Raw genomic sequence first — 57,671 nt, 5'->3', positions numbered from 1 at the left:
TTGCGGGACATAAGAATACTCATAGGGCTGCCTACAATATTGCTTCGGCCCACTATCACACAACTTTTTCCAACGGTGTCAATCTGGTACTCTTCCAGCATCATCAGTATCCCATAAGGCGTCGCAGGTATAAAACAAGGAAGGTTTCTAACCATTCTGCCAAGGTTAAGAGGGTGGAAGCCATCAACGTCTTTTTTATAGGATATCTTTTCCGTAACTTTTTCAGGATCAATATGCTTGGGAAGGGGAAGCTGAACAATCAGTCCATCTACGTCGTCATCATTATTAACTTCTTCAATTTTGTCCAGAAGCTCTCTTTCGGTCACAGAACCATCGTACCGAAAGAGCGAAGACGTAAAACCTACCTTTTCACAATTTTTTATCTTACTTGCAACATACGTTTCACTGCCACCGTCATTTCCTACCAGTATAGCCGCAAGATGCGGTTTCCTGCCAATGCTGCTTAGCAGCTGTGCAGATTCTTCGGCAATTCTAACCTTCAATCTTTCTGAAATAACTTTACCATCTAAAAGTTGCATATTATTCTTGTTTAATTAAGTATTAAGCTTCTATCCAAAGGGAGCTTAAATAATGGACACCTTAATCCAGCTTAAGCACAGCCATAAAGGCCGATTGAGGTATTTCTACATTACCTACCTGCCTCATGCGCTTTTTACCCTTCTTTTGCTTCTCAAGAAGCTTCCTTTTACGAGAAATATCACCCCCATAACATTTGGCCGTAACGTCCTTCCTTAAGGCTCTAACGCTTTCGCGGGCAATAATTTTTGCACCGATGGAAGCTTGTATTATAATTTCAAATTGCTGCCTGGGGAGAAGCTCTCTTAATTTCTCACATATTTTCTTACCAAACTCATAAGAGTTTGTGCGGTGTATAAGAGAGGACAGCGCGTCTACCGGTTCGCCGTTTAGCTTAATATCGAGCCTTACAAGGTCAGATTGACGGTACCCTATCTGATGATAGTCAAAAGAAGCATAGCCTTTGGAAATAGTTTTAAGCTTATCGTAAAAGTCAAAAACTATCTCGCCCATAGGCATTTCGAAAACGAGCTCAACCCTGTCTGAGGTAAGGTAAGACTGGTTGACAATAAATCCTCTTTTTTGTATGCATAGAGACATAACCGGGCCCACAAATTCTGATTTGGTGATAATGTTTGCCTTGATGTAAGGCTCTTCCACATATTCAAGCTTGCTGGGATCAGGCAGGTCAGATGGGTTATTAACCGTAATCAGGTCACCTTTAGTTGTATATGCAAGGTAAGATACGTTGGGCACGGTCGTGATAACCGTCATATCAAACTCGCGTTCCAGTCTCTCCTGAATAATCTCCATATGAAGCATTCCAAGGAAACCGCACCGGAAGCCAAAGCCTAACGCAGCTGAAGACTCAGGTTCAAAAACGATAGATGCATCGTTAAGCTGAAGCTTATGCATACTTTCGCGAAGCTCTTCAAAGTCGTCCGTATCTACCGGATAAATGCCTGCAAATACCATCGGTTTAACCTCTTCAAAACCCTGAATGGCTTCTTTTGTAGGTTTATCCACATGCGTTATCGTGTCGCCCACTTTAACTTCTCTTGCTTCTTTTATACCGGAAATAATATAGCCGACATCTCCAGTCTTAATAACATCTCTCGGTTCGGGGTGAAGTTTTAAAACGCCCACTTCATCAGCAATATACTGTTTTCCTGTGGCTATGAACTTCACTTTATCGTTCTTTCGGATCTCGCCGTTTGTTATCTTAAAGTAAGCAATAATACCTCTGAATGAATTAAATACTGAGTCAAAAATAAGCGCTTGCAATTCACTATCCGGATTACCTACCGGAGCTGGAACTTTATCAACAATCGCATTCAAAATATCTTCAACACCCAGGCCTGTTTTTCCTGAAGCCGGAATAATATCTTCTCTCTCGCAGCCAATCAATTCAATGATTTGATCCTTAACCTCCTCAGGCATAGCGCCCGGAAGATCCATTTTATTAAGAACCGGAATGATTTCAAGGTTTTGCTCCAGCGCAAGGTATAGATTAGATATTGTTTGCGCCTGGATTCCTTGCGATGCATCTACTATAAGCAAAGCTCCCTCACAAGCGGCAATTGAGCGAGATACCTCATAGGAAAAGTCGACGTGACCCGGAGTATCAATAAGGTTAAGTGTATACTGAACCCCCTTGAGCAGGTAGTTCATTTGAATAGCATGACTTTTGATGGTTATGCCTCGTTCTCTTTCGAGGTCCATATTATCCAGAAGCTGCGCCTGGGCGTCACGCTGAGATATTGTTTTAGTAAATTCCAGCAAACGATCGGCAAGTGTGCTCTTACCATGATCAATGTGTGCTATTATGCAAAAATTACGGATATTTTTCATTCGACTCGCAAAGATAATTTTTTGAAAGAACATTTTAGCTTACTGTGTATTTTACTATCATGTTTCTAACTCAATCTGTGTTAAATTCTATAAATCAGGCACTTTACAGAGTTACAGGCCATTCACATACGGCCCAGATACTTGAAGCTGTGCAGGGCGGAAGCATTAATAGATGTTATAAGCTCAAATATGGAAAACACTGCTTTTTCGTAAAGCTTAATTCAACCGTATCTCTTCCAGATTTATTTGAAGCGGAAAGCAAAGGCCTGAATACATTGCAACGGGCAACTTCGCTAAAGATTCCGACAGTACTTGGCGCGGGAAACGTAGGTAAAGAACAGTACTTGCTTCTGGAGTGGATTGAGCCAGGAAAGGTTAGTTTTAAATCGTTCGAAAAGCTTGCTGAAGGCCTTGCTGAAATGCACTCGCAAAGTGCAGACCGCTTTGGACTCAATTATTCGAATTACATGGGAGCGCTAGCTCAATACAATGAGCTTAAAAACACGTGGACCGAATTCTTCATCACTCAAAGGTTGTTGCCGCAGCTGCGGCTGGCAAACTCAAGAGGTCTGTTAATGCCGTCACTAATCTCTCAGTTTGAAGATTTAATCAAGCTCCTACCAAACCTTGCAGACGAAAGACCTCCATCCCTAGTCCACGGCGATTTTTGGAGAGGGAACTACATAATAAATAGTGATGGCAGTGCTGTTGTAATTGACCCCGCTATATCCTTTTCAAACAGGGAAGTGGACCTTGCTATGAGCAAACTGTTCGGTGGTTTTGACGAAAGGTTTTATAGTGCCTACCACGCTTGTTTTCCTCTTGATAATGACTGGGAGCATAGGTTACCTTTGTGGAATCTCTACCCGTTGCTAGTTCATTTGAACTTGTTCGGGGCATCCTATCTTCCACAAATAAAAACTTCATTAAAACGCTTCTTATAATACAAAATAATATTTTGTTTATATATCTAAGTCGTTCTTTATAAGTGGTATAAACGTACAATGTGAAGTATCAGTTTATATTAGTTTAAGCAGAGGCACAGTATGTTCAGTTTCACTCCACTACTGAGCGAATAATATTTGGTTCGTATAACCAATTTCTTAAAATTCAATTACTTATATAGGTTATCTAAACAATAGGTACGCGTTCAACTTTAAGTATATATAGTCTCTTCTTGGTTTTTCGAGTTGCCTATAGACTTTGATTTTAAAACTTTTTACCCAGCGAAAACCTGACTCTCAAACCTTATAGTCTGTAGAGTTAGAGCATTCCTAAGAGGTCGGAACTTTCCGATATACCACACAGTATTTTTAAATGAAAATAGATGTAGGTTAAACGTATCTCGTTCGTACATGGCTCGTTAAATAACGAAGAAAGTACGAGGTAGTTACTTATACAAAAGCTTTAGAAGCCGAACTGGGTTAACAAGGAGTTTTATACGGTTTACTGGCTTATAATGAATTGATGAAGTCAATCATTTTTTTGTTGTCATAATTAGCAAACCCGGTATGCTTAAATACAATATTTCCCGAGCGGTCAATAATTAGTGTTGTAGGTATGGATCCGCTGAAAACCGATTTGGGCAAATTGCTTAATGATATATAAACAGGAAGAGTAAATTTTCTTTTAGACATAAAAGTCTTTGCTTTCTCAAGGTCAGAGTCTGCATCCAGAAGCACAAAAATTACATCTTTATGGTTCGCCATCTTTGTGTAGAGGCCTTGTATGGATGGCATTTCTGCAATGCAGGGCGGGCACCAGGTAGCCCATAGGTTAAGCACAATGACTTTCCCCCGCATGGATGCGATGGAGTGTATTCCTTTATCATTTTTAAGAGTTATATCGGGCATTCTCTGTAAGCCTGTCGCTTTGTTTACGCTTGCTTTGGCAGGAGCGGGAGAAAATAATCCTGTATGGATAAGACCACGCAGGAGCAAAGCTTTTGCCGAAGGGTTAAAAGTTATTGCCAGTATAACAGCAAGCACAATTGCGTTAATAACGTTGGAAGAGCTCAGTAACCTCTTCTGCTTTTTTAAAGGTTTCATATTATTTGTCCTGTTGGGATGGATACTCATGCCTTTTCCATGTATCGTTGAAGTCGGCACTCATGGACTTAAAGCGCTCCTCCACGGTGGTCATAAATCTATCGTCAAGCATAGCAAACACGCTGTCAAGGCCATCGCTTAGATTGAGTTCAGCTATCTTAAACGTTTGTTCAAACTGGCCCTTTTCGATTTTAACTATGTATTTAGCGTTCATTGAAAAGATGGTTATCTTACCTTGAGGCACAGGAAGTTCGGCTACAATTCGCATCTGTTTTCTAAAAAAAGTTGTAAAGACGACTAGTATATAGAAAAACATCCAAGGTTCATAATTTTGCATGTCTACTTGTTGTGTTTTATACAGTACACTAACCGTAAATAAGAGCGTAGGGCCGACCGGATTATATATGGTTTCTTATCTGCAGCGACGCATATCAAAGAGGAGGTCGAGTTATATTACCAGATGCTTAAAACTAATACAGGAAGGTTCTCTCTTGCGGGGGCTCCCTGCATTAGTCTTTGCTTGAGCTTAGATTGACCTGTCTGCTCGTTGAGTCCGTGCAGGGCGTTCTGCGGGTCTTTCCATGCGACTGTTGTCTCTTTGCGGAGTGCTGGGGCGCTCCATGCGTTCGCGTCGCGCAGGCGGAGCAACCGGAGCCTGAGGTCTTTCTACAGCTGTCGACCTGGAAGATGCACCTGGGGTTGGCCTGTAAACCGGACTGGGAGCAGATGGCCTTTCCATTCTTTGCGGACGTTCGCCAAGGCTAGGTGTTCTTCGTTCGCCGGTGTTTGTACGTTCGCTGGTTCTCCTTTCGGCTCTTTCTGGCGCAATACGCTCCGGCCCATTTCCTGAAAAGCGTTCCGGACGCTCCGGCCTTTCCATTCTTGATGGCCGTTCATATGCTCCCGAGCCACGTTCCACCGAAGAACGGGCTGTATTTCTTTCGACTGAGCGATCTGTAGAGTTTCCCCGGCTACTGGTAGCACCAGAGCGTTCAGTACGCGTATACCGGCTGTTGCTCATATCTGATTCAGAGCGGCTGCTACCGGGTCTGTACACTCTGAGGTCATTGTCCGACAGTTGTGAACGGCCGGGGCGGCCTGCATCACGAACGTTATAAACCCGTACCGGCCGGCCGGTATAACGCTCTATTTCCCGGGTACGGGGCCCGTAGAAGTAGCGGTTGTTATTACCGGTTACATAGATGTTATTTATAACGGTAGTCTGATTATAAATATTGGTGTAGTATCCCCGCGGAGCACGATAGTCGTACACAGAGGAATAAGCTATGTATCTTCGGGGAACAAATATCCAATGGGTGAGAGGGATGTTTATGTTGATATTGACTGACATCCCCGGGCCGAGCGGCGCCCATCCATAATACCCGTCGCCTGAACGCCAATTTACCCATGCAGGGGCCCATTCATCATCGGGCAGCCACATCCAGCCATAATAGTCATCATATATCCAACGGCCGTAATGGAAAGGGGCCCATCCCCATTCATAGTCTGACACCCATGTATTGCCGTACTGAGTTACTACCCAGTGTCCGTTCGTACCGTAAGGCTGAAAGTCTTCTTCAACCCGTGGCTGCCACACGCGCCCGTATTTTTTATATTTTATCCATCTGCCATGAGGAGCTAGTTCTTCATAAAAAGTTTGCATGGATACTCTGGCTCCGGGCTGAGCCTGAGCCGTATCAGCAGTTGAAATAAGGCCGGCGGCAAGCAGTATAAAGCTGTAAATGATAAAGCGGTTAAATATCCTCATAGCAGTATGTGTTTATTATTAAGATGGTTTTAAACCTCAATAGTTTAGTAAGGGCAAACAAATTTTACTTAGCAGGTACGCATGCTAGAGCGTGTTCAGTCTGTCCAACTGGCTCAAAAGAATTATCTTAGCGGCATAAAGGAAAGACGAATTGGCAAAAAGCACTATTAAAGAAACGCCTTTAATGCAGCAGTATAATACCATTAAGGCGAAATATCCGGGCGCCCTATTGTTATTCAGAGTGGGCGACTTTTACGAAACGTTTGGCGAAGATGCAGTTAAAGCTGCATCGATACTGGGCATTGTATTAACAAAACGAGCAAACGGATCGGCGTCTCATATTGAGCTTGCCGGCTTCCCGCATCACTCTCTTGATACTTATCTTCCCAAATTGGTTAGGGCCGGGCAGCGAGTTGCTATTTGCGATCAGCTGGAAGACCCGAAAACGGTAAAAACTATTGTAAAAAGGGGAGTGACCGAACTTGTTACTCCCGGTGTATCATATAATGACAACATCTTACAACAAAAAGCCAGCAATTATCTTGCATCACTGCACTATGACAAGAATAGCATAGGACTAGCCCTGCTGGATATTTCAACAGGTGAGTTTATGGCTGCCCAGGGCAATAGCGGCTATATCGACAAATTGCTGCAGGGGTTCAAACCAAGCGAAATCATATTAGCGAAAACAAAAGTCAGGGAATTTACTGAAGCTTTTGGCGAACACTTTTACACATATGCATTGGATGAATGGGTTTACACTGGAGACTATGGTCAGGAAACTTTGCTTAAACACTTCGATGTAAAATCGTTAAAGGGTTTTGGAATTGAGCGCTTAAATGCAGCAATTGTTGCATCAGGTGTTGCCCTGCATTATCTTAATGAAACCGAACACAGGAGCTTACAGCACATATCGTCCATAGGCCGCATTGAAGAAGAGCGCTACATGTGGCTCGACAGATTTACAATAAGGAACCTTGAACTGGTAGGGTCGAACAATGAAAACGCACTTACCCTTATAGACGTACTTGACCATACTTGTTCTCCTATGGGCGCACGTTTACTGCGCAAATGGATAGTGATGCCATTGAAGGAGATTAAGCCTGTTGAGGATCGACTTAATGTTGTTGACTTTCTGTTAAAGCATACGGATCTTCGCCAAAGTCTGACGAATGAGTTTAAGCAGATAGGCGACCTTGAAAGGCTCATTTCGAAAATTGGTTTGCAAAGAGCCAATCCGCGGGAGGTGTGCCAGTTAAAAAAAGCCCTGTATGCTGTTGAAAAAATTAAATCGCTATGCGAAGTTTCAGGCAACGAGTCCTTAAAGATCACTGCAGAGCAGCTCAACTGTTGCACGTACATACGTAATCGCGTTGAAAAAGAATTACATCCGGAGCCTCCTGTGCTTCTTAATAAAGGAGGCGTTATGGCGGATGGCATCAATGAAGAGCTTGACCGGTTGAGGAAGATCGCCTTCGGTGGCAAGGATTATTTGGTAGAGATACAACGCCGAGAGGCTGCAGCTACCGGTATTCCTTCTTTGAAAGTGGCTTTTAATAACGTTTTTGGTTATTATCTGGAAGTTACCAATTCACACAAAGATAAGGTGCCGGCAGAGTGGATACGCAAGCAGACGCTAGTGAATGCCGAAAGATATATTACTCCGGAATTAAAAGAATATGAAGAGCAGATACTTGGAGCCGAGGAAAAGATACATGTATTAGAAACGAAGCTCTATAGTGAACTTGTGTATGCGCTTATGGAGTACATTAAACCCGTTCAGCTTAACGCTCAGCTAATCGCTCAGTTAGATGTGCTACTCTGCTTTTCCGCAGTCTCTGAGAAGAACTATTATACTAAACCTGTAATTAACACAGGTAACGCTATCAACATAAAAGGAGGCCGCCACCCTGTTATCGAACGAAACCTGCCTATTGGCGAAGATTATATAACCAATGACGTTTATCTGGATAGTGACACGCAGCAAATTATTATTATTACAGGGCCCAACATGTCGGGAAAGTCTGCCTTGCTGAGACAAACAGGATTAATTGTTTTGATGGCTCAGATTGGCTGTTTTGTGCCGGCTACTCAAGCAAGCATCGGCATTGTTGACAAACTGTTTACCCGCGTAGGAGCTTCCGACAATCTATCGTCGGGCGAGTCTACCTTTATGGTTGAAATGAATGAAACGGCCAGCATACTTAATAATATATCCGATAAAAGCCTCATTTTGCTTGATGAAATCGGAAGGGGTACATCTACTTATGATGGCATATCTATCGCCTGGTCAATAGCCGAATATTTGCATAATCATCCTTCGGCAAAAGCTAAAACACTTTTTGCAACTCATTATCATGAGTTAAATGAGCTCACCAATTCGTTCAGCCGCATTAAGAATTTTAATGTCTCCATCAAAGAGGTTGGCAACAAGGTGATCTTTCTCCGCAAGCTGGTGCCGGGAGGAAGTGAACACAGCTTTGGTATACATGTTGCTAAAATGGCTGGGATGCCAAAACGAGTGGTGGACAGAGCAAATGATGTGTTGAAAATTTTGGAAGCAACGAAAACAGATGAAGGAATCTCGAATAAAACGGAGAAAATAACGCAAGATAATATGCAATTAAGTTTCTTTCAGTTAGATGATCCAATTTTAGATTCTATAAGAGAAGAAATTCTGAACACAGATATCAATACGTTAACACCTGTTGAAGCATTGATGAAATTGAACGAAATCAAAAAGAAACTTGGTAAATAAACTTAAAAATATGAAGAAAATAATTTTAACTGTAGCAGGAGCTTTAGTATTAGCTTCTTGTGCTACAAACCCTGTTACCGGACGTAAATCGTTGTCATTAGTTTCTAATGCAGATTTATTTCCGACAGCTTACAATCAATATTCTCAGGTTCTTAAACAAGGGAAAGTAATTACAGGTACTGCCGATGCTAAAATGGTGCAAACAGTAGGGGAACGTTTAAAATATGCCGCTGAAAAATATTATCAAGAAAAGGGAATATCTTCTCAATTACAAGGTTATCAATGGCAATTTACGTTGTTAAATGCAAACGAAGTAAATGCATGGTGTATGCCTGGAGGTAAAGTTGCGGTTTATTCAGGTATTTTACCTGTTACCAAAGATGCAACGGGATTGGCTGTTGTTTTAGGTCACGAAATTGGTCACGCTTTGGCTGGTCATAGTGCGGAGCAAGCTTCTCAGCAAATGGCCGCACAAGGTTTAGGACAAATAGTTGGTGGATCCATTGGAAATGCAGAATATGCAAAAGTTTTTGAACAATTATATCCTGTAGGTGCACAAGTTGGTTTACTAAACTATTCTCGTAAAATGGAATTAGATGCTGATGTTACAGGATTGTATTTAATGGCGATGGCGGGTTATGATCCTTCTCAAGCAATTCCTTTTTGGGAACGTATGGCGGCGAAAAGTGGAAATGCAGGAGTTTCAGAATTCTTGAGTACTCACCCTTCGGATGCGACGCGTATGGCTAAAATAAAGGAAGCCTTACCAACTGCTTTAGCATATTACAATGCAAGTCCGTATAAAGGAAAATAGAATAGTTTTTATTCATTTGTAAAATATAAGCGAGTTAATTTGATAAATTGATTCGCTTTTTTTATATTTAGTATTCAAAACCACAATTAAAATTAAAATGATTAACAATTTTAGAATCAATTCGTTTTCTGAATATAAGAAAGCGTATAAAAAAAGTGTCGAGGAGCCTGAAAAATTTTGGGATAAAATTGCTGGAAACTTCGTTTGGCAAAAGAAATGGGACAAAACACTTGAATATAATTTTGAACAAGCAGATTTTAAATGGTTTCAAGGTGGACAACTAAATATTACCGAAAATGTTTTGGATCGTCATTTGGAAAAAAATGGAAACAAAACAGCTTTAATTTGGGAACCAAATAATCCTTTAGAGGAATCTAGAATTATTACATATCGTCAATTGCATTCAAAAGTTTGCCAATTTGCGAATGTCTTAAAAAATAATGGCGTACAAAAAGGAGATCGTGTGTGTATTTATATGCCAATGATTCCAGAATTAGCCATCGCGATGTTAGCTTGTGCTCGTATTGGCGCGGTACATTCTATTGTTTTTGCAGGATTTTCTTCTGCTGCAATTGCCTCTCGTATCAACGATGCGCAATGTAAGGTTTTGGTGACAGCAAACGAAGTTTTTCGTGGAACGAAATCAATTAACTTAAAAGCAATTTGTGATGAAGCCTTAAAAGATTGTGCTTCTATTCAGTCGTGTATTGTTTATCGACGTGCTATCGAGCCTACTTCTATGGTTGGTGGACGTGATAAATTTTGGATTGATGAAATGCATAAGGTAGACGATAATTGTCCTGCGGAAATTATGGATGCCGAAGATCCTTTGTTTATTTTGTATACTTCTGGTTCTACAGGAAAACCAAAAGGAATGGTGCATACATGTGGTGGATATATGGTGGAAACGGCTTATTCGTTCGATAATATTTTTCAAATGGAGCACAACGATATTTATTGGTGTACAGCAGATATCGGTTGGATTACAGGACATAGTTACATTATTTATGGACCTTTGGCTTGTGGAGCAACTTCAGTAATGTTCGAAGGAATTCCAAGTTTTCCTGATTTTGGACGTTTTTGGGAAATTGTCGAAAAATTAAAAGTGACACATTTCTATACAGCTCCAACAGCAATTCGTTCGTTAGCTCGTGAATCCTTAGATTATGTCGAGAAATATGATTTATCAAGTCTTAAAGTTTTAGGATCAGTTGGTGAACCAATTAACGAGGAAGCTTGGCACTGGTTTAATGATTATATTGGAAAAGGAAATTGTCCAATTGTAGATACATGGTGGCAAACAGAAACGGGATCTATTTTGATTTCGCCATTAGCAGGAATTACGCCGCTTCGTCCAACGTTTGCAACATTACCGCTTCCAGGAATTCAGCCAGTTTTAATGGATGAACATGGAAAAGAAGTAGAAGCAGTAAATGAAAAAGCAGAAGGACGTTTAGCAATTAAATTTCCTTGGCCATCTATGGCTCGTACTATTTATGGTAATCATAAACGCTATGTAGAAACCTATTTTTCAACATTTCCGGGATATTATTTTACAGGAGATGGAGCGTATCGTGATGTAATGGAAAATTATCGAATTACAGGACGTGTAGATGATGTAGTGATTGTTTCTGGACACAATTTAGGAACTGCACCAATAGAAAATGCGATAAATGAACACGAAGCTGTAGCAGAAAGCGCGGTTGTTGGTTATCCTCATGATATCAAAGGAAATGCATTGTATGCTTATGTGATTTTGCAAGATGGAGTACAAGGTTCACCAGAACTTGAAGCAGAAATAAAAAATGGAGTTTCTAAATTAATTGGAGCAATTGCAAAGCCAGATAAAATACAGTTTGTTTCAGGTTTACCAAAAACGCGAAGCGGAAAAATTATGCGTCGTATTTTAAGAAAAATAGCAAGCAACGAAACTGATTTTGGCGATACATCAACATTATTAGATCCAGATGTTGTAACTGTTATTCAGAAAGGAAAAGTTTAAAGTAAGGCTGAGGTTAAGATTTAGTCTAAGCTTATCAAAATAATTTTCAAAACAAAAAGCATTACCCAAAAAGTAATGCTTTTTTGGTTTGATTATTTTGGATAAATTTTCTCTTCTAAATTTCCTTTATATAGCCGATATTCAATGCATTTTTTGTAATTTTGTTGACTTTTTAAAGGTATGATAAAAATTTCACCAGTTTTAGAATCGTATTTAGATCATCATGTGGATCAAGAACCTGAAATCTTGAGCCGTTTACGTGTTGAAACTTATCAATGTACAACGCAGCCACACATGATTTCGGGAGAATATCAAGGTCGTTTGTTAAGTATTTTGTCAAAGATTTTAGCCCCAAAAACTATTTTAGAGTTAGGAACTTTTACAGGTTACGCAACATTGTGTTTGGCAGAAGGTTTGATTGCTGATGGAAAAATCATTACGATGGATAAAAATGATGAATTGGAATATTTGTGCAGAAAATATTTTGATGAATCTGAATTTGCTTCAAAAATTGATTTTAGAATCAATGATGCACGCGAAGAATTAGAAACAATCGAGAAAAATTCTGTAGATTTAGCTTTTATTGATGCTGATAAAGAGAGTTATCCTTATTATTTTGAAAAAGTTTTAGAACTTTTACGTCCAGGAGGAACCATGTTAGTTGACAATGTTTTGTGGTACGGAAAAGTAATGATGGAAGAGGAAGATAAAAAAGATCCTTCGACAAAAATTTTGAAAGAATTTAATGAAATGGTAACGAAAGACAAACGAGTAGAGTCGATAATTTTACCAATTCGTGACGGAATTACGTTAATTCGAAAAAAATAATGAAGTACGCCATTTGTCAAGTAAGTGTTGCGCCATTGCGCTACGAAGCAAGAGATTCATCAGAAATGGTGAGTCAGGTTTTGTTTGGAGAAAAGTTGATTATTTTAGAAGAATTAGAAAAATGGACTAAAGTTCAGTTAGCTTTTGATGGTTACGAAGGTTGGCTAGATCCAAAACAAATTGTAGAAATTTCGGAAGAAGAATATAATAAAGATTCGATCGAGAAATTTGCAATTAATCCGTATAATCATGCGATGGAAAATGGCTTGCCAATGACGTTGACAATTGGAGCTGAGGTTCGTACTTTGAATGAAAGTAAAATCAAAATTGGTCCAAAATGTTTTGAATATTTTGGGGTATATACGTCTGGTAAAAAATCAAAAGATCAATTGGTAGAAATTGCAAAAGCCTATCTAAATGTACCTTATTTGTGGGGAGGAAAATCTTCGTTCGGTATTGATTGTTCTGGTTTAACGCAACAAGTGTACAAAATAGGTGGCTATAAAATTCCAAGAGATGCTTATCAACAAGCGGAAATGGGTGAAGTTTTGAGTTTTGTAGAAGAAGCAGAACCAGGTGATTTAGCTTTTTTTGATAATGCAGAAGGTCTAATTATTCATGTCGGAATTATGTGTGGCAATGGAAAAATTTTGCACGCACACGGAAAAGTTAGAATTGATCCAATCGATACAAATGGAATTTTCAATACCGATTCTCAAAAATATTCGCATAAACTGCGATGCATTCGAAAATTAATTCCTTAATAATAGAGCAAAAATCATTTCGAAAGAAATGATTTTTTTGTTTTAATTGAAATCAAATCTAAATAGGATATAATCAAGTATTAAACTATTTTTTAATTGGATTTAGCTGTAACTTTAGTAAACACTAATCGATTGAAATAATGTCTATAAAAATTCCTGAAAATTTAAAAGGGTTATCTGATTCTGAAGTCAAAAAAGCTCAACAACAATACGGAGATAATGCTATAAAGGGTGAACAGAATTCTGCTTGGTATAGTTTATTATTTGATATTCTAAAAGAACCAATGACGCTAATTTTGATTGCTGTATCAATTATTTATGTGTTGGTTGGTGATTTGGGCGAAGCTGCATTTATGTTTGTGGCTATTGTTGCTGTGACAGGAATTTCATTTTACCAAGGTTCTCGTAATCAAAAAGCTCTGCAAGAGTTAGAAAAGTTGAACGAACCTTTGAGTTCAGTTATTCGTAATGGACGATTAGTTGAGATACCAACACACGAAATTACAATTGGTGATTTGTGTATTACGGAAGAAGGAAAAATGATTAATGCGGATGGAAATATTGTTCATAGTAATGATTTTTCGGTGAATGAATCGGCTTTAACAGGCGAAAGTATGTCAGTTTTTAAAGATATAGATCATCCAGAAATTTACAGTGGAACTTTGACAGTTTCTGGTTTGGCTATTTTTGAAGTGACAGCCATTGGAGCAGAAACGAAGTTGGGAAAAATAGGAACGTCAATTTTATCTATAAAAGAAGAAAAATCGCCTTTGCAATTGCAGATAGAAAAATTTGTGAAAGGAATGGCAATCATTGGAATTATTGTTTTTGCAATGGTTTGCGGATTCAATTATTTTCAAACAAAAGACATTGTAAGTAGTTTATTAAACGGTTTGACTTTGGCAATGTCTATTTTACCCGAAGAAATACCAGTTGCATTTACTACATTTATGGCATTGGGTTCATGGAAATTATTACGCGAAGGAATTATTGTAAAAAAGAGTAGCGTTGTCGAAACTTTAGGAAGCACAACTGTTATTTGTAGTGATAAAACAGGCACAATTACCGAAAATTCGATGAAATTGAAAGCGATTTATGATGCAAAAATGTCTACGGTTTTTGATGAAATTCAATTCAATGATGTCGAAATTTCTAAGATTATACAATATGCGATGTGGAGTAGTGAACCTGTTCCATTCGATCCAATGGAAAAAACGTTGCACCGAGTTTACGAACAAACACAGGTTGATGAGCGCAATCAATATCAAATGTTTTTCGAATATCCTTTATCTGGAAAACCTCCGATGATGACGCATTGTTTTAAAAATAAAGATAATCAACGAATAATTGCGGCAAAAGGTGCTCCAGAAGCTATTTTACAAGTTTCGAATCTTTCTGATCAACAAAAAGATCATTTACGAAACGTTATTCGCGATTTTGGAACAAAAGGTTTCCGACTTTTGGGTGTTGCAAAATCTACTTTTAATTCAAACGATTTTCCAAAACAACAACAAGATTTACCTTTTGAATTGTTAGGTTTTGTTGTCTTTTATGATCCGCCTAAAAAGGGAATAAATGAGGTTTTCGAGAAAATATATAATGCCGGAATAAAAGTAAAAGTAATTACAGGCGATAATGCCGAAACTACGATGAGTATTGCGAATCAGGCAGGAATTATTCATGCTGAAGATAGTATTACAGGAAGTGAAATTACACAACTTTCTGAAAAAGAATTATTAAAAGCAGCCGACGAAAAAGTCTTATTTGCACGAATGTTTCCCGAAGCAAAATTAGCCGTCGTGAAAGCTTTGAAAGAGGATGGAGAAGTAGTTGCAATGTTGGGCGACGGAGTAAACGATGGACCAGCATTGAAAGCCGCACACATTGGTGTTGCAATGGGCGAAAAAGGAACTGAAATAGCCAAACAAGCTGCGCAATTAATTTTAACAAATGATGATTTAGGAAAATTAGTTATCGGAATAGCTGCTGGAAGACGCATTTATACGAATCTTAAAAAAGCTGTTCAATACATTATCTCGATTCATATTCCAATTATATTAATTGTTTCATTGCCGTTGTTTTTAGGTTGGGCTTTTCCGCAAATTTTCACACCGGTTCATGTTATTTTCTTAGAATTGGTAATGGGACCAACCTGTTCTATTGTGTATGAAAACGAGCCTTTAGAGAAAAATTCTATGAACGAAAAACCTCGTCCTATGACGGAAACTTTTCTGAATTGGAAAGAACTTTCAACAAGTATTATTCAAGGAATTATCATCACATTAGGATTGCTTTTTGTTTATCAATACACTTATCAGTTAGGCGGAAATGAAGAGAAAACCCGAGCAATGGTTTTTACAACGTTGATTTTCTCAAATGTTTGGTTAAGTTTAACGAATAGATCGTTTTATTATAGCTTGTGGTCAAGTTTTAAAAATAAAAATAATTTAATGGTTGGCGTTACAATTCTTACATTGCTTATACTTTTTGCAATACTGTATATAAAGCCAATTTCTTTATTTTTTAAAGTTTCTTCGTTGAATCTAAAAGAATTAGGAATGGCGATGCTTGTAGCAATGTTATCTGTATTGTGGTTTGAAGTTTATAAATGGATTAAACGTAGGAGAAAAAATTGAGTAAAATGGTAATATTTAGGTTTATTGATTCGTTATAACGAATCAATAAACTCAACTGTTTTTGCCAAAGTCGGCGTCCTATTCTCTTTGTAAGGTGTATGTTTTGCATCAGGAACAAGATAACTTTCTTTTCTTCCTTTTACATTGTTGATAATTCCATTTACTTGCTCAATCGAACCATATTCATCATCAATTCCTTGAATAACCAAAGTTGGACATTCGATGTTTTGCAATTCTTTTCGAATATCAAAATCAATAAAATCTGGGCGTAACCAAGTTTCTGTCCACATCTCAAAAACTTTCTGCGTTTTATCGCCATGATATTTTGTCAAACGTTCTTTCAAATTAGTTTCTGCATATGCAATTTTTGCATCTCTGATTCCTTGTAAAGAAATTTCTTCTACAATAATGTGCGAACCAACTACAACAATTCCTTTTAAATTTTGATGATATTTCGAAGCATAAAGTAACGCAATCGATCCGCCATCGCTATGTCCAAATAAAATAATGTCTTTGAAGTTGAAATATTGAACCAAATCATTTAGAAAATCTGCTTCATCATGCATGTAAGTCAATTCGCGACGATCAATGGTAAAAGGCGACGATTTTCCATAACCTTTTCTATCGTAGATGAATAAATTACAATTTGTTTTTTCGGCAACTTCTTTTGGGAAATCTCTCCAAAGTTGGGTGCAACCTAAGGAATCGTGTAAAAAAATAAGTGTTGGATTTTCTGGATTTATTTCGTGGTGAACATAATGAATATTGGCGTTGTTGATTTCTAAACTATTTTCTATTTCCATTTTATGTAGTGATTTTTTCGAAAGCTAAAGATAACAAAAATGCCTCGATTTTATTTATTCGAGGCATTTATATCATGATGATTAAAAATTATTATTTAATAAAATCTGTAATAATTTCTAAGGTTTTTGCTTTTGCAGTTTCTAAATCGTCGTTCAATAAAATGATATCAAACTCTTTAGCTTTTTCCATTTCAATTCCTGCTTTATCAATACGTTGTTTCAATTTATCTTCGCTTTCTGTGTTGCGAGAAATTAAACGTTCTTTCAATATTTCCAAAGATGGAGGATTTACAAATACTGTTAAACATTGATCTCCGTACAATTTTTTGATATTCAATGCACCAATAACATCAATATCAAAAATTACAGAATTTCCTTCAGATGTAATGCGATCAACTTCCGATTTTAAAGTTCCGTAAAAATTATCGCGGTAAACTTCTTCGTGCTCTACGAATTCGTCGTTTGCAATTTTTGCCTTAAATTCTTCTGGTGTTAAGAAATAATAGTCTTCTCCGTGAGTTTCACCTTCGCGTTTATCTCTAGTTGTACAAGAAATAGAAAATTTGATATTCTCCAATTGTTCTAAAGCGTAACGAACCAAAGTTGTTTTTCCTGCGCCTGATGGAGCCGAAAAGACGATTAATTTTCCTTTTTTCATTATAAAATGTTTAACGATTGTTCTTTAATTTTTTCTAATTCATCTTTCATCTGAACAACAATTTTTTGCATTTCAGAATGATTTGATTTAGAACCTAATGTATTGATTTCACGACCAATTTCTTGCGAAATAAATCCTAGTTTTTTTCCATTTGATTCAGTTCCAGCTAATTCTTTTAAGAAATATTCGCAATGGTTTTTTAGACGAACTTTTTCTTCTGTGATATCAAATTTCTCCAAATAGAAAATTAATTCTTGTTCGAAACGATTTTGATCAACATCAACTTTTAATTCTTCTAAACGTTTATTGAAACGTTCTTTTATAGTTTCAATTCGTTCTTTTTCAAAAGGGACAACTTGTGTTAAAAGCTCAAGAATGTTATTCAAGTTTAAAGTCAAATATTTCTCTAAAACTTTTCCTTCATCTAATCTAAATTGATTTAATGCGTCGATCGCATCAATAATTGTTGCGCGAATTTGATTCCATTCGTCTTCACTCAAATCGTCTTGCGTGTACGAAATAACGTCTGGAAGGCGCATTACTACAGGCAATAATTCACCATCAGTCACATTTGGTGTGATTGATTTAAATTCTGCCATATAACTTTTGATTAATTCAGCATTTATATTTTGATTTCTTGCAGCAGGATTTAACTCTACTAACATCGAAAAATCAACTTTTCCACGTTGAACTTTTTCTGAAATAAGGTTTCTGATTTCTAATTCTTTTTCACGATAAAAAGAAGGAATTCTCGTGTTTAAATCTAGTGTTTTACTGTTTAAAGAACGGATTTCTATCGTTACTTTTTTCTCAGGTAATTCCAATACGGATTTACCGTAACCTGTCATAGATGCTATCATAATTGTAAAATTATGCGAACAAAATTACAATAAATTAACGTAATGCGAACTGAATTATCATCTTTAATCATTTTAAAGTTTAACATTTTGCTAAAATTTTGATGAACTTAAAACATTTATCTTTAACAAAAAACAAACTAAAAATAACTATGACAAATCAAGAATTGTACAAAGGAATTGCAGAGGATGGATTGAGTTTACCTTCTACAATGGGAATTTTTCCTTCGTCGAAAGATTTTGTATTTTCAAGAGAATCAATTGAAAAAAGTCTAAAATCAACCGATTATTTTCAATTAATCAATTTTGATCTTATCGAGATTGATAAAGACGAAAATGGAGCTGTAAAGCAAGAATATCAACTTGTAGTGTCTTATTTGGAGGAAGAATTTGATGTGAATTTGTATGTTGTGGATGCGAGAAGTAACGATTATTCTGAATTTGGTTTTGGAAATATGATTTCGGACGAAGAAATGGAAATTGCAACGCAACAAGATTTTTATTTGGAATCTGTGATGTATTTTGGAAATGATGCATTGGATAGTTTTCATTTGCAATTAAAAATTATGCAAGCAATTGTTGAAAACCCGTCTATTGTTGTCGATTTTATGCCTTATCGTTTGCTTTCTGGTAAATGGGCTAAAGTGACAGCAGAGTCAGAAATTCCGCCTGCGCCTTCGTATTTATATGTGATTCATGGCGTTTATGATGAGGATGAAAATGGCGATCGCGTGTATTGGATGCATACGCATGGTTTGCATCGTTGCGGTTCTGTGGAGTTGGAGATGTTGAACATCAAAGATGGAGTAGAGCAGATGAATTCGGCTTTGGATATGATTGTAAATGCGTTTATCAAACCAGATTTTCGTTCGCCAGAAAATGAAGAATTTAATATTGGTTATGATGGTTTGGATATTACATTTTGTTGGAAACGTTGGGAAGATGTGGTGAAAGATTATCCTGCTAAAATTCCTGGAGGTTACAATGAACGTCAGCCAGAAAACGAAAATTATGAACCTTGTGGCGTTTTGTTAGCGGTGCAAGAAGGACATACATTGACACCAGAAGTTTATGCGGCGACAATTGCAGATAATCCGATTTTCTTTATCAGCGATCAGGAAACGGAACGAATGTCAGCCTTGGCTTATCAACGTTTTGAATTGTATAAAAAAGCATTTAACACATATTTTAATCCAGAAGCAGATGAAGAAAATTATTATCGATTTTTAATTAAATTAGGATTTGATGTCGATCATGAAATGAATAAGGAACACATTTGGTTTGATGTGTACGGAATCAATGAGAACAACGAAATTTTTGGCGTTTGTTTGAATCGTCCTTATGCTGTAGAAGGTTTGAATGAAGGAGATGAAGGTCTTTATCCGCAAGAAATGATTACCGATTGGTTAATTTACACGCCGACAAACACCATCACTCCTGATAATATTTACACTATTGATTAATCAAAGCACCATTTTTCCATACATTTGTTGGTTGTAATTGTCCTTGATAATAGATAATATTACGATAATCGAAGGTAGAGAAGCTGATAAAATCGGCTTTTTTACCTTTTTCTATTGTTCCACGATCAGCTAAATTTAAAGCCTTTGCAGCACGAAAAGTAATTGCAGCTAAAACTTCTGCCATTGATAATTTCTCAAAAGTAGCCAAAACAGAAGCTTGTGTAAGAAGATTTCCCATTGGAGCTGAGCCAGGATTCCAATCCGAAGCAATCGAAACGCAACAACCAGCATCTAACAATTTTCGAGCAGGTGCATATTGCATTCCCAAACCGATAGAAGCGCCAGGTAAAACAGTTGCAACAACATCAGAATTGGCAAGTTTTTTCACTTCTTCTTCTCCTGAAAATTCTAAATGATCTGCACTCAAAGCATCGAATTTTGTAGCTAAATAACTTCCTCCAGCTGTAAATTGATCAGCGTGAATCGTAATATCAAAACCTTGATTTTTTGCTTCGTTTAAGAAATAATCGCCTTCCTCAACAGAGAAAGCAGATTGTTCCACAAAAATATCGATACGATTTGCTAAATCATCAGATTTTAATTTAGGAAAAACTTCTTTCACCAAAAGTTCTAAATATTCTTTGTTCGAACCTTCAAAATCTTTTGGTTTCATATGCGCACCTAAAAAAGTAGGAATCAAATCAATCTCACTTTCTTGATTCGCCATATTTATCGCTTCTAACATTTTAATTTCACCCTCAACAGAGAGAGCATAACCAGATTTTACTTCAGCAGTTGTGATTCCTTGTTTAGCTAATTGGGCAATATGTTTTAGCGTAATATCTTTCAGTTCGTCAACTGTTTTCTTACGTGTTTCTGTCACAGTAGACCAAATTCCACCACCACTTTCGGCAATTTCTAAATAGGTTTTTCCGTCCAAACGCATGGCGAAATCTTTGGCACGATTTCCTCCAAAACAAACGTGTGTATGCGAATCTACAAATCCAGGAAGAAGAATTTGTTCCGTTTCGATATGTTCAATTTCGATAGTTGGATGTTGTTGAGAAAGCGTTTCGAAATTTCCTATTTCTACAATTGTTTCATCATCAATAATAATTCCTCCATCTTCGAGAACTTCGACTTGGTTTTCGTGAATAGCACCTTTTAAAGGTAAATTGGCAAGTGTTATAATTTGTCTGAAAGGACCGATTAATTTCATTTTTGTTGTTTTATAACACAAGTTTACGAAATTTAAGGGAGAATTTGTAGATAAGCTGAACTTGTTATCAAATAAGATATGATTCTAAAATGAGTTTGCAATGACTTAATTTTTATCGTAAGTCAGTCGATAAAATAGCGTAGCCATAATTATCTGCCCAACCAGATTTTAGAGGAAGAAGCTTTCTGGTATGTGCTTCTCGAATCATTCCAACTTTTTCAAGAACTTTGTAAGAACCAATATTTTCAATTGCGCATCCAGCTTCGATTCTATGAAGATTTAACGTATTGAATCCAAAAGAAATAATTTCTCTTAAAGCTTCTGTTGCAATTCCTTTGTTCCAAAAATCTGGATGAAGTTTAAACCAAACTTCTGCATTCTTGTATTTAGCCCTACCTAAATTTAAAGAAATTAATCCATCAAATTGATTGTCATTTTCGATAACAAAAGTATAAGCTTGTGGTTGTTCTCCTTGATTAGATTTTACTAAATCTTTTACATGAAGAATTGTAACCTCTATATTTTCTGGAATTCCTACGTGTTGTATTAATCAACTTCTTCGATAGAATATAATTGATGAATTGTTTCAGTATCATCAAGTGTGACTGGTCTCAAAGTTAAACGTTCAGTTTTAAGAATTACATTTATATAAATTACTTTTTCTTCAAATAAGTTGGGTCGTTGGGATATTTAATTACCTTGAGTAATGTAATAATTGTAAAAATAACGAAGATTAATATCACGATTGCGCTAAGAATGATGCGGTTATTTTGTTCGTTGTTGAACCCAAGGTAAAGCTCGAAAGCTGCCCAAACAATTATTAAAATTTGTGGTAAAAGTGCGCCGAAAATATTTTTTGTCATTTTATTCTTCTATTGAGTTATAAAAATAAGAAAAATAAAAAACCTGCTTATTAAAAGCAGGTTAAAAATATTATTGAGTGACTAATTTTGTTTCATTAAGAATTGGTTCTCTTTTTAGAATATTTGTTGCTACTTCTACAGTTTCTTCTTTTTCTTCGAAAATTGGTGCTTCTTGCATAAATGCAATTGCTGGAGCTTCTTCTATTTTTGGTGGCGTGTTATCAAATTTGTAATTAAATCCAATTCCAAGTGTTTGTTTAATCTGTGTTTTTTTGATTTGATCTTCATCATACAATAGGTTGACACTTACTTGTGCCGAAACAAACTTGTTCACTTTCATATCCAAAATTCCTTGATAAGCAACGTCCATATTTCCGAAATTTTTCAGGTAATCTGCATAGATTCCGACACGGTTATCATAAGAAATTCCTTCCATAATTTGTAGTTTATATCGCGCACCTAAATATGCACCGAATTCAAATAAAGTATTGTCTCCATCATTTTTAAGTCCAAAATTTCCTTTTTTCTGTAAATCTTTGTCTAAGACAAAGGTCATTCTTGGTGTAAATGGGTGAATATTAATTTGAAAATTTTCGCTTGGTTTGTAATCAATACCCAATCCTAAACTTAAATAACCTGGAGCCATCAAGGCTGAAATCTTCGTTTTTGGATCTCTTGAATAATCAAAACCATCTGTAAATTGTGTGCGAAAATTCATAGAGGAAGCTAAATACCAATGATTTCCGATGCTGTAACCATAAGAAGAAGTTAAGTCGATAACATCATTTGTTTTGCGAGAACTTTCGCCTTTGTTAGTCTGGATTCCGTATCCTAAAACAACACGATTATCCCAAATATGTTTCTCTTTTGTCAAGTTAAATTCGTAATCTAAACTTCCGTTCAGCGCAAACGAATTTACACCTCCCGCAACCCAATTACTGAATGCACTTTGAGAAAATAAAAGTGAATTATTTCCCGAAACGAACCATCCTGGTTGACGGCCATCAAATTTTTGATCTTTTAAATAACGCTTGCTATCAGTAGCTACTTTACCATCTTTTACTGTTTGCGCAAAAGTTGTAGCACTTCCTAAAATTGCTAATACAAATAAAAATTTTTTCATGTAGATTTGATTGATTTATATTAACTTACTCCAAAAATATGGATTCTGATTTAATATATGTTGATTTTTCGTCAATTGTATTTTTATCAAAAACTTGATCATAGTTTTGTTTATCCAGTTTTATTCTAGGTAATTTGACTGGGGAAATGCCAGATGTATCGAAATATGGGAGAATTTCCTTCTTTCTACGTTTCTTCTTATCTTTTTTCTTAGTACTGTCTATTTTATATGTTAAGCCAATTCCGAGGGCTTGTTTAAATTGTGTTTGAGTAACTTGATCTTCATCATAAATCAAATTGATGGTTAATTGTGTGGACATAAAATTATTAATTTTCATGTCTAATAATCCAGCATATACAATATCGAGGTTATAAAATTTGTTCGAATAATTAGAGAAAATTCCAATATTATTATCGTAAGTTACGTTATCAAAAAGTTTCATTTTGTATCGACCACCTAAATATGCTCCAACTTCAAAAAGAAACGTATCTCCATCGTTTCGTAAACCATAAGTTCCTTTCTTTTGCAAATCTTTGTCTGCTACAATTGTTGTTCTTGATGTTAAAGGTTGAAAACTGACAGAAAAATTAGAATTTGGCGTATAATTCGCACCGACCCCAATTGTTACATATGCAGGCGCAAATAAGTTTGATAGTTTTGTTTTTGGAGTTGTTCCGTAATTGTAACCTGTAGAAAACTGTGAACGAATATTAAGTGATGAGGTTAGGTACCACTTTTCTTTTATCAAATATCCATAAGAAGTTGTGATATTTAGATTGTCAGCAGTTTTACGCGTTCCATTGGTTTTATTGTCTAAAAAACCATATTCAAAAATAAAACGATTGTCCCAAAAGTGTTTCTTTTTTCGGAAATTAAATTCGTAATCAGCTTTAGCATTTAGTGAAACCGAATTTTCACCACCTGCCATCCAATTGGAAAAGGTATTTTGATTAACGGTTAAAGTATTTGCACCATAAATTTCCCAACCCGATTTTCGTCCTGTAGTATCCACTTTGGATTTCAGATATTTTCGACCATCAATAATTAGATTTCCACTAGTATCTAAAAATTGAGCCGAACTAAAAAGTGATAGGACTAAAAATATAATTGAGAAAATTAGTCTCATTTTAAAAAAAATATCTTTGTTTAAAATTGAAAAATTCCAAACAAAGATATCTAATTTATTTTGTAAGGCTAAAAACCTTTCTTAATTATTTTGCCAACCTTTCAACCATTTCACTAATGTATCCACCCAATCTTGACGATCATTCAAACAAGGGATGTATGTAAATTGCTTACCACCAGCTTTTAAGAATTCTTCTTGTCCTTCCATCGAAATTTCTTCCAAAGTCTCCAAACAATCCGAAACAAAGGCAGGGGTGCAAACCGCTAAATTCTTAACGCCTTGTGCAGGAAATTCTTCTAACATGTGGTCTGTATAAGGTTTAATCCAAGGGTCACGACCTAAACGAGACTGAAAAGAAGTGGTATATTTATCTTCTGGTAATTGCAAGTATTCGGTTACCAAACGTGTTGTTTCAAAACATTGATTACGATAAGTTTCAATAGGTAATTTGCTCGCTTTTGCAGCACGAAGTGCTTTATTATCGTGACGTTCGGGAATTCCGTGATAAGAAAACAATAATTTATCAAAATTCTCAGGTAATTTTTCTTTGATAGAATCTCCTAAAACCTTGATATAATCTGGATGATTGTAAAAAGCTTTCAAGAAATTAATCTTAGTGTCTTTGTAACTTTTTTTCTGAATTTCAAGCACTTTATCCGCAACAGTTTCTGTAGAAGACATTGTGTATTGAGGGTATAAAGGAACAACCAAAATGTCGCGAACACCTTTGTCATAAAGCTCTTGTAAACCAGCTTCTATCGAAGGGTTTTTGTAACGCATTGCCAAAACAACTGGAATATCCATTTGTTTTTGTATCATATCTCTCAAAATTTTAGAGTAAACAATTAAAGGAGAACCTTCTTTTGTCCAAATTTTTCGGTAAGCTTCAGCAGATTTTTCGGGTCTTTTTGGTAAAATAAATAATTCAACAATAGTTTTACGAATAATCCAAGGAGAATCCAAAACTTTCTTATCCATTAAAAATTCGCGTAAATAAGTTCTTACGTCTTCAACATTGGTAGAATCGGGCGAACCTAAATTCACTAATAATATTCCTTTGCTCATAATTCTTTTTATCTAAAAAAATATTGCGTTCTTTGTAGTTGTAAAAGTACGGAGGATAATTTAATTTGTCCTTCGTAATATCATCATTATAATTTATATCATCATTTTATGTCAGATTTATTAAATCCTGATAAAGAATTTTATCCAGATGACGATCTAAATCACGAAAATACTGTTCGTCCGCAAAGTTTTGATGATTTTGCTGGACAAGCGCATATTCTAGAGAATTTAGAAGTTTTCGTAAAAGCGTCTAAACTTCGTGGCGAAGCATTAGATCACGTTTTGTTGCACGGACCTCCAGGTTTGGGAAAAACGACATTAGCAAATATTATTGCGAATGAATTAGGTGTAGGAATCAAAATTACATCTGGACCAGTTCTCGATAAACCGAGTGATTTAGCTGGTTTATTGACGAATTTGGAAGAAAATGATGTGCTTTTTATTGATGAAATCCATCGTATGTCTCCCGTTATCGAAGAATATTTGTATTCGGCAATGGAAGATTTTAAGATTGATATTATGATCGAATCTGGACCAAATGCACGTTCGGTTCAAATTGGTTTGAATCCTTTTACATTAATTGGTGCAACAACGCGTTCTGGTTTATTAACTGCGCCGCTTCGTGCTCGTTTTGGAATTAATTTCCGTTTCGAATATTATAATGTTGAATTATTAAGTACGATTGTTGAGCGATCTTCTCGTATTTTAGACACACCAATTGACGAAAGAGCGGCGATAGAAATTGCAGGTCGTAGTCGTGGAACTCCTCGTATAGCAAATGCTTTATTGAGAAGGACTCGAGATTTTGCACAAATTAAAGGAAATGGAAAAATTGATTTATCAATTGCTGAATTTTCTTTAAAAGCTCTAAAAGTTGATGATAATGGTTTAGATGAAATGGATAACAGAATTTTATCAACAATTATTGAAAAATTTAAAGGTGGACCAGTCGGAATTACAACTTTAGCAACAGCAGTTGGAGAAAATGGTGGAACATTAGAAGAAGTTTATGAACCGTATCTCATTCAAGAAGGTTATTTGATGCGTACTGCTCGTGGACGTGTGGCAACAGAAAAAGCTTTCAAACATATTGGTGTAAAATATCGTGGAGAAAATTCACCTCAAACCGATTTGTTTGATTTGTAATTTTGTTCTAAGTCATTCTGAGCTTGTCGAAGAATCTTAACGATTTTCTTACTCTAATAAATCGAAAATGGCTCACACGACATATTATTCTTGCGTTAGGAGGAATCTAAGATTCTTCATTTCACTCACGTTTCATTCAGAATGATAAAATTTAATCTCGTCGATATAATAATTATAAATTCATAATTACGAATTAACTAATGCTCCTTCAAACAGAAGAACATATCAAAATAAAATGGTCCCATCGAATCAAAGAAAAAGCTGAAGCATTGGGATTTATTTCGTGTGGTATTGCCAAAGCAGATTTTTTGGAAGAGGAAGCTCCACGTTTAGAGTCTTGGTTAAAGAATAATTATCATGGAGAAATGCAGTATATGGAAAATCATTTCGATATGCGACTGGATCCTCGAATTTTGGTCGAAGGAGCAAAATCTGTGATTTCGTTGGCGTATAATTATTACCAAGATTTAGATCGAAATCCTAATTCTTACAAAGTTGCGATGTATGCGCAAGGCGAAGATTATCATTTTGTCGTGAAGGAAAAAGTGCGCGAGTTGTTAGATTTTATTCAAGAAGAAATAGGGGAGGTGAGCGGAAGAGCTTTTACCGATTCAGCACCAATTCTGGAACATGCATGGGCGAAAAAAGCTGGAATTGGTTGGGTTGGAAAAAATTCGTTGACGTTATCTAAACAAAAAGGTTCGTTTTTCTTTTTATCCGAATTAATTATTGATTTGGATTTAGCTTATGATTCTCCAATTGAAACTGATCATTGTGGAAAATGTACGCGTTGTATTGATGCTTGCCCAACTGAGGCAATCTTACCCAATAAAACAGTGAACGGAAGTCAGTGTATTTCGTATTTTACAATTGAATTGAAAGATCAAATTCCGACCGAAATGAAAGGAAAATTTGATGATTGGATTTTTGGTTGTGATCTTTGCCAAGAAGTTTGTCCATGGAATCGTTTTTCGTTGCCAACGAAAGAAACTCGTTTTGTTGGTCATAAGAAAATTAATCAATTCTCGAAGAAAGATTGGGAAGAAATTACAGAGGATGTTTTTCGAGAAATTTTTAAGAAATCACCTGTAAAACGTACAAAATTTGATGGTTTGAAAAGAAATATCGATTTTGTAAAATCACTATAATTCGTGAAAATTTTTGGTTTAGATTTTGTTAGCTTTACTTCAAGAAAATCGAATCAAAAAATGAAAAAAAGTTTATTCATTCTTACTACTTTTTTAGGCTATTTTGTGCAAGCTCAATTTGGGATTGTGCAAGATAAAGATGGTTTTGCAAATGTGAGAGATGATAAAAATATTTCGTCTAAAATTGTTGCTAAAGTCCANNTTGCTAAAGTCAATTCAAATTCAATTTATCCAATTGATTCTGATGAAGAAAACTCGAAATGGTATTTAGTTGAATATCAGCCTGAAAAAGCTGGTTTTGTTTACTATGATCGAATCAAAAAGTTAGAAGATTTTGAAACTATTTCACCAACTTCAGTCAATGATTCTAAAATTGAATTTTCGGTTGCTGATTATACCATTCAGCTCGAAACGCAAGAATTTAATTCGAAAAAACATAAAATTTTCAAGGAAAGTGATTTTGTTTATGCGATTGATGAAAAAGATTTTCTTGGTTCGGATGGAATGATTCCTCAAACAGAATTCAAATCGTTTAAAATATCATTCAAAGGAAAAGAAATTATCATTCCAAAAGAATATTTTATCAATTTATATAATGCGAATTTATCAGCAACAAAACTTACTTACAATAAAGAGTTAAATCAATATTATTTGTTCGGTACATATAGCGATGGAGCTGGTGTTTATGATGCACTTTGGGTTTTGGATAATGGAAAAATTGTAAAACATATTGCTCAAATTAATGCTTATGCTTAGTCGATTTTTTTCAATTTTAGGGTGCTTCTTGCTATTCACTTCGATAATGTTTGCTCAAAAAGTAACGACTTCCAAATTTGGAGATATTTCGTACGAAATGAAGCAAAAACAAGTTGCAGCTTTAACACCAAATCAATTAGCTCTTTATGATGTAAATAATGCAGAAATGCCTGAACAGGACATTGAGTTGAATGGAATTAAATATCATATTTCGTACTATAAAAATTTGAAAACAAAACAATTCGAAGTATGTATGGTTTCGTCTGTCAGCTCTAAACTTTTGACTTTATCAGGAATAAAAGTTGGAAGTTCGTTGGACGATTTATGGAAAGCGTACAAAAAATATGATATTTCGGTGTAAGATATTTTTGAAGATGATGAGACAGAATCGGGATATTTAAACAATAAAATTTATGAGGATTAAAATAACTTTATTAGGATTTTTCTTGCTTTCGGTTGTTGGATTTGGTCAGATTTCTACAACACGAATGAATGAGCTGAAAATTGGTATGCGTCCGTTCGAAGTGTTGAAATTGTTAGGTAAAAAAATTGCTGCAATTGTTGATGAAGGAGAAACGAATGTCACTTTAAAAGGAATTGATTACACAATTGAAATAAGAAGTGGTTATTTGAGTAAAACAGAAAATGACACCTATTTAAGTTCTATTTCTACAACAAGTAAAAATATCAAAACTTTGTCTGGAATTGGAATTGGTAGTACGTTGGAGGATTTGTGGAAAGCTTATTCGTCAAAATATAATGTGTTGTTGGATAAATCGAATAATAATAACAGAGAATTTAGAATTGATGATAGAGAAAATGGTGTTATATTGACTTTTTCTTTGAAAAATGAAATTGTAACAACAATAAGATTGAGTTCTTATAACCCAGAAGAATGTACACTTTAAAATAATGATTAAAACCTAAATACATAAAAATGAAAAAAATATTTTTTATAGCTGCTTTTGTAGCTGGAATAGCTTTGCAAGCGCAAGTTTCTACAACTCGTATTAATGACGTAAAACTTGGAATGAAATTGTCTGAATTAGAAAAATTAACTGGACAAAAATTCAAAATAAAATTGAATGAATATGGTTATCCTGATGGTGATGTAACAATTGTCTCTAAAGGAGTAACATATAAAGTTGGATTGACAACAAATGGTGAGGAGACAGCAGGTTCTTCTACTTTAACTGTATATAGTGTAAAGTCTTCGGATTCTAGTCTTAAAACATTATCTGGAATTAAAATTGGCTCATCTTTGGATGAGTTAATTAATAAATATAAAAATCTGAATATTTCTATTTTCGATGGTTATGATGATAAAACGGATAAAAGAACAAAAGCTTTTCGTTATTTTAATGTTGAAGATTATGATAATGGATCGATTCTACAATTCTATTTAGTGAATGATAAAGTAGTTTCTTTCGATGTAATGTATAATGAAGGTTGTTAAAATGAATAAACAAAAAATTCCAACTCTAAGAGTTGGAATTTTTTGTTTAAAATTATTTTTTAATCACTTTTTTTGTGACGATGTTTCCATCTTTTAGGTGAATAGATAAAATATACATTCCAGCTGGATAATTTTTCAAATTAACTTCCGAACCTAATTCAATTCCAAGTAAACGACCGTTAAAATCATATAAATTCACATAATCAAAATTCTTAGCATTAATCTTTACTTTGTCTGTTGTTGGATTAGGAAAAACTTCTACAAGCGTTTGTTGATAATTGTAATCGTTCGCAGATAATTCAGTCCAAGTATTTTCGGCTTTATCTCCTCCCCAAATCAACGTTGCTAAATACGGATTATCAATAAATGGATTTCGACTTCCTTGTGTTTCGGCAATAATTTCGTTTCGGACTTTCTCAAATTCAGATACTTTATCCTATACATTCCATTTCAAAAACATATCTGGCATTCCATCATTATTGGTTGTTGTCGTATTGTTATACGCAACCAATTGTGGATCGGTTTCCATACCATAATGTACATACATATACATAATAATTCGCGCGACATCTCCCGTCCATTCATCACCAGGATAAAAACCTCCATTGATTAATTTGGCTTGTCCTGTCACATCTTGTGCCCATTTTTCGCGATAAGCATTGTTACGTCTAGTCGAATTTATTTGTCTATCAACTGCGCGTAAATTATGAGCATCTGTTCCAGTTCCAGGACGATCAGTATCAAGTTTAGGAACTGCTAAAGATTTTGGGAAAACATGTTCGCGTTCCCATTTTCCGATTGTACTTCCACTTGAAGAGTTGTTTTTGTTGTTTATATCACGCGTGCGCTGTTCTGCATAAACAGTAGAATTATCTGTGAAACCATAAATCAATAAAACGCGACCTTTTGAATCTAAATCCAAGTCAGATTTATCTAAAATATTCCAAACTCCAGGCGTATAGCTAACTGCATGATGTGTAGCATTGATTAAATCGTGTAATTCTTCCTTTATAGTTTTTCCATTTTGATTAAAATCAATCCCTTCATAATAGTCGGGTTGTTGCGCAAAAGCGGCAAAAGGAAATAAAAGAAGCAAAAATTTTTGCATAACTATTTATAAATATTTAACAAAAGTAAGTATTTATAAGTAGTTAATAAATGATATTAAGATTAACAATTCTTAAAGTTTTTACTGAAATTGTTTAATGTATTGTTTAGGAGTTAAGCCATATTTCTTCTTAAATGCTGATATAAAATGAGATGGGTTTTCGTAACCAATTTCAAACGAAATATCTTTTACCATTTGTTGATTTTCTTCTAATTTATGCAATGCATATTCCAGTTTTTTATCCAACAAATAACCATAAACAGTTGTTCCGTATAGTTCCTTGAAACCTTCTTTCAGATGATATTCCGAGATCGAAAATTTTTCGCAAAGTTGTTTGATTGTTGGCGGATTTTTAAAATCAGCTAATAAATAATCTTTGATTTCTTTGATTCGTTTTCCTTCATTTTCATCATTTAAGAAAGGACAATGTTCGGTTTGACTTTCAATTTCAGAAAAATAAAGGGTGAATAATTCGTACATTTTTCCAATCAAAAATAAATTTTGAAATTGCGGAGAAAGTTTCATTTGTTCAATTTGATTCAAAACTAATTTTATTGAAGGTCCAATTTCTCGTTCAATATAAAATTTTTCTTGCGTCATACTCGAAATCAAATTATTCTGAATTTGATATTCTGCAAACAATTGATGTAATTTCTGAATAGACAAAACCACAATATAAACCTTGCTTTCGGCATTTATATTCAACGATAATGGAATGTCCAATGTCGGATAATAGAACAAAAAGCTTTTTCCTTCGTTCAAATTGATTTTATAAATACCATTATTAAAATTAAATGTCAACGAACCTTTTGTACAAAAATAGAATTGTATATAACGCTTGTCAATTCCTTTCAGAATCGTGTCTGTAGAAGCTGTAAAGTTGTCTATTTGAGCGATAAATACGTCTGTTGACAATTTATACTCGTTAATTTTACTTTTATGGGTATTTTTTAATTCCATTTTGAATAATGAGGTTTGTCATATAAAAAACGTGATAATTGTCAACTTCGCTCTTTATAATGGTTTACATACAAATATAAACCTTTAATTTATAATTATTCTAAAAAAGCAAACTTTAATTTTTAGCGTTATTTTTTCTTTTTAAAGTTATTTTTCGAAGACTTTTGAAACTACTTTTGTATCAGTATTTGAAGAAATGGCAATTAGAGGTAATAAAACGGAAGAAAATTTTTACGTAATCGGAATCAGTTATGAAAAAGCTGACGCCATTACACGTGGTAAATTTACATTTTTCCCGGAACAAGTTGAAACGTTTACGCAAGATTCTAAAACGAATGGATTAGAAAACTTTTTTATTGTATCAACTTGTAATCGTACTGAATTTTATGGTTTTGCAGAAAACGAAGATCAAATCGTTGAGCAATATTGTAAATACACAGAAGGTAATGCAGATGAATTCCGTCAATTTATGATGGTAAAAGAAGGAGAAGAAGCGATTACACATTTATTCCGTGTTTCGTCGGGATTAGAAAGTCAGATTTTAGGTGATTTTGATATCATCGGACAAATCAAAATTTGGTTTTCTCGTTTCAAAAAACAAGGTGCATCAAATGCTTTTTTAGAGCGTTTGGTAAATACTGCGATTCAAATTAGTAAAAAAGTGAAGAACGAAACTTTCTTAAGTAACGGTTCTGCTTCGGTTGCATATTCAGCGGTTAATTTTATTCAAGCAACGCAAGGAAACTTAGTTGACAAAAATATTTTGTTGTACGGAATTGGTAAAATTGGTCGTAATACGTGTGCTAATTTGGTCAAACATTATCCAAATACAAACATTACGCTAATCAATCGTACAAAAGAAAAGGCAGAAATTCTTGGACTGAAATACGATATTACCGTAAAAGATCACAGCGAATTAAAAGAAGAATTACAAAAAACAGATATTCTAATTGTTGCAACGGGAGCAAGTAATTACACGATTACAGAAGAAATGATTCCGTTCGATAAGGAAATGACGATTATTGATATGTCAGTTCCAGAAAATGTAATTCATACATTGGCTGCTCGCGAATCTATTCAATTGGTAAATGTAGATGGATTATCTAAAATGGTAGACGATACAATTGCGCAACGTCGCAATGCAATTCCAGAAGCATTGGCAATTATAGAGGAGCATTCTACAGAGTTTTACGAATGGTTAGAAACCAGAGAATTGGTTCCAGCTATTCAATCTTTCAAAGATAGATTAGACTTTTTTCAGAGTTTTGCTTTAAATAACTTGAAAAAAGACAATGTAAATATCGACGAAAATGAAACGATTTTAACTGAAAAAGTAATTCAGAAAATTACAAATCAGTTTGCTTCTTATTTGATCGAAAATAAAGAAAACGCAGACGAAACAATTCAGTTAATCGAAAAAATGTTTCATTTAAAACAAGCTTAATACAATCATGAAAACAATAAAAATTGGTACACGTCAAAGTCCGTTAGCGCTTTGGCAAGCCAATAAAGTTGCTTCTATTCTTGAGGCAAAAGGTCATCCAACAGAAATCGTTCCGATTACTTCTGAAGGCGATGCAAATCTAAAACAACCCATTTATTCATTAGGTTTAACAGGTGTTTTTACGCGTTCATTGGACATTGCTTTGTTGAATGATCAAGTAGATATTGCGGTTCATTCGTTGAAAGATGTGCCAACTGTTTTACCAGAAAAATTAGAGTTGATTGCATATCCAGAACGCGCAAGTTCTGCGGATATTTTGGTGTACAAATCGGAAGATATTTTCGAGAAAAAACATCGTGTTATCGCTACTGGATCTTTGCGTCGTAAAGCATTTTGGAATCATAAATATCCAAATGATACGATTGTAGATTTACGTGGAAATGTGCAATTACGTCTGAAAAAGTTGCAAGATAATGCAGATTGGGACGGAGCTGTTTTTGCTTTTGCAGGTTTGGATCGTTCAGAAATTTTAGATGAATTGGCAGAAAAAGGTCTTCATTATAAAGTGATTGATTGGATGATTGCTGCACCATCACAAGGAATTTTAGGAATTGTAGCCAAAGAAGGTTTGGATTTGAGTGATATTAATAATCCTCAATGTGAACTTTTTGCAACGGTAGAACGTCAATTTTTGAATGTTTTAGAAGGTGGTTGTACAGCGCCAATTGGAGCATTAGTTGAGAAAATTGATGAAGAAAATTACTCCTTCAAAGGAGCAATTTTAACCATTGATGGACAAGAAATGATTTCAATCGAAAGACAATTCAAAGCAGATGAATATTTGACGAAAGGTCGCGAATTTGCTGAAGAATGTATTGCACAAGGTGCAGCAAAAATGATTGAACAAATAAAAAAAGAAATCGGAACGAAATAGTGCGAACGAAGGTTTTATTCACGAAGTTAATTTCTTCTGAATTGCTTGAAAAAGAATTTGGAACTGATGTTGAGGTGGTTTGTAAACCAACTTTACAAATCGATTTGACTTCGAAAAATGAAATTTATGCACAGATTGATGAATCCGTTCATCAGTTTATCGTGACGAGTCAAAATACTGTAAATGCCATTCAAGATTTGGAATTGAATGGTCATTTTTTTGTTGTTGGAAAAAAAACGGCAGAAAAACTAAAAGCGCAAAACAGAGATGTTGTGTTGGTTGAAGATTATGCAGAAGATTTAGCTTCGAAATTAATTTCAGGAAATTATTCTCCGAAATGGAATTTCTTATGTGGTTCTTCCCGTCGAGATTTGTTGGTGAATGAATTATCAAAAGCAAATCACGAAGTCAATCAAATTATAACATATCAATCAGGGCAAATTGTTTATCAATTAAATGAAACATTTGATGTGTATGCTTTTTTTAGTCCGTTGTCATTCAAAGCGTTTCATCAACAAAATGAAATTTCAGAAAGTTCGCGTATTTTTACAATCGGAAATACAACAACTTCTGCGATAGAAGAAGTTTATCCAAATCATGAAATTATAACTGCGCAAACACCATTGGTGGAAGTAGTTATTGAAAATATAAAAAAATACATCAATGATAAAAAATGATTTGCTTTTAAAAGCATTGAGAGGTGAGGATGTAGAGCGTCCGCCAGTGTGGATGATGCGTCAAGCAGGACGTTATTTACCAGAGTTTATCGAATTGAGAGATAAATATGATTTCTTTACACGTTGTCAAACGCCAGAGTTAGCGGCTGAAATTACAGTTCAACCAATTCGTCGTTTTCCGTTAGATGCAGCAATTATCTTTTCAGATATTTTGGTTGTGCCACAAGCAATGGGAATGAATTTCGAGATGAAACCTGGTGTTGGTCCTTGGTTAGAGAATCCTATTCGTACAGCTCAAGATGTAGAAAAAGTTTATATTCCTGATGTTGAAGAAGAGTTAGGATACGTTTATGCAGCGATGGATATTACAAAGAAAGAGTTGGACAATAAAATTCCGTTGATTGGTTTTGCAGGTTCGCCTTGGACATTGTTGTGTTATGCAGTGGAAGGTCGTGGTTCTAAATCTTTTGATCAAGCGAAAGGTTTTTGTTTCCAAAATCCAGTTGCAGCACACCAATTATTAGAAAAAATTACACAAACAACGATTCAATATTTGTTGAAAAAAGTGGAACATGGTGCAAATGTGATTCAGATTTTTGATTCTTGGGGTGGAATGTTATCGCCAAAAGATTATGATGAATTTTCTTGGAAATACATCGAGCAAATTGTAAACGAAGTTTCTAAAGTAGTTCCTGTAACTGTTTTTGCAAAAGGTTGTTGGTTTGCTTTAGAGAAAATGGCAGATTCTAAAGCATCTGCTTTGGGTGTTGATTGGACGATTACGCCACAATTAGCGCGTGAGTTTACAGGTTTCAAAAAGACGTTACAAGGTAACTTTGATCCTTCTCGTTTGTTATCGCCACCAGAAACTATTCAGCAAATGGTAAAAGAAATGATTGACGATTTTGGTCCGTATAAATATATTGCCAATTTAGGTCACGGAATTTTACCAAATATTCCAGTTGAAAATGCACAAGCTTTTATAGAAGCTGTTGTAGATTATAAAAGAGATTAAGAAACTCTATATAACAAGAAAACCTTCCGAATGGAAGGTTTTTTTATTTTATGGTCTTTTTTGCTTCGGTCCAATAATTGATTTGATTAAAAATAAATAATGAAATAGTAATCATATCAGATACAATTTCTACTTTTTCTTGATGTGAATAATTTTCGAAATTACCTATCTCTACACGAAATTTTACATTTTCAATATTAGGAAAGGTTTTTATTCTTTCTAAATGTTCGTTACTAAAATGAATAAAGCCACAGTATTTTTTGTATAAAATTTTTATTTCTGGAAATTTTTTTGAAATTTGTTCAACTAAATAAGCATCATTGAAATTCTTTTTTAAAATGCTATCGCGGAATTTTCTGATTTCTTTTCCGTCTAATATATAATCAATATAACTATCGTCTTTAGCAACTAGGATAGAATTATATCTAATTAGATTATCCATTTGTATTCTAATTAGATGAGTTGCAGAGTAAAAATTATTTTCTTGAAATAATAATCTAAAACCTTCATTAATTGACATAGCTCTATTTAAAATACTAAGAGCAATAAAATCAACTTTCATAGCTTTATATTTAAAAATTTCTTTAGCCAAATTTTTATAATCTTCAGTTAATAAATATAATTTATCAACTAGATCATTTAATTCTTCTTTATTAATTTCAATATCCATGAATCAAATATACAAACAAATTACCTTTATTGATTTAGATGATAATCTCCATTTTAACAGAAAATTAAAAGAAATCAATTTTATATTCGATAGTTTTAGTATATTTTAGTAGAAATATTAATATCATAAGTAAACTACATAAAAGAATAAGATGAAAAAGGGTATATTTTTGATGTCAGTTTTGGGTGTTCTTTTCTTTGTTCAGTCATGCGAAACGAAGAAAGAAAATGCTGACTCAACAACTAAAGAAGTTGTAAAACAAGATACAGTGCAAGCTGTTGCAGAGCCTGTTGGAAATCCTACAGATGTTAAAGCTGACCCAGGAACTTTCCAAATTAAACCTTTGAAATATGGTTACGATGAATTGAACGAATACATTGATGCAAAAACAATGGAAGTTCATTTCTCTAAACATTATTTAGGATACATCAACAAATTGAATACAGCGCTAAAAGAAGCAAATATCAAATCGAATGATATTGTAGATATTTTGAAAAAAATGGATATGAATAATGCTGCTTTACGCAACAATGCTGGTGGATATTACAATCACATGCTATATTTTGATATTATGTCTCCAACGCCACAGAAAGCCCCTACAGGAGATCTTAAAGCGAAGATTGAAGCAACATTTGGTTCTACAGAAGAATTAATCAAACAATTGGACGAAGCGGGTTCTAAACGTTTTGGTTCTGGTTGGGCTTGGTTGGTTGTGAAAGCGGACGGAAGTTTGGCGGTTACAAGTACAGCAAATCAAGATAATCCATTGATGCCAGGAGCAGAGATCGCAGGAACGCCAATTTTAGGAATTGATGTTTGGGAACATGCTTACTATTTAAAATACCAAAACAAACGCGATGATTATTTGAAAGCGTTTAACAATGTTTTGGATTGGAAACAAGTTGAAGAAAATTATAAGAAAGCAAAATAGTCTTTCTAATTACAAACAAAAAAGCTTCTCAAATTTTGAGAAGCTTTTTTGTTTTATATATGAATAATCTTAATTCTTAATCAAGGATTGTGTTTCTGTTGTTCCATCTTCATTAAAAACGCGAACAATGTATTTTCCTTTTTTCAAACTTTGTACGTTAAAGTTTGCTTTTTGGCTTCCGTCTAATTTTTTATTCATCACTTCATTTCCAATAATCGAATATATCGACACCGAACTTGCCTTTGATGGATTGTCAAATTTTATTGTAAATGTAGAACTCGCAGGATTTGGATAAATACTAACAGAGCCTTTATCCTGATCAAATCTCGACTGAGCTGAAGCAGATGTTATGGTGAATAAAAATATAGTTATAAATAGTATAAAGTGTTTCATATGCTTGTAATCCTAACAAATATAAAAATAAATAATTATAAAACAAACATTTCAAAATATATACCAAACAAAAAAGTGATGCTAAAATTTAGCATCACTTTAAGATATATAATAAAAATTATAAACTTATTATAAGCTTATTATAAGCTGTAACGGATAAATCCAGTTACTTTCAAGTCAGCGTTAACAGCTTTAACGATATCTTGAACAGAAGTTTTTCCGTCTTTGATTGACGCTTGGTGAACTAATGTATTCTCTTTGAAGAATTTTTGTAATTTACCTTGAGCGATGTTTTCAATCATGTTTTCTGGTTTACCTTCTGCAACTAAAGTTTCTCTAGCGATAGATAATTCAGTGTCAATTACAGATTGAGCAACAGAAGTTTCATCTAATGCTACTGGGTTCATAGCAGCAACTTGCATAGCAACGTCACGAGCTACTTCAGAAGCACCTTCTACGTTAGCAGATAAAGAAACTACAGCACCAATTTTGTTACCAGCGTGGATGTAAGAATTAACGATAGCACCTTCGATAGCTTGGAAAGTACCAATTTCGATTTTTTCTCCAATAACACCTGTTTGCTCAGTTAATTTTTCACCAACTGTAATTCCTGCGAATGGTAAAGCTAATAATTCTTCTTTAGAGTTAACTGTCAAAGCTAAATCAGCGATTTCGTTAGCCATAGCAACGAAAGCTTCATTTTTAGCAACGAAGTCAGTCTCACAGTTCAAAGCGATAACGATACCTTTAGTTTGGTCAGCGTTAACTTTAGCGATAACTGCACCTTCTGTAGAATCACGGTCAGCTCTTTTAGCAGCTACTTTTTGTCCTTGTTTACGTAAAACTTCTACAGCTTTATCGAAATCTCCACCAGCTTCTTCTAAAGCTTTTTTAGAATCCATCATTCCCGCACCAGTTGCGTTTCTTAATTTACTTACCTCAGCGGCTGTTGCTTTGTAGCTCATAGTAATATTTTTATTTTGTTTCTTAATATTTTAAATAAAAGTAGCTCGTACACCACAAAGTGGTGTAGGAGCTACAAGGTATATTATATCGATGAATTGATCATCAAGTTAATGTTAAGCTTCTTTTGTTTCAGCTCCTTCTTCTTTACCTTCTTTTGCTTTTTCTTTTTCTGCTTTACGTGTAGATAAACCAGCTTTGATAGAATCAGCTACTGTAGATAAGATGATATCGATAGATTTAGAAGCATCATCATTTGCAGGGATTGGGAAATCTACTTGACGAGGGTCAGTATTTGTATCAACCATTGCAAAGATTGGAATACCCAATTTTTGAGCTTCTGCTACAGCTATGTGCTCACGTACGATATCTACAATAAATACTGCAGATGGTAAACGTGTCATATCAGCGATAGAACCTAAGTTTTTCTCTAAAGATGCTCTTTGACGATCAACTTGTAATCTTTCTTTTTTAGATAGTGTTTCAAACGTACCGTCTTTTTTCATACGATCGATTGAATTCATTTTTTTAACTGCTTTACGGATAGTAACAAAGTTAGTTAACATCCCACCAGGCCAACGTTCTGTAATATAAGGCATGTTGATTTCTTCAGCATGCTTAGCTACAACATCTTTTGCTTGTTTTTTAGTTGCAACAAAAAGAACTTTACGTCCAGATGCAGCAATTTTTCCTAAAGCTTCAGATGCTTCATCTAATTTCACTGCAGTTTTGTGAAGATCGATGATGTGGATTCCGTTTTTCTCCATAAAAATATAAGGAGCCATAGCCGGATTCCATTTTCTTGTTAAGTGACCAAAGTGCACACCAGCACCTAATAAGTCCTTTACATTTACTTTTGCCATTTTCTTTTTTTTAGTTTACGTTCCGTTATCTCAACAAGCAACAAACAAGTGGTCGAAGAATTCTAGCCTTATTTGTTTAGATGCTAAACCAACGGAAAATGGATTTTTTAATGAATTGAATAAATTAACGTTTAGAGAATTGGAATTTCTTACGCGCTTTCTTTTGACCGAATTTTTTACGTTCAACCATACGTGGGTCACGTGTTAATAACCCTTCTGGTTTTAATTGTAAACGAAAATCTGCGTCAACTTCACATAAAGCTCTAGAAATAGCTAAACGAATTGCTTCAGCTTGACCAGTGATTCCACCACCAAATACTTTGATATCTACATTGTATTTCTCTTTTGTACCAGTGATTAAAAATGGTTGTTCTACTTTGTATTGTAATACTGCTGTAGGGAAGTAGATTGCTAACTCGCGCCCGTTAATGAAGATTTCTCCATTACCTTCTTGTAAGTATACACGAGCAACAGATGTTTTTCTACGTCCGATTTTATGAACTATTGCCATGGAATTAGATTATAAATATTCGTTAATATCGATTTGTTTTGGTTGTTGAGCTTCGTGATTGTGCTCAGTACCAACAAATACATGTAAATTAGTCAATAATTTACTACCTAATTTATTTTTAGGTAACATTCCTTTTACTGACTTTTCGATTAAGCGTACAGGATCTTTTGCAAAAACTTCTTTCGCAGTTAATGATCTTTGTCCACCTGGGTAACCTGTGTGACGGATGTATAATTTGTCATCCCATTTGTTACCTGTTAATTGAATTTTGTCAGCGTTTAAAACAATTACATAATCTCCACAATCTGCATGAGGAGTGAAGTTTGTTTTGTGCTTACCTCTGATAAGCTTCGCAACACCTGACGCTAAACGACCTAATGATAAGTCAGAAGCGTCCACAACTACCCATTCTTTCTGAGCAGTTTCTTTGTTGGCTGATGAAGTTTTGTAACTTAACGTGTCCACTATCTTGATTTTTAATATTTTATAAATTACCGACAATCCGATCGGGGTGCAAATGTACAAAATGATTCTGTTTTCCCAAAAGATTTTAGGAATTATTCGTCATTTTGATGGATTTGTACCATTTAGATGGTTGTCAAAACGTTTGCAAAATTACGTTAATTAATTGAATATCCAATATTTTTTTCGAATTAGACGTTCTATTTAATCGATTGATTGTATGAAAAAGAATTCGTTTTATTGTTTAATCAATTAAGTATGACGCTAAACAAAATTTAAAAACCGTGCAATTCAAAATTTAAATTGCACGGTTTTTTTTATTGTAAGATATCTTATTTTAACCTCTTGAGAAAGGTAAAATAGTTTGAGTTGTAGAACCTAAACCTTCAATTCCATATTCGATAACATCTCCTGGTTTTAGCCAAACTTGAGGTGTTTTTCCCATTCCTGATCCTGCAGGTGAACCTGTAGAAATAATATCTCCAGGTAAGAAAGACATAAATTGAGATAGGTAAGAAATTAATTTAGGAATACGGTAAATAAAATCACTTGTATTACCATCTTGCATTAATTCTCCGTTTAATTTTAACCAAACACGTAAATTATTTACATCCTCGATTTCGTCTTTTGTTGCAATAAAAGGTCCAACAGGTGCAAATGTATCACATCCTTTTCCTTTGTCCCAAGTTCCTCCACGTTCTGTTTGGAAAGCACGCTCAGAAATATCATTAATTAAGGCATAACCATATACGTGATTCATTGCCTCTTCTTCCGTTACATTATTTGCTTTTTCACCAATAATAATACAAAGTTCTGTTTCCCAGTCCATTTTTGTAGAACCATTTGGTTGCATAATTCCGTCTTCTGGTCCGTTAAACGATTGATTAGCTTTGATAAACATAATCGGTTCTGCTTGTTGTTGTAAACCTGTTTCTTTTACGTGATCATCAAAGTTAAGACCTACACAAACAATTTTTCCTGGGCGAGTTAAAGGTGTACCAATACGTACATCATCTTCAACTAATGGCAAGCTGTTAATGTTAAGCTCGATATATTTTTGTAAAGTTTCTTGTTTTTCTGTATTTCCAAAAAAATCATCATCATAAATAATTCCTGATGCTGAAACATCGAATTTTTTCTCATCGATGATTACACCTGATTTCTCCTGACCTTTTGGTCCGAATCTAAAAATTTTCATCTTCTTTATATTTTTTCCGCCACAAATATACGACGTATTGTTTTTTGATTAAATAAATAAAAAAAGACATCTGTCATTAACAGATGTCTTATAAAGATAAAAAATAATTATATTTATTTAAAATTATTTAGCAATTCCTCTCGAAATTACAATTTTTTGAATTTCTGATGTTCCTTCGTAAATCTGAGTAATTTTTGCATCGCGCATCATACGTTCTACATGATACTCGCGAACATAACCATTTCCTCCATGAATTTGAACGGCTTCCGAAGCAACTTCGTTCGCTGTTTTAGAAGCAAATAGTTTTGCCATTGCACCAGAAATAGAAATATCTTTTCCTTCGTCTTTCTCAACCGCAGCTTTAAAACATAACATACGAGCAGCTGTAATATTAGTTGCCATATCTGCTAATTTGAATGCAACAGCTTGGTGATTGATGATTTCTGTTTTGAATGCTTTACGAATTTTTGCATAATCTAACGCTAATTCATAAGCACCTTGTGCAATTCCTAAAGCTTGAGAAGCGATACCAATACGTCCTCCGTTTAAGACATTCATTGCGAAAGCAAATCCAAATCCGTCTTCACCAATACGGTTTTCTTTTGGCACTTTAACATCATTAAAGAATAATGAATGTGTGTCAGAACCACGGATTCCCATTTTTTGTTCTTTTGGTCCAATTTCGAAGCCTGCCCATCCTTTTTCTACGATGAAAGCATTGATTCCTTTGTGACCTTTTTCTGGATCAGTTTGAGCGATTACTAAATAAGTAGAAGCTGTTCCACCATTCGTAATCCAGTTTTTTGTACCATTTAATAAATAGTGATCTCCCATATCTACCGCAGTAGTTTTTTGAGAAGTTGCATCAGAACCAGCGTCTGGCTCAGATAAACAAAATGCTCCAATCACTTGACCAGAAGCTAATGGTACTAAATATTTTTGTTTTTGATCTTCGTTACAATATTTTTCCATACCAGCACAAACCAAAGAGTTGTTAACTGACATGACAACAGCAGCAGAAGCATCAACTTTAGCTATTTCTTCCATTGCAATGACATAAGAAACACTATCTAAACCAGATCCTCCGTATTTTGGGTCAACCATCATACCTAAGAATCCAAGTTCTCCCATTTTTTTTACTGCATCAGTTGGGAAAGTAGATGTTTCGTCGCGTTCGATAACTCCTGGTAATAATTCGGCTTTAGCGAAATCACGAGCAGCTTCTTGAATCATTAATTGTTCTTCCGATAATTGAAAATTCATGTGATTATATTATTTATGGTTTTTATTATTTTATGATTATGACTTTAAATTTTTATTCAAATTTTAGAGAAAAAACAAATGCTCTGGTTGATAATGAATTTAAACTTCCTGTCCAATATGGTACTGTTATTTGACTTCCAGGATTTCTAGGGTCATCTATAGTAGAATTATCAGGAACAATTTCATTATTAAAGAAGAACATACCTTTTAGAGCTGGTGTAAGTTTAAATCGTTTGAAATAAATTTCAACTCCAATTTCTGCTTGCCAGTTAAAGTTATTCGTTGTTGTTCTGAAAACTCCAGTAGCGTTATCGTCTTCTTTATTTTCGTTCGATTGTAAATTCATTAGATAACCCAAACCTCCTTGAATATATGGACGTGTATTGAACCAACGATCTCCGTGAAAGTTAAGTAACAATGGGATTTCGATATAAGTAGATTTTACTTCACGCATCACTTTAGATGGATCATCAATAGTTTCACCAGTTACTGGATCTAAATAGTTATTGAAATGTAAAATACGTTGCGCAAAATGCAATCCTGGTTCTGATTTTAAATCAATATAATCATTTACTCGCATTTTTGCGATTAATCCAACAGAGAAACCAGCTTTACTTTCTTGATCTAAATAAACTAAACCGTGTTCATTTACTCCATCATCTTCTGGAATTTGAGGAGTTCCTGGCAATGGATTTGTTTGTGCTTTTGGAACAATCTTGTAACTCATCATATTAGTTCCCAAGAAATATCCAAAACTAAATTTTTTCTGATCAGTTTCAGTTCTGTTTTCGCTTCTGTCATTATTAGGGCGAAACTGCGCATTTGCAATGCTAGCAACAGTTAACGATAATGCGATGATTAGATTTTTTCTCATAGACTTTCAACGAATAACAAGCAAATTTATTTTATACTCTTATAAATGCTTGCAATACCAAAAGTAAGTTTTTTATCAATAGGTTGTGTAAATTTTACACTTTTCAGAATGTTTTTCATTTCTTCTCCATGTGGAAAAGCACGAACTGAATCTGGTAAATAGGTATAAGCACTTTGATCTTTCGAAACCATTTTACCAATTGCAGGTAAAATATTTTTAGAATAAAATGTGTACAACTGTTTCATTGGAAAAGCTGTAGGATAAGAAAATTCTAAAATAACGAAAGTTCCTCCAGGTCTTAAAACACGATTAATTTCTGCTAAACCTTTCTCTAGGTTTTCAAAATTACGAACACCAAAAGATACGGTTACACAGTCAAAAGTGTTATCAGGAAAAGGTAAATTTTCCGAATCACCTTGTACCATTTCGATACGATTTTCTAATCCAGCTTCTTTTACTTTTTTGCGACCAACTTCCAACATTCCGTTAGATAAGTCTAATCCAGTAATTTTTGCATCGGTATTTTTACCCATCATAATTGCCAAATCTCCTGTTCCAGTCGCGATATCTAAAATCGTTTTTGGTTGAGAAGCTTTTACCATTTTGATAACATCTTTTCGCCATTGAATGTCGATTCCCATTGATAAAACACGGTTTAATAAATCGTATTTTGGCGAAATATTATCGAACATTTGCTCGACTTGTTTCTTTTTATTTAGATCTGATGCTTCGTAAGGAGTTACTGCATCGTGTTGATGATTTGCCATTTTGTAAAGTTATAAAATCTAAATCTTATTCGTAATTCTCGAAATAAAATTGTTTAAAATCTTCTTTGTTAAATATTTTGNNAATCAGTTGCTTTCTCGCTTCCACTACTTTTTATGAACATTTTAGGATAATCTTGATCGATGTTATAGTAAAAGTTTTCGATGTATAATTGAGAAGATTTTTCGATAATTCCGTGATAAATCTTGTTATCTATTGCAATATTGTTTGATAAAAAGATAGAATCTTTATTTTTTCTAACACCATAAGGTCGTGTAAATGTATAATATTCTTGATGCGTTGGATTTATAAAACCATTTGCTCTCGTAATATCTACAACTGTATCTACATTTTTGTTATTAAAACTATAAACGATATGCGCTTTTCCTTTTTTCAAGTCTACTCTTGCATTTTGTTGCGGTGCAATTGTAAAATCTTTATCGTTAATTTTGATTGTCAAGGTTTTGTTTGATGGATTGTCAATCACATACCCATCTTTTTTGCTCAAAAAAGTGTTATAAACAACAACGATCAAAGCAGCTAATCCACAGACGATTAAAAGACCAATTAATGAAGGATTTTTTTTCATGCTGCTAAATTAATTATACTTTATTAATTTCGGCATGAGTTATTACATATTTTTCATGACTATTTTAATGAAATGTGTAACTTTGTCGCTATTATTTTTTTATTAAAATTGAACAATATTAATATGATAAACTCTGTAATTACAGGTTCTGGACACTATTTACCAAATAGAATTGTTACGAACGAAGATTTTGTTAACCACGAATTTTATGACGAAAGTGGAAATCGTTTGGATAAAACTGGTGAAGAAATTACGCGTAAATTTGAGGAAATTACAGAAATCAGAGAAAGAAGATATGTAGAAGATGATTTATTAAATTCTGATATCGCAACTTTTGCTGCTAAAAAAGCAATTGAAGAATCTGGCGTTAATCCAGAAGAATTAGATTATATAATCGTTGGGCACAATTTTGGAGATATTGATCCTGTTGGTCATCAAATTGATATTATGCCGTCAATTTCGGCAAAAGTAAAACACAATTTAGGAATCAAAAACCTAAAATGTAAACCTTATGATATGACATTTGGTTGTCCAGGTTGGATAGAATCATTGATTTTAGGACATCAATTTATTCAAGCAAATATTGCAAAGAAAGTTTTGGTAATCGGTTCTGATACGTTATCTCGTGCTGTAGATCCGCATGATCGTTCTGCGATGATTTTTGCAGATGGAGCAGGAGCAGTTGTTTTGGAAGCGAAAGAAGCTGATTATAAATATGGAATCATCAATCACGAAACGTTAAGTTATACAGGTGATGAATTGGCTTACTTGACAAATGGACGTTCTGCAAATCCAGATTATAAAGGTTCAATCAAAACAATTAATATGAAAGGTCGTAAAGTTTACGAATTCGTATTAAAAAATGTTCCACCAGCAATTAAAGAATTGTTAGATGAAACAAATTTATCAATTACCGATATTGATAAAATTTTATTGCACCAAGCAAATGCAAAAATGGATCATGCAATGATAGAGCGTTTATACAAATTATATGGTGTAGCTGTACCAGAAAAAATTGATCCAATGACGGTTCAATTCTTAGGAAATACATCTGTAGCAACGGTTCCTACAATGTTTGATTTAATAAAAAAAGGAGAATTAGCTCCTCATCAATTTCACGCAAATGATATAATTATTTTAGCTTCTGTTGGAGCTGCAATGAATGTTAATGCAGTGATTTATCAATTCGAAAAATAAAAACAAAAAACACATATACTATTGTGAATACATTCGGAAGACTATTTAAAATTTCAACTTTTGGCGAAAGTCATGGTGTAGCGATTGGAGGTGTAATTGATGGCGTTCCAAGTGGAATCGAATTAGATTTTGATTGGATACAAGCGCAATTAGATCGTCGTAAACCAGGACAATCTGCAATTGTGACACAACGAAAAGAACCAGATACAGTACAATTTCTTTCAGGTATTTTTGAAGGAAAAACAACAGGTGCTTCTATCGGGTTTATTATTCCGAATGATAATCAAAAATCTCACGATTACGATCATATAAAAGACGTTTTTCGTCCTTCTCATGCCGATTTTACATACGAAACCAAATATGGTGTTCGCGATCATAGAGGTGGAGGAAGAACTTCTGCGCGAGAAACGGCTAATTGGGTTGTTGGTGGTGCTGTTGCAAAACATGTGATTCCAAATATCAATATTACAGCTTATGTAAGCGGAGTAGGTGAGTTGAAGTTGGATAATGATTATTCTACATTAGATTTTTCTAAAATTGAAGAAACGGCAGTTCGTTGTCCAGATCTAGAAATGGCAGAAAAAATGATTAATCGTATCAAAGAAATTCGCAAAGAAGGTGATACAATTGGAGGTGAAGTAACTTGTGTTATTCAAAATGTGCCAGTTGGTTTAGGTGAACCAATTTTTGATAAATTGCATGCACGTTTAGGACAGGCGATGATGTCGATAAATGCCGTAAAAGGTTTTGAATACGGCGAAGGTTTTGCTTCTACATCGATGAAAGGTTCAGAAATGAATGATCAATTCAACCAAGATGGAACAACAAGAACCAATTATTCTGGAGGAATACAAGGTGGAGTTTCAAATGGAATGGATATTTATTTTAAAGTTGCTTTCAAGCCAGTTGCGACATTAATGCAAGAACAAACAACGTTGAATGCAGATGGCAAAATGGTAGAAATGCATGGAAAAGGTCGTCACGATCCTTGTGTTGTTCCAAGAGCCGTTCCTATTGTAGAAAGTTTAGCTGCGATGGTTTTGGCTGATATGTTGCTGATACAACGAACAAGAAATATATAAACAAAAAACTCCAACCTTTAAAGTTGGAGTTTTTTGTTATTGTCATTCTGAATGCAGTGTTAACGAAATGAAGAATCTGAGATTTTTCGACAAGCTCGAAAAGACAAGTATTTTTTGTTCTTAATAATTCTTAACCAAAATCCTTCATTTCTTTTCGATAAGTTTCTCCAATTGGTAAAATTTTCTGATTGAGATAAACAGAATTTCCATCAATAGAAGTTAAAAAATCAAGATTGATGATATACGAACGATGAATTCTTTTGAAATGATTTGGTAATTTTTCTTCGAAAGATTTCATAGTTTCTAAGACTAATATTTTTTCAGTTTTGGTATGAATTCGAATATAATCTTTCAAACCTTCAATGTAAATTAAATCTGAAAAATTAATTTTTACTTGCTTTCCATCTGCTTTTACAAACAAATAAGTCGACTGATTTTTAGTTGATGTCGTTTGAAAAAAATCAACATATTTTTTTATAGAGGCATCAAAACGTTCTTTCGTAATAGGTTTCAATAAATAATCAACCACATGAAAATTAAAACTTTCTAAAGCATAATCTTGATAAGCTGTTGTGACAATGAATTTCTGAGAATGATCAAGGATTTTCATCAACTGAATTCCAGTCAATTCGGGCATTTGAATATCTGTGAAAATAAGATCAACTTTATTATTTTTGAGAAAATCAATTGCTTCAAAAACTTCAGTTGTTGCAAGTGAAACAATTAAATTTTCATTTTCAGAAGCATGTTTTTTCAATAATTCAACAGCTAAAGGTTCATCGTCTAAAATAATACACTTAATTTTCGTCATTTAATGGAATTTTTAAGTAAATATGAAAGGTTTCATAATCGTTTTTAATTTCGAAAGTATAATTATTTCCGAAATAATAATTCAATCTTTTTTTCAAATTCGTTAATCCAATTCCTGAAGTTTCATCTTTTTGATGTTGATTAATTTTATTTGAAACGGAAATCTCAAGGTATTCAGAATTAGTTTTTAAATTGATTTTAATTGGATGATTAATGTCTTTTACAACACCATGTTTTATTGCATTTTCGATTAAAGGCGAAATAATATATGGATGAATTAATTTTTTAGAATTCTCAATCAAAAATTCTTTTTCGACATAAAATTTTTCTCCATAACGAATCTGCTCCAAATCTAAATATTGATTGATGTAATCAATTTCTCGTTCAATTTCTATTTTATCTTTATTGGTTTCGTAGGTTGTAAAACGCATAATTGCACTCAAATTTTCGATTGCTTTTAACGAATGAGGAGAATTTACACTCACCAAACTATAAATATTATTGAGTGTATTAAACAAAAAATGAGGATTTATTTGAGATTTTAAAAAAATAATTTCAGCTTCTTTTTTCTCTTTTTCAATGATGTTATTTTGTTTTAGTGTATGGATTGAATGAAATGTCATCCATAAAAAAAGTGACGAAAAAACGATAAAAGAACCATAATGTAAATTGTCGTAAATGTAAAAACTAATCGTTGTTCCTTCAAAATAATTGACTTTATGGAACAAAAAATCTGTAATAATTTGCTCAATAAAATAACGAACAATAATGAATGTTGTAAAGGAACATACTATAGAGAATAATATCGATTTCCAATTTATTTTTTTAAGAAAATAGGGGGCAATAAAAAAATAGATAATAAAAATTGTAATTAACTGAACAATATACATTGTTGATGCAAATAATGTAATTGATTTAAAAAATGAATTTCCGTTAGTTAGATTAACTAATCCAATTGTTATGTAATCAAACAGAATGTAAATAACCCAAAAACCTAAAAGTATAAATACGCTTTTTTGATTTGAGAAGCTTAAATTTTTTTTATCATCTTCCATTGTTTTTGTTTTTTGTAAAATTAGATTCTTTTCTACATAAAAGTGAAGTGATTCGTCGATTATTCAAATGGGTTAGTCGATAAATAAAAGTCAATTTTTTCAGAATCATAGAAATTTGAATCATAATTAAAAATTAACTCAAATGAAAAACTTATTTATTGCAATTGCTACATTTATTGGTACTATGAATTTATCTGCTCAAACAAAATATCAATTTCAAACAAAATTTGATGATGCTATTCCAGTTCTTAATATGGGAACTTTTCACATGGGATATACTCCAGATGCAAGTACGACTGAATTTGATGAGAATAACCAAGATAATGTTCGTCAAATACATGAAATAGCAAAGCAGATTGCGGCTTTTAAACCTACAATTATTTTAGTTGAACAAAATCCTTCTCGCAATAAAGTGTTGAATAAACTTTTTCAAGATTATTTACTTAATCCTAAAATGAAGTTTGAAAATCCAAACGAAGTTGAGTTATTGGCTTATGAAGTTGGGAGACTAAGCGGATCGAAGAAAATTTACGGAATTAATTATCAAGAAGATTATCTTTATATGCTTGGTGATTTGTTGAAAGAGCAAGATGATTCGATTACATTCAAAAGATACATTGAAATGTTCCGAAATAATGAATCGAAAAATGGAGTAACAAAAAAAGATGTAAAATTAAAAGAGTTATTGCAGTACTATAATCAACCAGAATTTTTAGATTTTTCTGTTGCAGTTAATGCGGATATGTTAACGACGGTTTCATACAAAAAATATCCAGTAGGAGCAGAGCAAGCGGCGAAATATTATCATAGAAATTTAGCTATGTTCTCAAATATGAACAATGTGCCGATTACAAAAGACGATCGTATTTTTGTATTAATGGGTGCTACGCATACGGCTTTCTTCAAAGATTTCTTACGACGTTCGCCAAAGTTTAAAGAAGTAAATACGTTAGATTATCTAAAATAAAAGCATAAAAAAACCTCGCAATTGCGAGGTTTTTTTATATATAGTTGAATAATAATTATTCTTCTGTAGATGGAGCTTCTTCTGTAGCAACTTCTTCTGATACTTCCTCTTTTTTCGCTTTTTTGTCGTTAGCGTAAATTGGGTTATCGAAGTTAAAGAAAGAACCTTCTTCTTTATTAGCGTTAGCTGCTTTTTGAGCATCTAATTTAGCTAATTCTGCTCTAGTTTTAGCAGCTTCTTCAGCAGCTTTGATAGATGCAGCATCTGGTACAATTTCAAATCCGAAATCTACTTCAACATCTCTGTGGAAACGAACTTTAGCTTCGTATTTTCCTAAACGTTTGATAGTGTTTCCAGGGATTCTAATGTTTTTCTTCTCGATTTCAACACCAGCTTTTACTAAAGCTTCTGCTAAATCTGCATTGTTGATAGATCCAAATAATTTGTCTCCAGAACCAACTTTAGCGTCGATTTTAACAACTAAACCATCTAATTTAGCTGCTTTTTCTTTTGCTGCAGCGATTAATGTAGCTTCTTCTGCTTTACGAGCTTCTAAAACTTCGTTTAATGCTTTTACGTTATTTGGAGTTGCAACTGATGCTAATCCACGAGGGATTAAGAAGTTACGTGCGTATCCAGGTTTTACTGAAACAACTTCAAATTCAAAACCTAAACCTTCTACATCTTGTCTTAAAATTACGTTCATGATATTTTAATATTTAGGTTATTATTTTAATTGATCACCAATAAATGGCATTAATGCTAAGTGACGAGCTCTTTTGATCGCTTTAGAAACTTTTCTTTGGTATTTTAAAGATGTTCCTGTGTAGCGACGAGGTAAAATTTTACCTTGCTCATTCACGAATTGAATTAAGAAATCAGCGTCTTTATAGTCAACGTATTTGATTCCAAATTTTTTGAAACGACAATATTTTGAGTTTGATTGTGTTTCGATATCTAAAGGAGATAAATAACGGATTTCTGATTCGCTACCTCCAGCTGCTTTTTTTGCTAAATCGTCAATTGCCATAGCTTTGCTTATTTGTTAGAGTTAGACTTTAATTTTGTTCTACGTTTTTCTGCCCAGTCCATACCGTGTTTGTCTAATTTCACAGTTAAGAAACGGATTACACGCTCATCACGTTTGTAAGCAACTTCTAATTGAGAAACTAACTCGTTATTGTCTGATTTAAATTCTACTAAGTGGTAGAATCCATTTCTTTTGTTTTGAATTGGGTAAGCTAATTTTTTTAAGCCCCAGTTCTCTTTTGCTACGATTTCACCACCGTTAGCAGTAACAAAGTCATTGAATTTATTAACTGCTTCCTCTACCTGAGAATCAGATAGAACGGGAGTCAAAATGAAAACAGTTTCGTAATGTGTCATTTTTAACTTCTTTTAAGTTATTATTTATACTAAAATTCGAGGTGCAAATATATAAATAATAATCCAAATATTACAAATGAATATTTATTGAATTTTTATTAAAACCTTATTTATTGAATATTATCGTTTTATCATATTGATCTTCAAAAAATATTGACTTTTTTTAAAAAAAATTTGCAGTTTAAAAAAAGTAGCTTACATTTGTCAACATAAAAGGCTAATGGCTTTTTCATAGGTTTAGGTTGGTTAAGGTTAAAACCCTCGTTTCTGCGAGGGTTTTCCTTTTTTTTCTAAAAACATCTTCTTAAATTTGGTCATAATAATTAATGTAAAATTTTATGACAACAAAATACAATCCTATTCCAAGCGAGTTATTCGTAAAGAACAGAGCGAAATTTGTAAAAGCAATGAAACCTCGTTCTCTTGCTATTTTCAATTCTAACGATATTTATCCAATTTCTTCAGATTCTACGTTACCGTTTGCACAACATCGTGATATTTTTTATTTATCTGGAGTTGATCAAGAAGAATCTATCTTATTAATTTTTCCTGACGCTTACGATCCTAAATATAAGGAAGTATTATTTGTTCGTGAAACAAACGATCATATTGCAGTTTGGGAAGGAGAAAAATTATCAAAAGCTCAAGCAACAGAAGTTTCTGGAATCAAAACTGTACTTTGGTTACAAGATTTACCAAATGTTTTGCGCAAATTGATGGTAGAAGCAGATAATGTTTATGTAAATAAAAATGAGCATTATCGCGTAACAGAAGCACCTCAAGTAGAAACGCGCGAAGATCGTTTTGTAAAACAATTGAAAGTAGATTATCCTGGACATACTTATTTACGTTCAAATCCTATTTTGCAACGTTTACGTTCTGTAAAAGAACCAGAAGAAATTCAATTGATTCAACAAGCGTGTGATATCACAGAAAAAGGTTTTCGTCGTATTTTAAATTTCGTAAAACCTGGAGTTTGGGAATTCGAAATCGAAGCTGAGTTTGTTCACGAATTTCTTCGTAATCGTTCAAAAGGTTTTGCATACACGCCAATTATTGCGTCTGGAAATAATGCAAATGTGTTGCATTATATTCAAAATAATCAAGAATGTAAAGATGGTGATTTGATTTTGTTTGATGTTGCAGCTGAATATGCAAATTATTCATCAGATATGTCACGTACAATTCCAGTTAATGGAAAATATACAAAACGCCAACGCGAAGTTTATGATGCAGTTTTACGTTGTAAAAAAGAAGCGGAAACGATGTTAGTTCCTGGGAATAATTGGTACAAATACCACGAAGAATTAGGAAAAGTTTATACTTCTGAATTGTTAGGTTTAGGTTTGTTGGATAAAGCAGATGTACAAAACGAAGATCCAGCTTGGCCAGCTTACAAAAAATACATGATGCATGGAACGTCTCATCATATGGGATTAGATACACATGATTATGGTTTATTGACTGATGATTTTGTGGCTGGAATGGTTTTCACAAACGAGCCAGGATTCTATATTCCAGCAGAAGGTTTTGGAATTCGTTTGGAAGATGATTATGTAATTCAGAAAGAAGGAAAACCTTTCAACTTGATGCAAAATATTCCGTTAGAAGCAGAAGAAATCGAAGATTTAATGAATAAGTAATCTTTCATTATATTAAATGATAACAAAAATGGAACTCAATATTGAGTTCCATTTTTTATTTTAAAGAATATTCTTAATCATTTTCTGGCGCATCATGTGATGGAATGTCATCTAAATCTAACATTTCTTTTGCAAGAGCAATCATACGTGGCGTTCCGGTATGTTTATTTTTTTCGTCCGAAAGTTTTACAACACCTGTCCATTTTATATCAATAGAAGAAATTTCGGTCAATTTCATCACGATATTCATAGGTTTTAAATCAGTGTCGTTTGTTAAGTTGGTTCCAATTCCAAATGATAATCCAATTCTTCCTTTGAAAGCTTTTGTAATCATTTCCACTTTTTCTGAATTTAATCCATCCGAGAAAATAATCGTTTTGAATAAAGGATTGATGCCCATTTTTTCGTAATGCGCAATTGTTTTTTCTCCAAACTCAATCGGATCTCCAGAATCATGACGAACACCATCAAATAATTTAGATAATTTTTTATCAAATTGTCCAAAGAAAACATCCGACGTATAAGTGTCAGTCAAAGCAATTCCTAAATCACCATAATAAACTTTTACCCAACGATCTAAACTGATTGAATTCGCGATTTTGAATCCGTAACGTGCACCATGAAACATAAACCATTCGTGAGCGTGTGTTCCAATTGGTTTTACACCATATTTATGCGCAAAGTGAACATTCGAAGTTCCAACAAAGCTTTTTCCTTTATGGTTTGTTAATTCTTTCATTACCACATCATGAACTTCGTAACTGTGACGACGACGGGTACCAAATTCCGCAACTGTAACGCCAAGACGATTGTATAAATCAACTTTATCGCTTGTACGTTTTGTGATTTCTTCGTTAGAAATGCGTTGCGCATTTGTTAATTTATAGAAAATTTCACTAATCAAACACAAGATTGGAACTTCCCATAAAATAGTACGATACCAATATCCTTCTACGTGAACTTCTACATCAGTACCGTTTTGAGTGATTTTTACTTCATTTGGATCATAGCGATAACCTTGCAAAAAATCTAAATAAGCAGGACTTAAATAAGGGCAATTTATTGTGAAAAAATTTTTTTCGTCTTTGGTTAAAGAAAGCGAAGCCATTGCATTGATTTCTTTTTGCAGTTCTTCCGCAAAACCTTCAGGAAATTGATGTTCACCACGGTTAATGAATTTATAGCGCGCCATTACATCTGGATACAATTTTGTAACGCCAAATTGCATGGTGAATTTATAGAAATCGTTATCGATAATAGATTTTATTATACTCATTTTTTAGGTTTAATTCTAATACATTTTGAAATTTAAAGATAAAAAAAAACCATCAATACAGATGGTTTTTGTAAGATTATCTTATTTTGAAGATAATTATTCTGTTGTTCTTTTTTCGATTTTAGGTAATTCGAAATTGAAAATTATAGTTGCATCTCTATAAGCTGAAAATTCAGTCAATCCTGTGCTTGTAACATAATATTTGTTTCTCGCATAAGCTAAACGAGAAGGTAAAATAATTACACCTTGAAAGTTATACAAGTCAGTTGTAGCACGTTCAGTTGTTTTGAAATGTTTTAATCCTTCTACAAAGTTTTTTAATTCGATGTGTTCTCTTTTTACCCCATTTTTAATTTCAGTTGCTGTTGGTGTAAAGTAATAAAAAGTTGGATCTTGCGTAGCAGAACCATCTCCAGTATTTATACTTGAGTAATAAAACTGATCCAAAGAACCATATTTTCTTTTGTAGTCTGTACTATTTGTTGCAACAAAATATGTTGAAATAGAACTTAGATAAATAGAAGTACTATCATTAGAAATAATAGTTTTTCCTGTTCCTTTATGATTAGGATTTTCGGCATACCAAATTCCTAATTCATCTTGCTTTGCTAAAGATTTTAATGTTGGATAAGCATCATCTTCGTTTCCTTTGATGGTATCAAATTTTGTAAGTACACCTTTAGAGTTGAAGTAAAAATCTTCCATGTATTGTTGAATCGCTTCATCATCTAATGCATTACGTTCTTCAACTGGAATCTTAGTTTCTTTATTCACACCGTTATCATCATCATTATTACATCCTACTAAAACAGCAGAACATGCAATTAAAGTAACGAAGAATTTCTTTATCATGTTATTTCGATTTATATTGCGAATTTAGAAAAAATATTAGTTTAACCTAACAAATATTCAGTTTTAAATGAGATTAGATAAATTTCTTTGGAGTGTTAGATATTATAAAACGAGATCTTTAGCGGCTGATGCGGTTAAAAAAAATCGTGTAAAAGTAAATGGAGATGTAGCAAAAGCGTCGCGAGATATAATTCCAGGTGATGCGATTGAGGTGAGAAAAGATCAAATAAATTTATCTTTTAAAGTATTGCAAGTGCCAAATAATAGAATTGGAGCTAAATTATTAACCTTACATATTGTGGATACAACGCCAAAAGAAGAATATGATGTGTTAGAGCTTCGTAAACTTTCGCAAGATTATTATCGTGAAAGAGGTGAAGGTCGACCAACGAAAAAAGATCGTCGAGATTTGGATGATTATTTAGAAGAGGGAGGAGAAGATACTGAAGGTATCATTATAAAAGGAGAAGATTTGGATTAATTCCAAATCTTCTCCTTTTTAAGATGTTTCATAATTTCGTCCAAAATCTCTAATGTACTTTGGTTTGAAATGCTGATTGTATATTTTGCCTTTTCATAATATTGATTGCGTTCAAATAAATGTTTCGCAATAAACTCCATCATTTCTTCATTAGAAAGATGAGCAATTAAAGGTCGAGTTTCTTTTTTATTTTCCAATCGTTTCACCAATTGCGGTAATTGTACACGCATGAAAAATGAAATTGAATTGTTGGCAATCTCATTCATATTATCGTAATAAACAGGAGTTCCACCGCCTAAAGAAAGCACAATGTTTGTTGAAGTCAGAACTTCTTTTAAGGCTTCTCTTTCTTTTTTACGAAAACCTAATTCGCCTTCTTTTTCAAAAATCTCACTAATTTTTGTTTGATATTTATTTTCGATAAAATCATCAAGATCGATAAATTCGAAACCCAATGCTTTGGCTAAATCTTTTCCGGTAGTCGATTTTCCGCTACCCATATATCCTACTAAAGAAATAATCATGATTAGTCTACTGGTAAGTCTTCTGAATAAAAAATAGTTAATCTCGCATATCCATCAAACGTATCAATTTGATATGAATACGTATTCTCCAAACGTCTTGCATCATAACGTTCAACATTATAAGTTACTTGATAATCTTCGTTAGTAACGATTGAATTTGAATGATGGTATTTAGATTTTGGCGCATCTTTTTTGATTTCTGCTCTATATTGATTCAAGAATTTAATAGGAAAAGAATATGTTAATTTATAAACAATCTCTTGCGAAACCTGTATTGCTGTTATTTTATTCAAAAACATCGTTCCTTGATTATTGTTTTTAATCTTCAAAGAATCTAAACGATCTGAATTTTGAATGTATAAATTTTTTCCAAGTTTAGAAACCTTGAAACAACGATCATTCAATTTTTGATGAATAATCTGTGGTTGATCTTTTATTAATTCCTTTAATTCTTTCAATGCAAAATTAGACAAATGTGCATCTTTTGTTTCCTGATTACAATTGTTTGCATATTCAGAATCGGGTACGTCTGCCTCTGGGTTGTCAGATTTTTTACACGACACTATCGAAAACAAAGCAATAATAATATATAGTATATTCTTCTTCATTCTAAAATTTCAATCTTTAAATAGCGTTCCGAAAATAATTTCGGTTCACATAGATTTAGATTTGCTGGATGACAAATATAGTATATAAATCATTTATCAAATATATAAAATGATGTTTCTATGGCTTATTTTTTCAGTTTTCTTATCCGAAATTCTATCTTTCAAAAAAAAACTAAAAATTTATCTAAATTTAAGTTCTTAAAACCGAAATGATTAATTAATAAATTGTAAAAAACTTCACAAAACGTTTGTTAAATTAGTATTAAACGCCCTATATTTGCACTCGATTTAAGAAACCGACCTGGTAGCTCAGTTGGTAGAGCACAACACTTTTAATGTTGGGGTCCTGGGTTCGAGCCCCAGCCAGGTCACTTAGTCAAAACGTTCTTTTTTATATAAAAAAATAAAAACGTCTTTCGTTTTGTAAACTCAGATATAATCGTATATTTGCAGTCCGAAAAAACGGAGACCTGGTAGCTCA

Annotated in this window: 55 protein-coding genes, 1 tRNA gene and 3 pseudogenes (1 of these 59 only partly in view); 24 read left to right on the top strand and 35 right to left on the bottom strand. The window is 33.8% G+C overall.

Annotated elements, in window-relative coordinates:
- Positions 1–539: the 5' portion of a bifunctional 5,10-methylenetetrahydrofolate dehydrogenase/5,10-methenyltetrahydrofolate cyclohydrolase gene (locus B4L98_RS02620; protein ID WP_291077472.1), read on the bottom strand. 343 nt of this gene lie to the left of the window's left edge; the window shows 539 of its 882 coding nt (coding positions 1–539); it begins with the start codon at positions 537–539; the stop codon falls past the left edge of the window.
- Between the two features lie 61 nt (positions 540–600).
- On the bottom strand, positions 601–2,388 hold the full coding sequence (lepA, locus tag B4L98_RS02615) for a translation elongation factor 4 (RefSeq protein ID WP_291077480.1): 1,788 nt from the start codon (positions 2,386–2,388) through the stop codon (positions 601–603).
- A gap of 59 nt (positions 2,389–2,447) precedes the next feature.
- On the opposite strand from lepA, the gene B4L98_RS02610 reads away from it, so the two are divergent.
- A complete protein-coding gene (locus B4L98_RS02610) occupies positions 2,448–3,332 on the top strand; it encodes a fructosamine kinase family protein (protein WP_291077470.1) in 885 nt (294 codons plus the stop codon).
- A gap of 510 nt (positions 3,333–3,842) precedes the next feature.
- On the opposite strand, the gene B4L98_RS02605 is transcribed toward B4L98_RS02610, so the two are convergent.
- From B4L98_RS02605 to B4L98_RS14655, 3 genes are all read right to left on the bottom strand, one after another.
- Positions 3,843–4,436 (bottom strand): TlpA family protein disulfide reductase, encoded by a 594-nt coding sequence (locus B4L98_RS02605; protein WP_291077468.1) that lies wholly within the window; start codon positions 4,434–4,436, stop codon positions 3,843–3,845.
- 1 nt (position 4,437) lies between these two features.
- On the bottom strand, positions 4,438–4,773 hold the full coding sequence (locus tag B4L98_RS02600; RefSeq protein WP_291077466.1) for a hypothetical protein: 336 nt from the start codon (positions 4,771–4,773) through the stop codon (positions 4,438–4,440).
- 189 nt (positions 4,774–4,962) lie between these two features.
- The gene (locus B4L98_RS14655; RefSeq protein ID WP_414646662.1) at positions 4,963–6,099 is read right to left on the bottom strand and encodes a DUF6600 domain-containing protein; all 1,137 of its coding nucleotides are present in this window, start codon (positions 6,097–6,099) and stop codon (positions 4,963–4,965) included.
- 256 nt (positions 6,100–6,355) lie between these two features.
- Here B4L98_RS14655 and mutS point away from each other — a divergent pair, with 256 nt between their 5' ends.
- The 6 genes from mutS (at position 6,356) to B4L98_RS02570 (ending at position 16,006) form a co-directional block, all read left to right on the top strand.
- A complete protein-coding gene (gene mutS, locus B4L98_RS02595; protein WP_291077464.1) occupies positions 6,356–8,962 on the top strand; it encodes a DNA mismatch repair protein MutS in 2,607 nt (868 codons plus the stop codon).
- Between the two features lie 10 nt (positions 8,963–8,972).
- Positions 8,973–9,776, top strand: coding sequence for a M48 family metallopeptidase (locus B4L98_RS02590; RefSeq protein WP_221854344.1), 804 nt, complete (start codon positions 8,973–8,975; stop codon positions 9,774–9,776).
- A gap of 97 nt (positions 9,777–9,873) precedes the next feature.
- Positions 9,874–11,778, top strand: a complete 1,905-nt coding sequence (gene acs / locus B4L98_RS02585; RefSeq protein ID WP_286494673.1) for an acetate--CoA ligase — start codon at positions 9,874–9,876, stop codon at positions 11,776–11,778.
- A 180-nt stretch (positions 11,779–11,958) separates the two neighbouring features.
- Positions 11,959–12,606 (top strand): O-methyltransferase, encoded by a 648-nt coding sequence (locus B4L98_RS02580; RefSeq protein WP_286494672.1) that lies wholly within the window; start codon positions 11,959–11,961, stop codon positions 12,604–12,606.
- Complete coding sequence (locus B4L98_RS02575; protein ID WP_219033619.1) at positions 12,606–13,370, top strand: C40 family peptidase; 765 nt, start codon at positions 12,606–12,608, stop codon at positions 13,368–13,370. The genes B4L98_RS02580 and B4L98_RS02575 overlap by 1 nt, the downstream gene beginning before the upstream one ends.
- A 140-nt stretch (positions 13,371–13,510) precedes the next feature.
- The gene (locus tag B4L98_RS02570; protein ID WP_286494670.1) at positions 13,511–16,006 is read left to right on the top strand and encodes a cation-translocating P-type ATPase; all 2,496 of its coding nucleotides are present in this window, start codon (positions 13,511–13,513) and stop codon (positions 16,004–16,006) included.
- Between the two features lie 32 nt (positions 16,007–16,038).
- Here the strand turns inward: B4L98_RS02570 and B4L98_RS02565 are convergent, their stop codons facing one another.
- The 3 genes from B4L98_RS02565 to B4L98_RS02555 form a co-directional block, all read right to left on the bottom strand.
- Complete coding sequence (locus B4L98_RS02565) at positions 16,039–16,809, bottom strand: alpha/beta fold hydrolase (protein WP_221854348.1); 771 nt, start codon at positions 16,807–16,809, stop codon at positions 16,039–16,041.
- A gap of 91 nt (positions 16,810–16,900) precedes the next feature.
- Positions 16,901–17,467, bottom strand: coding sequence for a guanylate kinase (gene gmk / locus B4L98_RS02560; RefSeq protein WP_221854349.1), 567 nt, complete (start codon positions 17,465–17,467; stop codon positions 16,901–16,903).
- A complete protein-coding gene (locus tag B4L98_RS02555; RefSeq protein WP_236688172.1) occupies positions 17,467–18,327 on the bottom strand; it encodes a YicC/YloC family endoribonuclease in 861 nt (286 codons plus the stop codon). Before B4L98_RS02555 ends, gmk begins: the two co-directional genes overlap by 1 nt.
- Before the next feature lie 149 nt (positions 18,328–18,476).
- Here B4L98_RS02555 and B4L98_RS02550 point away from each other — a divergent pair, with 149 nt between their 5' ends.
- Positions 18,477–19,787, top strand: coding sequence for a DUF4026 domain-containing protein (locus B4L98_RS02550; protein ID WP_219033615.1), 1,311 nt, complete (start codon positions 18,477–18,479; stop codon positions 19,785–19,787).
- Here the strand turns inward: B4L98_RS02550 and hutI are convergent.
- The 5 genes and pseudogenes from hutI to hemH all read right to left on the bottom strand — a co-directional run bounded on the left by hutI (position 19,777) and on the right by hemH (position 25,183).
- Positions 19,777–21,006: an imidazolonepropionase gene (gene hutI, locus B4L98_RS02545; RefSeq protein WP_219033614.1), complete on the bottom strand. Its 1,230-nt coding sequence runs from the start codon at positions 21,004–21,006 to the stop codon at positions 19,777–19,779. The two genes, B4L98_RS02550 and hutI, sit on opposite strands and share 11 nt — an antisense overlap.
- A gap of 211 nt (positions 21,007–21,217) precedes the next feature.
- A pseudogene (locus B4L98_RS14605) lies at positions 21,218–21,448 on the bottom strand (GNAT family N-acetyltransferase); the annotation flags it as partial.
- 491 nt (positions 21,449–21,939) lie between these two features.
- Positions 21,940–22,992: a DUF3078 domain-containing protein gene (locus B4L98_RS02535; RefSeq protein WP_286494669.1), complete on the bottom strand. Its 1,053-nt coding sequence runs from the start codon at positions 22,990–22,992 to the stop codon at positions 21,940–21,942.
- 25 nt (positions 22,993–23,017) lie between these two features.
- Entirely contained in the window at positions 23,018–24,118 is a 1,101-nt protein-coding gene (locus tag B4L98_RS02530; protein ID WP_286494668.1) for a DUF3078 domain-containing protein, read from the bottom strand.
- A gap of 81 nt (positions 24,119–24,199) precedes the next feature.
- A complete protein-coding gene (gene hemH / locus B4L98_RS02525; protein WP_286494667.1) occupies positions 24,200–25,183 on the bottom strand; it encodes a ferrochelatase in 984 nt (327 codons plus the stop codon).
- 108 nt (positions 25,184–25,291) lie between these two features.
- On the opposite strand from hemH, the gene ruvB reads away from it, so the two are divergent.
- The 5 genes from ruvB (at position 25,292) to B4L98_RS02500 (ending at position 29,689) form a co-directional block, all read left to right on the top strand.
- Positions 25,292–26,329 (top strand): Holliday junction branch migration DNA helicase RuvB, encoded by a 1,038-nt coding sequence (gene ruvB, locus B4L98_RS02520; RefSeq protein WP_038332085.1) that lies wholly within the window; start codon positions 25,292–25,294, stop codon positions 26,327–26,329.
- A 200-nt stretch (positions 26,330–26,529) separates the two neighbouring features.
- Complete coding sequence (gene queG, locus B4L98_RS02515; protein ID WP_286494666.1) at positions 26,530–27,477, top strand: tRNA epoxyqueuosine(34) reductase QueG; 948 nt, start codon at positions 26,530–26,532, stop codon at positions 27,475–27,477.
- Positions 27,478–28,279: 802 nt separating this feature from the next.
- Positions 28,280–28,594 carry a hypothetical protein gene (locus tag B4L98_RS02510; RefSeq protein ID WP_038332094.1) on the top strand — a complete coding sequence of 105 codons (315 nt, stop codon included), beginning with the start codon at positions 28,280–28,282 and terminating at the stop codon, positions 28,592–28,594.
- A gap of 52 nt (positions 28,595–28,646) precedes the next feature.
- Positions 28,647–29,141: a hypothetical protein gene (locus B4L98_RS02505; RefSeq protein ID WP_291077462.1), complete on the top strand. Its 495-nt coding sequence runs from the start codon at positions 28,647–28,649 to the stop codon at positions 29,139–29,141.
- Positions 29,142–29,170: 29 nt separating this feature from the next.
- Positions 29,171–29,689, top strand: coding sequence for a hypothetical protein (locus tag B4L98_RS02500; protein WP_052217554.1), 519 nt, complete (start codon positions 29,171–29,173; stop codon positions 29,687–29,689).
- 52 nt (positions 29,690–29,741) lie between these two features.
- On the opposite strand, the gene B4L98_RS02495 is transcribed toward B4L98_RS02500, so the two are convergent.
- From B4L98_RS02495 to B4L98_RS02485, 3 genes and pseudogenes are all read right to left on the bottom strand, one after another.
- A complete protein-coding gene (locus tag B4L98_RS02495) occupies positions 29,742–30,029 on the bottom strand; it encodes a T9SS type A sorting domain-containing protein (protein WP_286494800.1) in 288 nt (95 codons plus the stop codon).
- A gap of 24 nt (positions 30,030–30,053) precedes the next feature.
- Positions 30,054–30,797: pseudogene (locus B4L98_RS02490) on the bottom strand (endonuclease); the annotation flags it as partial.
- 81 nt (positions 30,798–30,878) lie between these two features.
- On the bottom strand, positions 30,879–31,757 hold the full coding sequence (locus B4L98_RS02485) for a helix-turn-helix domain-containing protein (protein WP_125348767.1): 879 nt from the start codon (positions 31,755–31,757) through the stop codon (positions 30,879–30,881).
- 196 nt (positions 31,758–31,953) lie between these two features.
- Between B4L98_RS02485 and hemA the strand changes: the two genes are divergently transcribed.
- From hemA to hemE, 4 genes are read left to right on the top strand one after another with little or no spacing between them, the layout of a single operon-like run.
- Positions 31,954–33,201, top strand: coding sequence for a glutamyl-tRNA reductase (gene hemA / locus B4L98_RS02480; protein ID WP_219033603.1), 1,248 nt, complete (start codon positions 31,954–31,956; stop codon positions 33,199–33,201).
- A 7-nt stretch (positions 33,202–33,208) separates the two neighbouring features.
- Positions 33,209–34,135 carry a hydroxymethylbilane synthase gene (gene hemC / locus B4L98_RS02475; RefSeq protein ID WP_221854357.1) on the top strand — a complete coding sequence of 309 codons (927 nt, stop codon included), beginning with the start codon at positions 33,209–33,211 and terminating at the stop codon, positions 34,133–34,135.
- Positions 34,135–34,812 (top strand): uroporphyrinogen-III synthase, encoded by a 678-nt coding sequence (locus tag B4L98_RS02470; protein WP_181816324.1) that lies wholly within the window; start codon positions 34,135–34,137, stop codon positions 34,810–34,812. Before hemC ends, B4L98_RS02470 begins: the two co-directional genes overlap by 1 nt.
- The gene (gene hemE, locus B4L98_RS02465; protein ID WP_291077460.1) at positions 34,799–35,827 is read left to right on the top strand and encodes a uroporphyrinogen decarboxylase; all 1,029 of its coding nucleotides are present in this window, start codon (positions 34,799–34,801) and stop codon (positions 35,825–35,827) included. Before B4L98_RS02470 ends, hemE begins: the two co-directional genes overlap by 14 nt.
- Positions 35,828–35,870: 43 nt before the next feature.
- On the opposite strand, the gene B4L98_RS02460 is transcribed toward hemE, so the two are convergent.
- Positions 35,871–36,497: a hypothetical protein gene (locus tag B4L98_RS02460; protein WP_286494663.1), complete on the bottom strand. Its 627-nt coding sequence runs from the start codon at positions 36,495–36,497 to the stop codon at positions 35,871–35,873.
- 151 nt (positions 36,498–36,648) lie between these two features.
- Here B4L98_RS02460 and B4L98_RS02455 point away from each other — a divergent pair, with 151 nt between their 5' ends.
- A complete protein-coding gene (locus B4L98_RS02455) occupies positions 36,649–37,428 on the top strand; it encodes a superoxide dismutase (RefSeq protein WP_286494662.1) in 780 nt (259 codons plus the stop codon).
- Between the two features lie 69 nt (positions 37,429–37,497).
- Here the strand turns inward: B4L98_RS02455 and B4L98_RS02450 are convergent, their stop codons facing one another.
- From B4L98_RS02450 to ubiE, 9 genes are all read right to left on the bottom strand, one after another.
- Positions 37,498–37,821 (bottom strand): T9SS type A sorting domain-containing protein, encoded by a 324-nt coding sequence (locus B4L98_RS02450; RefSeq protein ID WP_115001418.1) that lies wholly within the window; start codon positions 37,819–37,821, stop codon positions 37,498–37,500.
- Between the two features lie 140 nt (positions 37,822–37,961).
- Positions 37,962–38,786, bottom strand: coding sequence for a translation elongation factor Ts (gene tsf / locus B4L98_RS02445; protein ID WP_219033598.1), 825 nt, complete (start codon positions 38,784–38,786; stop codon positions 37,962–37,964).
- 114 nt (positions 38,787–38,900) lie between these two features.
- Positions 38,901–39,647 (bottom strand): 30S ribosomal protein S2, encoded by a 747-nt coding sequence (rpsB, locus tag B4L98_RS02440; protein ID WP_038334479.1) that lies wholly within the window; start codon positions 39,645–39,647, stop codon positions 38,901–38,903.
- A gap of 124 nt (positions 39,648–39,771) precedes the next feature.
- Positions 39,772–40,158 (bottom strand): 30S ribosomal protein S9, encoded by a 387-nt coding sequence (gene rpsI / locus B4L98_RS02435; protein ID WP_038334481.1) that lies wholly within the window; start codon positions 40,156–40,158, stop codon positions 39,772–39,774.
- A gap of 9 nt (positions 40,159–40,167) precedes the next feature.
- Positions 40,168–40,623, bottom strand: coding sequence for a 50S ribosomal protein L13 (gene rplM, locus B4L98_RS02430; RefSeq protein ID WP_038334665.1), 456 nt, complete (start codon positions 40,621–40,623; stop codon positions 40,168–40,170).
- 334 nt (positions 40,624–40,957) lie between these two features.
- Positions 40,958–41,818, bottom strand: coding sequence for a fumarylacetoacetate hydrolase family protein (locus B4L98_RS02425; protein ID WP_125348772.1), 861 nt, complete (start codon positions 41,816–41,818; stop codon positions 40,958–40,960).
- Between the two features lie 123 nt (positions 41,819–41,941).
- Positions 41,942–43,081, bottom strand: a complete 1,140-nt coding sequence (locus tag B4L98_RS02420; RefSeq protein ID WP_115001412.1) for an acyl-CoA dehydrogenase family protein — start codon at positions 43,079–43,081, stop codon at positions 41,942–41,944.
- A gap of 52 nt (positions 43,082–43,133) precedes the next feature.
- Positions 43,134–43,955, bottom strand: coding sequence for a porin family protein (locus B4L98_RS02415; protein WP_291048687.1), 822 nt, complete (start codon positions 43,953–43,955; stop codon positions 43,134–43,136).
- A 26-nt stretch (positions 43,956–43,981) separates the two neighbouring features.
- Positions 43,982–44,722, bottom strand: a complete 741-nt coding sequence (gene ubiE / locus B4L98_RS02410; protein WP_038334486.1) for a bifunctional demethylmenaquinone methyltransferase/2-methoxy-6-polyprenyl-1,4-benzoquinol methylase UbiE — start codon at positions 44,720–44,722, stop codon at positions 43,982–43,984.
- Positions 44,723–45,432: 710 nt separating this feature from the next.
- Between ubiE and B4L98_RS02405 the strand changes: the two genes are divergently transcribed.
- Positions 45,433–46,506: a 3-oxoacyl-ACP synthase III family protein gene (locus B4L98_RS02405; RefSeq protein WP_291048680.1), complete on the top strand. Its 1,074-nt coding sequence runs from the start codon at positions 45,433–45,435 to the stop codon at positions 46,504–46,506.
- Positions 46,507–46,529: 23 nt separating this feature from the next.
- The gene (gene aroC, locus B4L98_RS02400) at positions 46,530–47,588 is read left to right on the top strand and encodes a chorismate synthase (protein WP_115001405.1); all 1,059 of its coding nucleotides are present in this window, start codon (positions 46,530–46,532) and stop codon (positions 47,586–47,588) included.
- A gap of 130 nt (positions 47,589–47,718) precedes the next feature.
- Here aroC and B4L98_RS02395 read toward each other — a convergent pair whose 3' ends face one another.
- Positions 47,719–48,399 carry a LytR/AlgR family response regulator transcription factor gene (locus B4L98_RS02395; RefSeq protein WP_219033596.1) on the bottom strand — a complete coding sequence of 227 codons (681 nt, stop codon included), beginning with the start codon at positions 48,397–48,399 and terminating at the stop codon, positions 47,719–47,721.
- Positions 48,386–49,126 (bottom strand): sensor histidine kinase, encoded by a 741-nt coding sequence (locus B4L98_RS02390; RefSeq protein ID WP_291051155.1) that lies wholly within the window; start codon positions 49,124–49,126, stop codon positions 48,386–48,388. Before B4L98_RS02390 ends, B4L98_RS02395 begins: the two co-directional genes overlap by 14 nt.
- A gap of 469 nt (positions 49,127–49,595) precedes the next feature.
- On the opposite strand from B4L98_RS02390, the gene B4L98_RS02385 reads away from it, so the two are divergent.
- The gene (locus B4L98_RS02385) at positions 49,596–50,420 is read left to right on the top strand and encodes a DUF5694 domain-containing protein (RefSeq protein WP_280038012.1); all 825 of its coding nucleotides are present in this window, start codon (positions 49,596–49,598) and stop codon (positions 50,418–50,420) included.
- A gap of 208 nt (positions 50,421–50,628) precedes the next feature.
- Here B4L98_RS02385 and rplI read toward each other — a convergent pair.
- The 3 genes and pseudogenes from rplI to rpsF all read right to left on the bottom strand — a co-directional run.
- Positions 50,629–51,126, bottom strand: a pseudogene (rplI, locus tag B4L98_RS02380) (50S ribosomal protein L9); the annotation flags it as partial.
- Positions 51,127–51,147: 21 nt separating this feature from the next.
- The gene (rpsR, locus tag B4L98_RS02375; protein WP_019976570.1) at positions 51,148–51,450 is read right to left on the bottom strand and encodes a 30S ribosomal protein S18; all 303 of its coding nucleotides are present in this window, start codon (positions 51,448–51,450) and stop codon (positions 51,148–51,150) included.
- Between the two features lie 8 nt (positions 51,451–51,458).
- Positions 51,459–51,806: a 30S ribosomal protein S6 gene (gene rpsF, locus B4L98_RS02370; protein WP_038334492.1), complete on the bottom strand. Its 348-nt coding sequence runs from the start codon at positions 51,804–51,806 to the stop codon at positions 51,459–51,461.
- A 338-nt stretch (positions 51,807–52,144) separates the two neighbouring features.
- On the opposite strand from rpsF, the gene B4L98_RS02365 reads away from it, so the two are divergent.
- Entirely contained in the window at positions 52,145–53,449 is a 1,305-nt protein-coding gene (locus B4L98_RS02365) for an aminopeptidase P family protein (RefSeq protein WP_180904959.1), read from the top strand.
- Positions 53,450–53,522: 73 nt separating this feature from the next.
- On the opposite strand, the gene pncB is transcribed toward B4L98_RS02365, so the two are convergent.
- Together pncB and B4L98_RS02355 are read right to left on the bottom strand one after the other, a co-directional pair.
- Positions 53,523–54,725 (bottom strand): nicotinate phosphoribosyltransferase, encoded by a 1,203-nt coding sequence (gene pncB, locus B4L98_RS02360; RefSeq protein WP_280062556.1) that lies wholly within the window; start codon positions 54,723–54,725, stop codon positions 53,523–53,525.
- Positions 54,726–54,821: 96 nt separating this feature from the next.
- Positions 54,822–55,577 (bottom strand): hypothetical protein, encoded by a 756-nt coding sequence (locus tag B4L98_RS02355; RefSeq protein WP_286494656.1) that lies wholly within the window; start codon positions 55,575–55,577, stop codon positions 54,822–54,824.
- Positions 55,578–55,644: 67 nt separating this feature from the next.
- Between B4L98_RS02355 and B4L98_RS02350 the strand changes: the two genes are divergently transcribed.
- Entirely contained in the window at positions 55,645–56,058 is a 414-nt protein-coding gene (locus B4L98_RS02350) for an RNA-binding S4 domain-containing protein (RefSeq protein ID WP_180904955.1), read from the top strand.
- Here the strand turns inward: B4L98_RS02350 and B4L98_RS02345 are convergent.
- Both B4L98_RS02345 and B4L98_RS02340 read right to left on the bottom strand, forming a co-directional pair.
- A complete protein-coding gene (locus tag B4L98_RS02345; RefSeq protein ID WP_180904953.1) occupies positions 56,055–56,582 on the bottom strand; it encodes a shikimate kinase in 528 nt (175 codons plus the stop codon). The genes B4L98_RS02350 and B4L98_RS02345 overlap by 4 nt on opposite strands.
- A gap of 2 nt (positions 56,583–56,584) precedes the next feature.
- Complete coding sequence (locus B4L98_RS02340) at positions 56,585–57,190, bottom strand: hypothetical protein (RefSeq protein ID WP_115001390.1); 606 nt, start codon at positions 57,188–57,190, stop codon at positions 56,585–56,587.
- Positions 57,191–57,488: 298 nt separating this feature from the next.
- Here B4L98_RS02340 and B4L98_RS02335 point away from each other — a divergent pair.
- Positions 57,489–57,561: transfer RNA gene (locus tag B4L98_RS02335), tRNA-Lys, on the top strand.
- The last annotated feature ends 110 nt before the right edge of the window (positions 57,562–57,671 follow it).

Source organism: Empedobacter sp. UBA5528, from assembly GCF_002426075.1.
Classification (GTDB): Bacteria; Bacteroidota; Bacteroidia; order Flavobacteriales; family Weeksellaceae; genus Empedobacter; species Empedobacter falsenii_B.
This window is presented reverse-complemented; position numbering and strand designations above follow the sequence as displayed.

Coding starts and splice junctions, on each gene's coding strand:
- B4L98_RS02605 (WP_291077468.1), bottom strand. CDS start 4,436: ATGAAACCTTTAAAAAAGCAGAAGAGGTTACTGAGCTCTTCCAACGTT.
- B4L98_RS02600 (WP_291077466.1), bottom strand. CDS start 4,773: ATGCAAAATTATGAACCTTGGATGTTTTTCTATATACTAGTCGTCTTT.
- gmk (WP_221854349.1), bottom strand. CDS start 17,467: ATGAAAAAAGGAAAATTAATCGTCTTTTCGGCTCCATCAGGCGCAGGA.
- B4L98_RS02535 (WP_286494669.1), bottom strand. CDS start 22,992: ATGAAAAAATTTTTATTTGTATTAGCAATTTTAGGAAGTGCTACAACT.
- B4L98_RS02385 (WP_280038012.1), top strand. CDS start 49,596: ATGAAAAACTTATTTATTGCAATTGCTACATTTATTGGTACTATGAAT.
- B4L98_RS02425 (WP_125348772.1), bottom strand. CDS start 41,818: ATGAAAATTTTTAGATTCGGACCAAAAGGTCAGGAGAAATCAGGTGTA.
- pncB (WP_280062556.1), bottom strand. CDS start 54,725: ATGAGTATAATAAAATCTATTATCGATAACGATTTCTATAAATTCACC.
- B4L98_RS02530 (WP_286494668.1), bottom strand. CDS start 24,118: ATGAGACTAATTTTCTCAATTATATTTTTAGTCCTATCACTTTTTAGT.
- rpsI (WP_038334481.1), bottom strand. CDS start 40,158: ATGGCAATAGTTCATAAAATCGGACGTAGAAAAACATCTGTTGCTCGT.
- B4L98_RS02510 (WP_038332094.1), top strand. CDS start 28,280: ATGTTTGCTCAAAAAGTAACGACTTCCAAATTTGGAGATATTTCGTAC.
- hemC (WP_221854357.1), top strand. CDS start 33,209: ATGAAAACAATAAAAATTGGTACACGTCAAAGTCCGTTAGCGCTTTGG.
- B4L98_RS02415 (WP_291048687.1), bottom strand. CDS start 43,955: ATGAGAAAAAATCTAATCATCGCATTATCGTTAACTGTTGCTAGCATT.
- B4L98_RS02550 (WP_219033615.1), top strand. CDS start 18,477: ATGACAAATCAAGAATTGTACAAAGGAATTGCAGAGGATGGATTGAGT.
- hutI (WP_219033614.1), bottom strand. CDS start 21,006: ATGAAATTAATCGGTCCTTTCAGACAAATTATAACACTTGCCAATTTA.
- B4L98_RS02485 (WP_125348767.1), bottom strand. CDS start 31,757: ATGGAATTAAAAAATACCCATAAAAGTAAAATTAACGAGTATAAATTG.
- B4L98_RS02455 (WP_286494662.1), top strand. CDS start 36,649: ATGAAAAAGGGTATATTTTTGATGTCAGTTTTGGGTGTTCTTTTCTTT.
- B4L98_RS02565 (WP_221854348.1), bottom strand. CDS start 16,809: ATGGAAATAGAAAATAGTTTAGAAATCAACAACGCCAATATTCATTAT.
- queG (WP_286494666.1), top strand. CDS start 26,530: ATGCTCCTTCAAACAGAAGAACATATCAAAATAAAATGGTCCCATCGA.
- B4L98_RS02395 (WP_219033596.1), bottom strand. CDS start 48,399: ATGACGAAAATTAAGTGTATTATTTTAGACGATGAACCTTTAGCTGTT.
- B4L98_RS02450 (WP_115001418.1), bottom strand. CDS start 37,821: ATGAAACACTTTATACTATTTATAACTATATTTTTATTCACCATAACA.
- B4L98_RS02345 (WP_180904953.1), bottom strand. CDS start 56,582: ATGATTATTTCTTTAGTAGGATATATGGGTAGCGGAAAATCGACTACC.
- B4L98_RS14655 (WP_414646662.1), bottom strand. CDS start 6,099: ATGCAAACTTTTTATGAAGAACTAGCTCCTCATGGCAGATGGATAAAA.
- rpsF (WP_038334492.1), bottom strand. CDS start 51,806: ATGACACATTACGAAACTGTTTTCATTTTGACTCCCGTTCTATCTGAT.
- B4L98_RS02590 (WP_221854344.1), top strand. CDS start 8,973: ATGAAGAAAATAATTTTAACTGTAGCAGGAGCTTTAGTATTAGCTTCT.
- lepA (WP_291077480.1), bottom strand. CDS start 2,388: ATGAAAAATATCCGTAATTTTTGCATAATAGCACACATTGATCATGGT.
- B4L98_RS02575 (WP_219033619.1), top strand. CDS start 12,606: ATGAAGTACGCCATTTGTCAAGTAAGTGTTGCGCCATTGCGCTACGAA.
- B4L98_RS02505 (WP_291077462.1), top strand. CDS start 28,647: ATGAGGATTAAAATAACTTTATTAGGATTTTTCTTGCTTTCGGTTGTT.
- B4L98_RS02420 (WP_115001412.1), bottom strand. CDS start 43,081: ATGAATTTTCAATTATCGGAAGAACAATTAATGATTCAAGAAGCTGCT.
- B4L98_RS02610 (WP_291077470.1), top strand. CDS start 2,448: ATGTTTCTAACTCAATCTGTGTTAAATTCTATAAATCAGGCACTTTAC.
- ruvB (WP_038332085.1), top strand. CDS start 25,292: ATGTCAGATTTATTAAATCCTGATAAAGAATTTTATCCAGATGACGAT.
- B4L98_RS02580 (WP_286494672.1), top strand. CDS start 11,959: ATGATAAAAATTTCACCAGTTTTAGAATCGTATTTAGATCATCATGTG.
- B4L98_RS02355 (WP_286494656.1), bottom strand. CDS start 55,577: ATGATAAAGAAATTCTTCGTTACTTTAATTGCATGTTCTGCTGTTTTA.
- hemH (WP_286494667.1), bottom strand. CDS start 25,183: ATGAGCAAAGGAATATTATTAGTGAATTTAGGTTCGCCCGATTCTACC.
- B4L98_RS02460 (WP_286494663.1), bottom strand. CDS start 36,497: ATGGATATTGAAATTAATAAAGAAGAATTAAATGATCTAGTTGATAAA.
- hemE (WP_291077460.1), top strand. CDS start 34,799: ATGATAAAAAATGATTTGCTTTTAAAAGCATTGAGAGGTGAGGATGTA.
- rpsR (WP_019976570.1), bottom strand. CDS start 51,450: ATGGCAATTGACGATTTAGCAAAAAAAGCAGCTGGAGGTAGCGAATCA.
- acs (WP_286494673.1), top strand. CDS start 9,874: ATGATTAACAATTTTAGAATCAATTCGTTTTCTGAATATAAGAAAGCG.
- ubiE (WP_038334486.1), bottom strand. CDS start 44,722: ATGGCAAATCATCAACACGATGCAGTAACTCCTTACGAAGCATCAGAT.
- B4L98_RS02500 (WP_052217554.1), top strand. CDS start 29,171: ATGAAAAAAATATTTTTTATAGCTGCTTTTGTAGCTGGAATAGCTTTG.
- rpsB (WP_038334479.1), bottom strand. CDS start 39,647: ATGGCAAAAGTAAATGTAAAGGACTTATTAGGTGCTGGTGTGCACTTT.
- hemA (WP_219033603.1), top strand. CDS start 31,954: ATGGCAATTAGAGGTAATAAAACGGAAGAAAATTTTTACGTAATCGGA.
- B4L98_RS02340 (WP_115001390.1), bottom strand. CDS start 57,190: ATGAAGAAGAATATACTATATATTATTATTGCTTTGTTTTCGATAGTG.
- B4L98_RS02570 (WP_286494670.1), top strand. CDS start 13,511: ATGTCTATAAAAATTCCTGAAAATTTAAAAGGGTTATCTGATTCTGAA.
- B4L98_RS02405 (WP_291048680.1), top strand. CDS start 45,433: ATGATAAACTCTGTAATTACAGGTTCTGGACACTATTTACCAAATAGA.
- B4L98_RS02365 (WP_180904959.1), top strand. CDS start 52,145: ATGACAACAAAATACAATCCTATTCCAAGCGAGTTATTCGTAAAGAAC.
- B4L98_RS02350 (WP_180904955.1), top strand. CDS start 55,645: ATGAGATTAGATAAATTTCTTTGGAGTGTTAGATATTATAAAACGAGA.
- B4L98_RS02555 (WP_236688172.1), bottom strand. CDS start 18,327: ATGATAGCATCTATGACAGGTTACGGTAAATCCGTATTGGAATTACCT.
- tsf (WP_219033598.1), bottom strand. CDS start 38,786: ATGAGCTACAAAGCAACAGCCGCTGAGGTAAGTAAATTAAGAAACGCA.